Origin of the sequence: Paenibacillus sp. B1-35 (genome assembly GCF_050474385.1) — a bacterium.
Taxonomy (GTDB): Bacteria; Bacillota; Bacilli; order Paenibacillales; family Paenibacillaceae; genus Paenibacillus_B; species Paenibacillus_B alvei.
Map to the genome: position 1 here is coordinate 230,687 of NZ_JBCHVJ010000007.1, position 57,671 is coordinate 288,357.

At 46.6% G+C, this 57,671-nt stretch carries 56 protein-coding genes, 1 pseudogene and 1 other annotated feature (1 of these 58 cut by a window edge); of the genes and pseudogenes, 17 read left to right on the forward strand and 40 right to left on the reverse strand.

Annotated elements, in window-relative coordinates:
* The 4 genes from ACQ5BJ_RS22170 to ACQ5BJ_RS22185 all read right to left on the reverse strand — a co-directional run.
* Positions 1–980: the 5' portion of a metal ABC transporter solute-binding protein, Zn/Mn family gene (locus ACQ5BJ_RS22170; protein ID WP_430112401.1), read on the reverse strand. Its footprint begins 19 nt before the window's first position; only the first 980 of its 999 coding nucleotides appear in the window; its start codon is at positions 978–980; its stop codon lies off the left edge, out of view.
* A 282-nt stretch (positions 981–1,262) separates the two neighbouring features.
* Positions 1,263–3,359 (reverse strand): peptidoglycan D,D-transpeptidase FtsI family protein, encoded by a 2,097-nt coding sequence (locus tag ACQ5BJ_RS22175; protein ID WP_163979446.1) that lies wholly within the window; start codon positions 3,357–3,359, stop codon positions 1,263–1,265.
* Between the two features lie 108 nt (positions 3,360–3,467).
* Complete coding sequence (locus tag ACQ5BJ_RS22180) at positions 3,468–4,646, reverse strand: transglutaminase domain-containing protein (RefSeq protein WP_430112448.1); 1,179 nt, start codon at positions 4,644–4,646, stop codon at positions 3,468–3,470.
* Positions 4,643–5,083: a hypothetical protein gene (locus ACQ5BJ_RS22185; protein WP_040736937.1), complete on the reverse strand. Its 441-nt coding sequence runs from the start codon at positions 5,081–5,083 to the stop codon at positions 4,643–4,645. The genes ACQ5BJ_RS22180 and ACQ5BJ_RS22185 overlap by 4 nt, the downstream gene beginning before the upstream one ends.
* A 147-nt stretch (positions 5,084–5,230) precedes the next feature.
* Between ACQ5BJ_RS22185 and ACQ5BJ_RS22190 the strand changes: the two genes are divergently transcribed.
* Together ACQ5BJ_RS22190 and ACQ5BJ_RS22195 are read left to right on the forward strand one after the other, a co-directional pair.
* Positions 5,231–6,409 carry an MFS transporter gene (locus tag ACQ5BJ_RS22190; protein ID WP_005551135.1) on the forward strand — a complete coding sequence of 393 codons (1,179 nt, stop codon included), beginning with the start codon at positions 5,231–5,233 and terminating at the stop codon, positions 6,407–6,409.
* A gap of 464 nt (positions 6,410–6,873) precedes the next feature.
* Positions 6,874–7,224: a toprim domain-containing protein gene (locus ACQ5BJ_RS22195; protein ID WP_430112450.1), complete on the forward strand. Its 351-nt coding sequence runs from the start codon at positions 6,874–6,876 to the stop codon at positions 7,222–7,224.
* Positions 7,225–7,229: 5 nt separating this feature from the next.
* Here the strand turns inward: ACQ5BJ_RS22195 and ACQ5BJ_RS22200 are convergent, their stop codons facing one another.
* The 3 genes from ACQ5BJ_RS22200 to ACQ5BJ_RS22210 all read right to left on the reverse strand — a co-directional run bounded on the left by ACQ5BJ_RS22200 (position 7,230) and on the right by ACQ5BJ_RS22210 (position 9,273).
* Positions 7,230–7,829, reverse strand: coding sequence for an SCO family protein (locus ACQ5BJ_RS22200; RefSeq protein WP_005551138.1), 600 nt, complete (start codon positions 7,827–7,829; stop codon positions 7,230–7,232).
* 64 nt (positions 7,830–7,893) lie between these two features.
* Positions 7,894–8,826: a heme o synthase gene (cyoE, locus tag ACQ5BJ_RS22205; protein ID WP_005551139.1), complete on the reverse strand. Its 933-nt coding sequence runs from the start codon at positions 8,824–8,826 to the stop codon at positions 7,894–7,896.
* 156 nt (positions 8,827–8,982) lie between these two features.
* Entirely contained in the window at positions 8,983–9,273 is a 291-nt protein-coding gene (locus tag ACQ5BJ_RS22210) for a hypothetical protein (RefSeq protein ID WP_005551141.1), read from the reverse strand.
* Positions 9,274–9,387: 114 nt separating this feature from the next.
* Between ACQ5BJ_RS22210 and ACQ5BJ_RS22215 the strand changes: the two genes are divergently transcribed.
* Complete coding sequence (locus ACQ5BJ_RS22215; RefSeq protein ID WP_005551142.1) at positions 9,388–10,371, forward strand: metal-dependent hydrolase; 984 nt, start codon at positions 9,388–9,390, stop codon at positions 10,369–10,371.
* Between the two features lie 172 nt (positions 10,372–10,543).
* Here the strand turns inward: ACQ5BJ_RS22215 and ACQ5BJ_RS22220 are convergent, their stop codons facing one another.
* A complete protein-coding gene (locus ACQ5BJ_RS22220) occupies positions 10,544–10,762 on the reverse strand; it encodes an alpha/beta-type small acid-soluble spore protein (protein ID WP_005551143.1) in 219 nt (72 codons plus the stop codon).
* A gap of 120 nt (positions 10,763–10,882) precedes the next feature.
* Here ACQ5BJ_RS22220 and ACQ5BJ_RS22225 point away from each other — a divergent pair, with 120 nt between their 5' ends.
* Positions 10,883–11,083: a DUF5325 family protein gene (locus ACQ5BJ_RS22225; RefSeq protein WP_005551144.1), complete on the forward strand. Its 201-nt coding sequence runs from the start codon at positions 10,883–10,885 to the stop codon at positions 11,081–11,083.
* A gap of 28 nt (positions 11,084–11,111) precedes the next feature.
* Here ACQ5BJ_RS22225 and trpS read toward each other — a convergent pair whose 3' ends face one another.
* Positions 11,112–12,098, reverse strand: coding sequence for a tryptophan--tRNA ligase (gene trpS, locus ACQ5BJ_RS22230; protein ID WP_430112406.1), 987 nt, complete (start codon positions 12,096–12,098; stop codon positions 11,112–11,114).
* 64 nt (positions 12,099–12,162) lie between these two features.
* Positions 12,163–12,450: a binding site (T-box leader), on the reverse strand.
* A 219-nt stretch (positions 12,451–12,669) separates the two neighbouring features.
* Here trpS and ACQ5BJ_RS22235 point away from each other — a divergent pair.
* Together ACQ5BJ_RS22235 and ACQ5BJ_RS22240 are read left to right on the forward strand one after the other, a co-directional pair.
* Positions 12,670–13,635, forward strand: a complete 966-nt coding sequence (locus tag ACQ5BJ_RS22235; protein ID WP_005551148.1) for an aldose 1-epimerase — start codon at positions 12,670–12,672, stop codon at positions 13,633–13,635.
* A gap of 147 nt (positions 13,636–13,782) precedes the next feature.
* Complete coding sequence (locus tag ACQ5BJ_RS22240; RefSeq protein WP_005551150.1) at positions 13,783–14,016, forward strand: alpha/beta-type small acid-soluble spore protein; 234 nt, start codon at positions 13,783–13,785, stop codon at positions 14,014–14,016.
* A gap of 133 nt (positions 14,017–14,149) precedes the next feature.
* Here the strand turns inward: ACQ5BJ_RS22240 and ACQ5BJ_RS22245 are convergent, their stop codons facing one another.
* Entirely contained in the window at positions 14,150–14,548 is a 399-nt protein-coding gene (locus ACQ5BJ_RS22245; RefSeq protein ID WP_005551152.1) for a hypothetical protein, read from the reverse strand.
* Between the two features lie 238 nt (positions 14,549–14,786).
* Here ACQ5BJ_RS22245 and ACQ5BJ_RS22250 point away from each other — a divergent pair, with 238 nt between their 5' ends.
* A complete protein-coding gene (locus tag ACQ5BJ_RS22250) occupies positions 14,787–16,043 on the forward strand; it encodes a methyl-accepting chemotaxis protein (protein WP_005551154.1) in 1,257 nt (418 codons plus the stop codon).
* A 148-nt stretch (positions 16,044–16,191) separates the two neighbouring features.
* On the opposite strand, the gene ACQ5BJ_RS22255 is transcribed toward ACQ5BJ_RS22250, so the two are convergent.
* Entirely contained in the window at positions 16,192–17,376 is a 1,185-nt protein-coding gene (locus ACQ5BJ_RS22255; protein ID WP_430112409.1) for an MFS transporter, read from the reverse strand.
* Positions 17,377–17,441: 65 nt separating this feature from the next.
* Positions 17,442–19,232, reverse strand: a complete 1,791-nt coding sequence (locus ACQ5BJ_RS22260) for a M3 family oligoendopeptidase (protein ID WP_268599810.1) — start codon at positions 19,230–19,232, stop codon at positions 17,442–17,444.
* A 131-nt stretch (positions 19,233–19,363) separates the two neighbouring features.
* Here ACQ5BJ_RS22260 and ACQ5BJ_RS22265 point away from each other — a divergent pair, with 131 nt between their 5' ends.
* Entirely contained in the window at positions 19,364–19,543 is a 180-nt protein-coding gene (locus ACQ5BJ_RS22265) for a YycC family protein (RefSeq protein ID WP_005551157.1), read from the forward strand.
* A complete protein-coding gene (locus ACQ5BJ_RS22270; RefSeq protein WP_430112411.1) occupies positions 19,540–19,692 on the forward strand; it encodes a hypothetical protein in 153 nt (50 codons plus the stop codon). Before ACQ5BJ_RS22265 ends, ACQ5BJ_RS22270 begins: the two co-directional genes overlap by 4 nt.
* A 91-nt stretch (positions 19,693–19,783) precedes the next feature.
* On the opposite strand, the gene ACQ5BJ_RS22275 is transcribed toward ACQ5BJ_RS22270, so the two are convergent.
* Both ACQ5BJ_RS22275 and ACQ5BJ_RS22280 read right to left on the reverse strand, forming a co-directional pair.
* Positions 19,784–20,479: a DUF2225 domain-containing protein gene (locus ACQ5BJ_RS22275; RefSeq protein ID WP_005551161.1), complete on the reverse strand. Its 696-nt coding sequence runs from the start codon at positions 20,477–20,479 to the stop codon at positions 19,784–19,786.
* 105 nt (positions 20,480–20,584) lie between these two features.
* Positions 20,585–20,974, reverse strand: a complete 390-nt coding sequence (locus ACQ5BJ_RS22280) for a globin (protein ID WP_005551163.1) — start codon at positions 20,972–20,974, stop codon at positions 20,585–20,587.
* A 538-nt stretch (positions 20,975–21,512) separates the two neighbouring features.
* Between ACQ5BJ_RS22280 and ylbJ the strand changes: the two genes are divergently transcribed.
* Positions 21,513–22,796, forward strand: coding sequence for a sporulation integral membrane protein YlbJ (ylbJ, locus tag ACQ5BJ_RS22285; protein WP_430112414.1), 1,284 nt, complete (start codon positions 21,513–21,515; stop codon positions 22,794–22,796).
* A 120-nt stretch (positions 22,797–22,916) separates the two neighbouring features.
* A complete protein-coding gene (locus ACQ5BJ_RS22290; RefSeq protein ID WP_367667403.1) occupies positions 22,917–23,753 on the forward strand; it encodes an NAD kinase in 837 nt (278 codons plus the stop codon).
* Between the two features lie 136 nt (positions 23,754–23,889).
* On the opposite strand, the gene ACQ5BJ_RS22295 is transcribed toward ACQ5BJ_RS22290, so the two are convergent.
* Positions 23,890–24,486 (reverse strand): YutD family protein, encoded by a 597-nt coding sequence (locus tag ACQ5BJ_RS22295; RefSeq protein ID WP_430112416.1) that lies wholly within the window; start codon positions 24,484–24,486, stop codon positions 23,890–23,892.
* A gap of 259 nt (positions 24,487–24,745) precedes the next feature.
* Positions 24,746–25,648, reverse strand: a pseudogene (gene lipA, locus ACQ5BJ_RS22300) (lipoyl synthase); the annotation flags it as partial.
* A gap of 158 nt (positions 25,649–25,806) precedes the next feature.
* Here lipA and ACQ5BJ_RS22305 point away from each other — a divergent pair.
* Positions 25,807–26,904 (forward strand): M23 family metallopeptidase, encoded by a 1,098-nt coding sequence (locus tag ACQ5BJ_RS22305; protein ID WP_430112417.1) that lies wholly within the window; start codon positions 25,807–25,809, stop codon positions 26,902–26,904.
* 166 nt (positions 26,905–27,070) lie between these two features.
* On the opposite strand, the gene yunB is transcribed toward ACQ5BJ_RS22305, so the two are convergent.
* The 8 genes from yunB to ACQ5BJ_RS22345 form a co-directional block, all read right to left on the reverse strand.
* On the reverse strand, positions 27,071–28,054 hold the full coding sequence (gene yunB, locus ACQ5BJ_RS22310) for a sporulation protein YunB (RefSeq protein ID WP_005551173.1): 984 nt from the start codon (positions 28,052–28,054) through the stop codon (positions 27,071–27,073).
* Positions 28,055–28,153: 99 nt separating this feature from the next.
* Positions 28,154–28,552 (reverse strand): DUF3021 family protein, encoded by a 399-nt coding sequence (locus ACQ5BJ_RS22315; RefSeq protein WP_430112419.1) that lies wholly within the window; start codon positions 28,550–28,552, stop codon positions 28,154–28,156.
* Between the two features lie 3 nt (positions 28,553–28,555).
* Positions 28,556–29,011, reverse strand: coding sequence for a LytTR family DNA-binding domain-containing protein (locus ACQ5BJ_RS22320; RefSeq protein ID WP_430112421.1), 456 nt, complete (start codon positions 29,009–29,011; stop codon positions 28,556–28,558).
* Positions 29,012–29,330: 319 nt separating this feature from the next.
* Entirely contained in the window at positions 29,331–30,932 is a 1,602-nt protein-coding gene (locus tag ACQ5BJ_RS22325) for an S-layer homology domain-containing protein (protein ID WP_430112423.1), read from the reverse strand.
* 269 nt (positions 30,933–31,201) lie between these two features.
* Positions 31,202–33,595, reverse strand: coding sequence for a hypothetical protein (locus ACQ5BJ_RS22330; RefSeq protein WP_262866869.1), 2,394 nt, complete (start codon positions 33,593–33,595; stop codon positions 31,202–31,204).
* Between the two features lie 405 nt (positions 33,596–34,000).
* Entirely contained in the window at positions 34,001–34,171 is a 171-nt protein-coding gene (locus ACQ5BJ_RS22335; RefSeq protein ID WP_238555926.1) for an alpha/beta fold hydrolase, read from the reverse strand.
* Between the two features lie 288 nt (positions 34,172–34,459).
* A complete protein-coding gene (locus ACQ5BJ_RS22340; protein ID WP_430112425.1) occupies positions 34,460–35,293 on the reverse strand; it encodes a TrmH family RNA methyltransferase in 834 nt (277 codons plus the stop codon).
* Positions 35,290–35,958 (reverse strand): potassium channel family protein, encoded by a 669-nt coding sequence (locus ACQ5BJ_RS22345; protein ID WP_040736995.1) that lies wholly within the window; start codon positions 35,956–35,958, stop codon positions 35,290–35,292. Before ACQ5BJ_RS22345 ends, ACQ5BJ_RS22340 begins: the two co-directional genes overlap by 4 nt.
* 251 nt (positions 35,959–36,209) lie before the next feature.
* On the opposite strand from ACQ5BJ_RS22345, the gene sspI reads away from it, so the two are divergent.
* The 3 genes from sspI to ACQ5BJ_RS22360 all read left to right on the forward strand — a co-directional run bounded on the left by sspI (position 36,210) and on the right by ACQ5BJ_RS22360 (position 38,568).
* Positions 36,210–36,437 carry a small acid-soluble spore protein SspI gene (gene sspI, locus ACQ5BJ_RS22350; protein ID WP_163979489.1) on the forward strand — a complete coding sequence of 76 codons (228 nt, stop codon included), beginning with the start codon at positions 36,210–36,212 and terminating at the stop codon, positions 36,435–36,437.
* Positions 36,438–36,623: 186 nt separating this feature from the next.
* Positions 36,624–37,691 (forward strand): MerR family transcriptional regulator, encoded by a 1,068-nt coding sequence (locus tag ACQ5BJ_RS22355; RefSeq protein WP_430112427.1) that lies wholly within the window; start codon positions 36,624–36,626, stop codon positions 37,689–37,691.
* A 1-nt stretch (position 37,692) separates the two neighbouring features.
* On the forward strand, positions 37,693–38,568 hold the full coding sequence (locus ACQ5BJ_RS22360) for a class I SAM-dependent methyltransferase (RefSeq protein ID WP_005551186.1): 876 nt from the start codon (positions 37,693–37,695) through the stop codon (positions 38,566–38,568).
* Between the two features lie 26 nt (positions 38,569–38,594).
* On the opposite strand, the gene ACQ5BJ_RS22365 is transcribed toward ACQ5BJ_RS22360, so the two are convergent.
* The 16 genes from ACQ5BJ_RS22365 to ACQ5BJ_RS22440 form a co-directional block, all read right to left on the reverse strand.
* Entirely contained in the window at positions 38,595–40,181 is a 1,587-nt protein-coding gene (locus ACQ5BJ_RS22365) for a peptide chain release factor 3 (RefSeq protein WP_005551188.1), read from the reverse strand.
* 244 nt (positions 40,182–40,425) lie between these two features.
* Positions 40,426–40,884, reverse strand: coding sequence for a hypothetical protein (locus ACQ5BJ_RS22370; RefSeq protein WP_268619979.1), 459 nt, complete (start codon positions 40,882–40,884; stop codon positions 40,426–40,428).
* 123 nt (positions 40,885–41,007) lie between these two features.
* The gene (locus ACQ5BJ_RS22375) at positions 41,008–41,997 is read right to left on the reverse strand and encodes an ABC transporter ATP-binding protein (protein ID WP_289354778.1); all 990 of its coding nucleotides are present in this window, start codon (positions 41,995–41,997) and stop codon (positions 41,008–41,010) included.
* Positions 41,994–43,007 carry an ABC transporter ATP-binding protein gene (locus tag ACQ5BJ_RS22380; RefSeq protein ID WP_268619977.1) on the reverse strand — a complete coding sequence of 338 codons (1,014 nt, stop codon included), beginning with the start codon at positions 43,005–43,007 and terminating at the stop codon, positions 41,994–41,996. The genes ACQ5BJ_RS22375 and ACQ5BJ_RS22380 overlap by 4 nt, the downstream gene beginning before the upstream one ends.
* 142 nt (positions 43,008–43,149) lie before the next feature.
* On the reverse strand, positions 43,150–43,995 hold the full coding sequence (locus ACQ5BJ_RS22385; protein ID WP_040736943.1) for an ABC transporter permease: 846 nt from the start codon (positions 43,993–43,995) through the stop codon (positions 43,150–43,152).
* A 5-nt stretch (positions 43,996–44,000) separates the two neighbouring features.
* Complete coding sequence (locus ACQ5BJ_RS22390) at positions 44,001–44,951, reverse strand: ABC transporter permease (protein ID WP_005551198.1); 951 nt, start codon at positions 44,949–44,951, stop codon at positions 44,001–44,003.
* Between the two features lie 81 nt (positions 44,952–45,032).
* Positions 45,033–46,631: an ABC transporter substrate-binding protein gene (locus ACQ5BJ_RS22395; RefSeq protein WP_430112430.1), complete on the reverse strand. Its 1,599-nt coding sequence runs from the start codon at positions 46,629–46,631 to the stop codon at positions 45,033–45,035.
* A gap of 241 nt (positions 46,632–46,872) precedes the next feature.
* Positions 46,873–48,417, reverse strand: a complete 1,545-nt coding sequence (gene zwf, locus ACQ5BJ_RS22400; RefSeq protein WP_262866870.1) for a glucose-6-phosphate dehydrogenase — start codon at positions 48,415–48,417, stop codon at positions 46,873–46,875.
* A 159-nt stretch (positions 48,418–48,576) separates the two neighbouring features.
* The gene (locus ACQ5BJ_RS22405) at positions 48,577–49,353 is read right to left on the reverse strand and encodes a YwmB family TATA-box binding protein (RefSeq protein WP_430112432.1); all 777 of its coding nucleotides are present in this window, start codon (positions 49,351–49,353) and stop codon (positions 48,577–48,579) included.
* A gap of 570 nt (positions 49,354–49,923) precedes the next feature.
* Positions 49,924–50,589, reverse strand: coding sequence for a response regulator (locus tag ACQ5BJ_RS22410; protein WP_005551207.1), 666 nt, complete (start codon positions 50,587–50,589; stop codon positions 49,924–49,926).
* Positions 50,552–51,655: a sensor histidine kinase gene (locus ACQ5BJ_RS22415; protein WP_005551208.1), complete on the reverse strand. Its 1,104-nt coding sequence runs from the start codon at positions 51,653–51,655 to the stop codon at positions 50,552–50,554. Before ACQ5BJ_RS22415 ends, ACQ5BJ_RS22410 begins: the two co-directional genes overlap by 38 nt.
* A gap of 40 nt (positions 51,656–51,695) precedes the next feature.
* On the reverse strand, positions 51,696–52,346 hold the full coding sequence (liaF, locus tag ACQ5BJ_RS22420; protein ID WP_268619974.1) for a cell wall-active antibiotics response protein LiaF: 651 nt from the start codon (positions 52,344–52,346) through the stop codon (positions 51,696–51,698).
* A gap of 109 nt (positions 52,347–52,455) precedes the next feature.
* A complete protein-coding gene (locus ACQ5BJ_RS22425; RefSeq protein WP_005551210.1) occupies positions 52,456–53,145 on the reverse strand; it encodes a PspA/IM30 family protein in 690 nt (229 codons plus the stop codon).
* A gap of 1 nt (position 53,146) precedes the next feature.
* Positions 53,147–53,647, reverse strand: coding sequence for a PspC domain-containing protein (locus ACQ5BJ_RS22430; RefSeq protein ID WP_005551211.1), 501 nt, complete (start codon positions 53,645–53,647; stop codon positions 53,147–53,149).
* Positions 53,648–53,655: 8 nt separating this feature from the next.
* A complete protein-coding gene (locus tag ACQ5BJ_RS22435; RefSeq protein WP_268619972.1) occupies positions 53,656–54,330 on the reverse strand; it encodes a PspA/IM30 family protein in 675 nt (224 codons plus the stop codon).
* 53 nt (positions 54,331–54,383) lie between these two features.
* Positions 54,384–54,692 (reverse strand): LiaF transmembrane domain-containing protein, encoded by a 309-nt coding sequence (locus tag ACQ5BJ_RS22440; protein ID WP_005551219.1) that lies wholly within the window; start codon positions 54,690–54,692, stop codon positions 54,384–54,386.
* A 257-nt stretch (positions 54,693–54,949) separates the two neighbouring features.
* On the opposite strand from ACQ5BJ_RS22440, the gene ACQ5BJ_RS22445 reads away from it, so the two are divergent.
* Positions 54,950–55,489 (forward strand): protease, encoded by a 540-nt coding sequence (locus ACQ5BJ_RS22445; RefSeq protein ID WP_430112437.1) that lies wholly within the window; start codon positions 54,950–54,952, stop codon positions 55,487–55,489.
* Positions 55,490–55,599: 110 nt separating this feature from the next.
* Positions 55,600–57,138 carry a flotillin family protein gene (locus ACQ5BJ_RS22450; protein WP_268599805.1) on the forward strand — a complete coding sequence of 513 codons (1,539 nt, stop codon included), beginning with the start codon at positions 55,600–55,602 and terminating at the stop codon, positions 57,136–57,138.
* Positions 57,139–57,671: the final 533 nt, after the last annotated feature.

The following is a 57,671-nucleotide window of genomic DNA, read 5'->3' on the forward strand; positions in this document are numbered from 1 at the left end:
ATCGTGTTGACGTTAAAGCGAACCATGCCAATATAAGTACCCTCTTCTGTTCCAGGCTCGCCCATTGCATCCGAGAACAATTCGCCGCCAATGGCGACATCATGTCCCTTTTTCTTCGCTCCTTCAATGACCGCTTCAATCGCCTTCTTCGGCACGCTGGATTCAATAAATACGGCCTTAATCTTATTGTCTATCAGATAATCGCGAAGATCGGATACATCCTTACTTCCATACTCAGATGCTGTACTAATTCCTTGAAGCCCCATAACCTTCATACCGTATGCCTTGCCAAAATATCCAAACGCGTCATGTGCAGTAACGAGCACACGGCTGCCTTCCGGAATTTCTGCTATCCGCTTGTGCACATACGCATCAAGCTCCTGCAGCTTGTTTACGTACGCCTCTGCCCGCTGCTTATATGCTTCAGCATGTGCTGCATCGTATTCAACTAGCGTGTCACGGATGACCTCGGTCGCCTTGATCCAATTTTGTACGTTGAACCAAATATGCGGGTCATGCGATTGAGCTAATGTCGGATCCGCCAGCAGCTCAGTTTCTGGAATCGTTTTGGAGACAGGAACCGTCGTCTTGCTGCCGCTCATTTTCTCCAAAATATCGACCATCTTGCCTTCCAAATGCAAGCCATTGTAGAATACGATATCCGCATCATCTAGCTTCTTAATGTCCCCTTGCGATGCCTTGTATAAATGAGGATCAACCCCTGGTCCCATCAGACCAATCACATCAACGCGCTCACCGCCCACTTCCTTCACTGCATCGGCGATCATTCCAATTGTAGTCGTTACCTGAATCGACTGATTTGTATCCTGCTTATTTACATCTTCCTTCTTGCCTTCGCTTGTACTGCTGCACGCAGCCAGACCTAAAGCGACGCTCAAAAACAATATGGTCATCACCAATCGCTTTAACGCCGAGTTCATTTTGAATTTTCCATTCGGTCTTACCACTGTCTTCGCCATCTTTTGTCCCTCCCATATGATAACCTGCCACTTTTTGTAATGATTACGTTTATCAATGATCATGTTTAATATACACAAATATGTTTCCTCAATGCAACTATTTTTGTATAAAAAAAATTCTTTCCCCAAATAATCATTTTTGCAAAAAGAAAAGACTTTTCCTTATCGTATGCAGTGTATGCCTCCATCGGTGACACCATGTACGATATGAAAAAGTCTTAAAAAAAGGTTCAATACGTTCGGACTTCTAGCTTTTGTCCAAACGCATGAACCCCATTTCGTTTATTGATTATTTCCGCTCTCATCCGTAGACTCATTAGCTGCATTATGATTCTTCGGCTTCGGCGTTCCAGTCAAACCGTATACTTCATCGTACGCATCGAACATAGCACGCGCGATCGGCGCTGCTCCGTAGGAGCCGTATCCACCTTCCGGCACGACAACAGCAACCGCAAGCTTCGGCTTATCTGCCGGCGCATACGCGATGAACACCGCATTTTCCAATGTTTTGCCCGCTATACTTTGCTGCGACGTACCTGTCTTTCTGTAAAACGGGTAAGGGAAACCATCGAAGCCATGAACGTTAACCTTGGACATCCCTTCTTCGACAACGCGCCAGTTCGTATCGTCGAACTTTGTTTCGTTCAACACTTCACGTCCGAAGGTTTTTACTACCTTGCCATCGCCATCCGTAATTTTGCTTACGAATTGCGGCTTAATGCGCTGGCCATGGTTCGCTAAGGTAGCAGCATATTGAGCAAGCTGCAAGGTTGTATACTTCCCTTGCTGTCCAAAGGAGGCATATACGAGTGCGGACTGTGCGTTATTGCGCTCCGCCTCCACCAGATAGTCCTTCAATCCGGCGGATTCACCAGGCATACCGCTTTCCGTCTTCACGCCGAGTCCGAAGGCATCCATATATTTATCCCATAACTCTAATCCATTCCGGTCAGAAAGGGAAAATAGCTTTTTACCGATCATATCGACCATAAAGGCGTTGGAGGATACCTTAAGGGCCTTAGCAGCATCCATATAACCGTAAGAAGTTCGACTCGAGTTCCATACCTTCGTCTCATAACCTCGGCGACCGAACTCCCCGTAGCCCTTATCATAGTATTCTGTCCATGGGCCAAACAGGTTTTCCTTCAGACCAATGAGAACGGACAATGGCTTCATTGTAGAACCCAGGTATACAAGTGACGTAGGATGGCGTCCGCGCTCCTTGTCATCATTGTATGGTCCATAAACCTCGCGAATAGCTCCGTTACCCATGAAATACTGAATCTTTTCATAGTCCTCACTGCTAATTTGACCGTTCCGCCATACGTTCGGATCATAATCCGGCATACTAGCGATCGATACAATATTACCTGTGTCCACTTCCATCGCCACCGCATAGCCAGTGCGTGCATTTGGTGCATACTCGGTACGGTTTGAGGAATTGCGAATCTTCTCCAGCGTTTTAACGATGGACTCTTCTGTTGCCTTTTGAATGTCGCGATGAACCGTTAGATGTATATTATTGCCGCGTTCCGGCTTCGTCAGCTGCATCGGCCCGATAATACGGCCCGCCACGTTGACCGGGAACTTCTTCACCCCGTTTAAACCGCGCAGCTCGTTCTGATACATCAATTCGATGCCATCGACACCAACATCCTCGTACTCCAGATATTCCTTTTCTGTAGGAAGTTTTTCCTGATTCTCGTACTGTTCCTTATAGAACGGCATCCGCTCGCGAACGCCCTTGAACTTCTTCAAGTAACCGACCGTCTGCACGGCTATTGTATCCTTATCATAGTTGCGGACACTATCCTCGACGATGTCGATTCCTTTGAATTGCGCCTTATGCTCTAAGAAGTAGGCGACTTCTTCCTTCGTCAAACCCGTCTTGATCAGTCGAGGAACGAAGACAAAGTTCATTCGTCCACCCAAGTCCATTCGTTTTAAGATTTCCTCTGCCGTTAATGGCTTATCCTGCGGACTGCCCAGCTTTTTGAAAATCTCCTCAAGATCCTTTGCAAGCTGTTCTACTTCAGTACGGTTCTTCTTCTGCTCATCCGTCATGTTCTTGCTCGGATCCCCATAATTCTTAACCACATTGAAGTAGAGCGATTGTGATGCAGTGGAATAGGCAAGTCGCGTATTCGAAGCATCATATATGGTTCCCCGAAGCGGCGGTATCGCGGTTTCCCGAAATCCCAACTGAGACTCCTTCTCCTTCAGGGCGGGGCCTTCAACGAACTGCAAAATAGCCAACCTTACAATAAGCACGGTAAATATTAAAAACGTAATAAAAAAGAATAAGTTCAACCGAAACGAAAAGGTACGTCGGTTCTGTACTTCCCGCTTCTGCGGATCATCCGCATGTGGATGACTCAATGCCAATCATCCTTTCTTGCTAACTTTTGCTGTACAATCTCATTTATTTTACCATACTAATTTGCCTATATTCAAAGGCTCTGCAGCTTCAATTTATATCGCAATGAATTATCTTATCGTCAAAGGCTTATCGGGAATGTGAGTGGCATCGAATTTAGGAGGATTGAACCAATCTCCTGATGATGCCCATGTCGCATCGAGCGGTATCCATTTTTTCTTTTCACTCAACCACACCTCATTCCAGGCATGTGGACCGTAGCCGCCATTTCCGTTATATCCGAGACCGGTAACTACCTTGACTTGGAGACCTGACGAGCGAGCCATAACCGCATATAGACGCGCATAATCGATGCATACGCCCTGCTTGGTTGCAAAGGTATCCTCTGGCGTCTGCTCCTTCCATATTCGCTTCGTCTCATACTGCTTGGCCTTGTCCCAGTCGTACTGAACCCGGGAACCAACCCAATCATACAAGCGCCGGGCCTTCTCTTCATCCGAGTCAGCTCCCGCTGTCACTTGACGCGCAGCCTGCTTCACATCAGAAGAAATCTGATTATCAATCACTTCATATCGGCGCTGCAGCAGTTCGCCCAGCTCCTGCCCCATTTGAGAAGTGAACACAGGCAGGCTCTCTGTAATCAACGAACCAGCAAGCGGCTCGATCACTTGGTTCGCCACTGTCCGATAAGCGGAAGAGGATTGAATGATGTCACTGGCCTTCGTAGCCGGCTGCAGCGCAACATAGACGAACAAAACCATAATGATAATAAAGGCACGTACGCCGCCAATTAAAGCGCCAATGGCACCTCCCGTTAACCAATTGGCCACGCGGCTTATTGCCAACATGACACCAGAGCGAGAAGATGAGCTGCCTTCCTCTTGCACAGAACCAGAAGTCCCATCCCATAACACTGCCATGAGCCAACCTATAAGTCCTCGGACAACCATGTAGACAATACCAAACAAGATCGCAAATCGCAGAAGTGCGAAGTCCCTTATCCCTGTTACTAACGTATAATAAATTCGCTCCCACCAAGCCAATTCATGGGAGGGGATTTCAATACTCCATTCTATGAATTGACGCTGTACAATAGGCGACAGCCACATTGCTGCTGCGAAAGATACCATGAGCGAAACAATTGTGCAGACCGACTGAGCAACAAATAGAAAGAGGTGACGCATGGACCCCGAAGCGCCTCTCGCCACCCCTTGAACTGCGGATAGAAGCACGACCGCAAGCAGCACCAGCGTTATCGCGTTCCATTCCCATTGCAATCCGGTACTCATTTGTTCTGCTTCGCTTCCTTCACGAACTGGCGAATCGTTTCGTTCATGCTCCACTCTCCTAGAGAGACTCCATTGAACGACAGCTTCACCTTATCACTATTGGGTGTTCCTGTAAGCTCCAAATTCGGCGACTTTACCGTATAAGTACCATCCTCATTGCTCTTGAACGTCGCCTTCTTCGCTTCTTCCATCATGGAGGTGAGCGCTTGATCCTTCAGCTTTTGCACCGTTTCATCCTTCACAGTTGTTACTGCGTTATTCACATCATCCCACGTAATTCCGCTGTATACAGCAACAGCAGCGACAATCACGACAACAAGCGCCCATTTGATCATCGTTTTCACGAAGCTAACAATTACGAGCAGTACGATGAGTGCAATAAGGAAAACAAGCCAATTTTGCTTAATAAATTCAAACCACATTTCGAGTTGACTCACTTCTTCGATCACCCTTTCCAAAGCGTATTATACATCATTCCCATATGATGTAACAGTCAGACCCGCCAGCATCATCAGCCAAATTCGGGTACTAAGTTCGTCCGATATGACGTACAAGTATACCATAGCGATCTGGAGGTGACTGGCTTGCGTTCTGTCTTTTGGCTCTACTTGTTTTTATTCGTTGCGTTTTTTGATTTGCATGCGCAATACCCGATTCTGACCCCATTTGCAATTTCGCTTGGTGCCGCTCCATCCTTCATCGGGTTAATGATGGGCATGTATTCATTCACCCATCTTCCTGGCAACGTCATGGCCGGTTATGGCGTCGACCGCTTTGGCAGCCGTATCTTCATCGTGTTCAGTCTCATTGGAGCCGGAATCATCCTCATGTTGCAGGCTCATGTCGTCAATCCGTGGCAACTGCTGATTCTGCGCTCGATTAGCGGATTTGTACTCGCGTTCCTCTCCCCTGCCTGCTTATCCTTGCTTGCACGCATGGCACGCGATCATGTTCATCAAAGCAAGCTAATGGCTGGCAACGGGCTTGTTCATACACTTGCCTCTGTGGTATCTCCTGCCGCTGGTGCTTATCTCGTGTCCAAGATTGGCTTCGTCATGGCATTCCAAGCACTGGGGATTGGCCTTATTCTTGTAGGAGCAATGGCATGGCTGTTTATTCGGGATGTACAGGAGAACTCCTTCTCTAAGACGACAACACCAAGCGTCCCTACGTCAACAATAGCCCCATCACCTGCTATTCCATGGCGCTTTTACTTTATGCCGCTTGCCATCGCCTGTTCGCAGGGCATTTTATTTTTCGAACTGCCATTTATGACTGACGCACTTACCTCCATTATGAAGACAGGCGTACTATTCTCGGCTGTCAGCCTCGGTGCGCTGCTTACGTTAAGCATGCTGTTCTTGAATCAATACTCGGCTTATATGCGCACATGGATCGGCTCCTTTTCATTAGCGCTTCTGTTCTTCGTCCTTGCGGTGCACTGGCCTGTTCCTCTTCTTGTCACCTTATTTCTGATCGGCATGACGAAAGGAATTATTTTACCCGCTTTGTCTGCACACCTCCTGCTGTTGAGTGGCGGTGCTAGATATGGAAGGATCTTTTCCATCTTATCGATTGCTTCTTCCATCGGATCCTTCATTGGACCTATGGTTGCCGGTCAGCTTCGCGGTCATGTATCCCCTTATTTCATAGCCTTTCTCGTGCTCATGCTGGCTGTAACGCTGCTACCTCCAGGCAAGCAAACAACTATTGGCAAGCCTATCCATAGCAGCCGACCGCCAACAACACGTCCAACTATATAACGAATCGAGTAAATGGAGCGCTTCACCCTCATACAGCATTCGCCCATATTCTCATATATGGGTGAATGCACAGAACAGGATTGTTCCGCTAACATACAATGATTATGAGAAATGACTACCGACGAAAGCGGGTGAATCAAGATGGGTAATTATGTTGAGCCTTACGGTGGCCCAGGGCTGAGATTCAGTTCATGCTTCTGGACAGCAACCACCGTAATTCTCGCCCTATTCATCCTGCTCGTCATCATTTTGCGTGCTCCTCTGCTGTAACCCCCTATCTCGCTCTCTCCTTATACGGCTTGCCTACGGGCAAGCCAATTTTGTTATGCGGCATTCCTCATGGCACTGCAACGGATTTCATCTTTCGTGGTACACTACTGTTAGCCCGAAATCATCCGGCTGATCTTTTCCTTTATCAGACTCGGATATTTTCCGTACCGCTTTATGGAAAGAAGGTGAACACGATGGAAATCGCCCTCATCGTTGAAGGCAAAAACGACCGCAGCCGCCTACGCAGGCTGTTGGCTAACGAGGTGGACATCATGTGTACATTTGGAACACTGAATACCGAACGAACGGAGAAGCTGCGAATGCAGGTTGGGGATAAGTCCGTATACTTATTTATGGATAATGACTCCTCCGGGAAACGCATTCGTGCTGTGCTTCGAGAAACATTTCCTGATGCAGAGCATCTATATACGCGCCGAGGTTATGCAGGGGTAGAAGGGACACCTGATGATTATTTGATTCAGCAATTAGAAAAAGCGGGATTAGACGAATACATCGTGTATCCGGATCTCCCCCCGCTTAGCTAACCAAATTACTTAATTAAATTCATAACATCTTCTGCAATCACTTCAGGCGTTGTTCGCTCACGATCATTTGCATTGTACGCTTTGCGAATGTTGCCCTTCTGATCGACAAGTGTGATGACATTCAAATGCGTGAAGTTACCGTCCTGATCCTTCATAACCGCAGAGTCCAACGCTGGCATCATGTTCGCTACGTCCGCTTCTTGACCACGAAGGAAGTACCAGCCTGAGTAGTCAGCGTTGAATTTCTGCGACCATTTCTTAATTGCATCCATCGTATCTCGCTCCGGATCAAATGAAATGGATACAATGCTTGCGTCTTTACCAAACACGCCTTTGTCCTTCAGCAAAGTCTGGACTTCGGACAGCATGAACGTTGTCGGTGGACAGACGTCCGGACAATTCGTGAAATAGAAATAGAAGAGCCTAACCTTTCCGTTCGTACTATCAAGACTTACTGTGCTTCCATCCACATTTTGCATTGAAAAATCCGGTGCCTTTTTGAAATCTTCACGCGGCCAATATAACCATGCGGCAATGACCGCAAATACCACAACCAATGACATTAAGAAGATTTGCAAAGAATATTTCTTCGCCCATTGAGACATCGTCTGTTCCTCCCGGTATGCTCCCATATTGGTCAGGCTGAATTCAAATTTATGAAGTTCGTGATCAAGCTTTCCCCATTGTATCCAAGACAAGAATGAACAAGTGCAGCAACAGCCAATTAATGGAGAATAAGAAATTTCGTTTCGCCCAAGCTTCATCGTCCTTCGCCTTGAAGCCTGAGATGCAGATGTACAACCAAACTAGATTGAGAATTGTTCCTAACGCACTGTAAATCCAGCTAACATATCCATACGCATAGAACAACCAAGTAACGGGTAGCAGAAGTGCCACATATGGGATCATCTGCTTCTTTGTTCGCTCAATTCCTTTGACTACCGGCAGCAAAGGATAGCCTGCAGCTCGATACTCTTCTACCCGGCGTATACCAAGCGCCCAGAAGTGAGGCGGCTGCCACAAAAATAGGATGAGGAACAGCAGTATTGCCCCGATATCCACTTGACCGGTCACTGACGTGTAGCCCATAACAGGAGGCATTGCTCCTGAAATCGCACCCACGGAAGTGCTCCACGTAGATGTCCGCTTCAGCCACAATGTATAAATAACTACATACACAAACATGCCGAGAACGCCAAACCAGCCTGTCAACGGATTCGTCAGCAGGAACAAGACGGATAGACCCGCAATGCCGAGAATAATGGCATACCAGAGTACAACATTTGGCTTCAAGCGTCCTGTCGGAAGCGAGCGGTTGCGCGTTCGCTCCATTTTCATATCGAAGTCTCGATCAAAATAGTTGTTGAACACGCATGAGGATGACATGGTGAGTGCCGTACCAACCATCATCCACAGCAAGGTCACCCATGGAATATCCCACTTGGCGGCCACCCAAAAACCTGCGAACGCAGCCATAAGATTAGAGCGAATAATGCCCGGCTTTGTTAACTGAACAAACTCTTTCCATAAATCCACCCGCATCGGTTCTGGCGACAACGGAACGGAATCGGAAGAAGCCTGATAAGTATATTGTTTATCCAAAATGACCTTATCCTCCTTGTGTAGTACAAACCAAAGCAGAAACGAAGTGTTTCCGCTGTAATTTTCATCATATCAAAAACGTCCAATTGCTGACAATGTATTGCAGCATCGTTCATCATTTTGACAATCTATTGGATCTTCCTCACATTCGAGTAATTATCCTTGCGACGAAATAGATGCAAACTCCCATATATGCAGCTTAGACTTGCCGCCAGGAATACATGCTGTAATCGCATCCCATTCGCTGGAATCCTCCAGTCGAATCCGTTTCAGACGCTTATAATCTTCGGGCGTTGTATTCATCCACTGCTCCACAAAAACGTTCGGTTGATCAGTCCCTTCATATAATACAACTTGTGGAAACTGTTTCAGACGCTCCGTAATTTGCTCTAGATATTGTGCTCGTTGATCCGGATCAACTCGATACTCGACGAATATAATGTTCATTGTTGAATTCCCCCTTGTTTATTAGGTTGCCCCCACTGCATTTACTTGTAAATTGAATTCATGAGTCATATTCTGGTACATAATTGCTCACAATACAAGAGGGTGATTACGAATATGGATACAAGCACACACGCTGTCATTGGATTAGGGCTTGCCGGACTTTCTCATATTGATCCAGCCGTCATGACCCATCCGGCTACGGCTACAGCCGTTTTTTTCGGCGTTCTCCTTGGGTCGCAGGCTCCAGATGCAGATGTAGCGCTCAAGTTAAAGAACAATACTGCCTATATCCGTCAGCATCGAGGCATTTCGCATTCAATTCCAATGATGCCGATATGGGCGCTGCTAATCTCAGGACTTACTACTTGGTTGAGCAAAGGTGCCCTGTTCTGGCATGTGCTGCTGTGGACAGCGCTGGCCGTAGTCATACACGTCGCTACTGACCTGTGCAATGCTTATGGCACTCAGGCTGCTTGGCCCATTACAGACAAGTGGCTGTCCTTTGACTTCATCTCCCTGTTTGATCCAATCATTTTTTCCTCCCACCTCGTTGCTGTTGCCTTGTGGGGGCTAGGTATCGCATCGCCAAGAATTGTGTTTCCCGTTCTGTATGCGCTGCTCGTTGTATATTTCATATGGAGGGCCTCAGTGCACAAGAAGTTGAAGGATCAAATGCTTCTCTTCGATGAAGAATACGTCCCTTCTCAAACGTACACACTCATTCCAACTGTATCCCTTTCCAGATGGAATGTGGTCAAGCCGCTGCCAGAGGGCACATTTCGAATCGGGAATTGGAATCACAACCGACTCCATTGGACGGAGACAGCCTACTGTGATCAGCACCCTGCGGTAGAGGCATCAAAAGAGCATCCTGCTGTCCAGGCACTGCTCTATATTTCAAAATATGCTTGTGCGACAGTAGAGCCAACGGGCTATGGGTATGCCGTCCGCTGGGCTGACGTCAGGTATAGGCATCGCAAGCAGTTTCCTCTTGTAGCAGTTGTCATGATGAACGCCAAGTATGAGACGCTTGATTATTTTGTCGGGTGGTTGAACAAATCCCATACCGGCAAGCGGTTTGGATTGGAGTACGAGTAAAATAAAGTTTTTGGTAAATCAATGTGAGGTGCAGAGTGCTCTGTGTAGACAGAAGGCTATGCACTTTCTTTTTGTACTTGTGTTTTACGATTCCGATGTTTTCAATTGTTCGCAAATAATAAAAGGCTACCCCGCACGCGCGCAGGGTAGCCAAATCATTAGTGCATTTCGATTAGCGGGAACCACCGGAAAGCGATTGTTGTGCCATTTGCACCAAACGCTTCGTCATGTATCCCCCGATAGAGCCAGTGTCACGGGAAGTGTAGTTCCCGTAGTAGCCGTCTTGTGGAATTGGAACACCCAATTCCTGAGCAATTTCGAATTTCATTTGCTGCAATGCAGCAGTAGCTTGAGGAACAACCAAGTTGTTGGAGCCAGAACGATTAGACATAGGTGAATCTCCTTTCGCAATTAGGCGCTTCTAGTTGTGCAAGCTTGCAAACTTATTTTATCCGGCCTTCAAAATGTTATACTTATCTGTAACATTATTTTGCGAAAAGGAGTCATCCCTATGAACAAATGGTTATCTCTATGGTTCGCCTGCTCGTCAATCGCACTGCTAATCGCAACAGCCATATCCATCAGCCACAGTGTCTGGCTTGCTCTCCTCTTTACTGCGCTAGCCATCATCAATATGGGATTAGGCTTCATTGTAAAGGCTAAGCTTCGTCGTCGAGGAGCCGCTCAACAAGAGCGTACAGCAAACCAGTAAGGCTTCAAGGCCGTTAGTCCGTTCACATTTACTGCGGGAGAACAAAGCCCATCCGGCGCTTCACTTCCGTCAAAGTCTGCTCTGCCGCTTCACGTGCTCGCTCAGCACCACGACGCAGCGCCTCGTGATGTTCACCTGTGCGTCTTACCTCATGATAGCGGGCTTGAAGCGGCTCGATGAGCGCAGCTACATGCTCTGCCAAGTCTTTCTTGAAAGGACCGTACATTTGCCCTTCGTACTTCGCTTCAATTTCTGCAATAGACATACCAGCAGCGTGAGCATAAATGCTCATCAAGTTGCTGATTTCCGGCTTATTCGCAGGATCGTACTTCACAAGCGCTTCAGAGTCCGTCTTCGCACGGCTGATCTTCTTGCGAATGACAGCTGGATCATCTAGCAAGGCAATAAAGCTTCCAGGGTTAGGATTGCTTTTGCTCATTTTCTTGGAGGCATCATCCAATGACATAATACGCGCCCCTACTTCTGGAATATAGGGTTCAGGCACCGTCAGGAACTCGCCGAAACGCCCATTGAACCGGGCAGCCAAATCTCGTGTAAGTTCCAAATGCTGCTTTTGATCATCGCCAACAGGAACAAGGTCAGCTTGATATAACAAAATATCTGCAGCCATCAATGCCGGATATACGAATAATCCCGTACCTACTGACAGCTTGCCTTCCGACTTATCCTTAAATTGCGTCATTCGCTCCAGCTCACCCATATAGGAGAGTGTCGTCATCAACCATCCAAGCTCTGCATGCTGATGAACATGAGATTGCAGGAAGATGTTCGATTTGTTTGGATCCAGGCCAGCTGCAATATACAAGGCAGCGACAGCCTCTGTCTGCTCCCGCAGTTTTTCCGGCTCCTGTGGAACAGTTATCGCATGCAGGTCTACAACCATAAAGAAACATTCATGCTCATGCTGCAGCTTCACAAAATTTTGGATTGCTCCAATGTAGTTACCGAGTGTCAGTTGACCGCTTGGCTGAATACCCGAGAGTACGCGTTTCATCACGCAACACTTCCTTTTCTACAAAATATCATTCTTCCTAGAACGCAAAAAAGGCCCTTCATCCGCAAGGGACGAAGAACCGTGGTGCCACCCTAATTCGCCTGCATATTCAATGATACTGCACCCTATCTTACGAGCACAACAAGGAAGCATTCATCAGCAATTGCCGACTTCCTCTCTGCAAGCCTTATACTCAGTAACGCTGAGCTGCGGCCATGTCTACTTCATGTATTTCACAGGTTCAACATAGCTTTCCGAGGCCCATTCCACCTATGCATTCGCGTCGGTTCACAGCAACCACCGACTCTCTGGAGCTACCGCATAGCGTACTTGCCCTCATCATCAATTTCTTTGTTTTCGATTTCGATCCTCACTTATGCGAGCTCTACATAACTAAGAATTAGCCATAAGAATAGCGAAGATTTATCGATTTGTCAATCAATCTCCAGTCTATGCCATGTCTTTGGCAATTCTCCACCCTAATTTAGCTTCAATGACTTTCAAGCATGAATTTGCTATCATGAAAAGTAACTAATCATTACATAACTCCACGAGTAAAGGGGCAAAACGCATGTACCAAATAACGAAAGGCACATGGAACGAGTATGAAACCGTCATTTTGCATAGCGACACACTTGAGGCAACCTTGCTGCCATCGCTAGGCGCTAATCTCATTCGGTTATGGGACAAAGTGCTTGAACGCGACATACTGCGTACACCAGCCGAAAGCGATCTAGATTATTATATGACGAAGCCTTATCACTTCGGCATTCCGATGCTTATGCCTCCAGGACGAATCCGCCGCGGACAATTCCAGTATGCTGGCGTCTCCTATCAATTCGATCAAAATACAGCCAACAACAACCATATCCATGGACTCCATCGCTTGCAGTCTTGGCAAGTTGTCCGAGCTGAAGCCTTGGAGGATCGCGCTATGGTCACCGTTCAATTCCACTCCTCTGATGACAAGCACTGGATGGAGCAATACCCTACTCCGCTCCAGTTCGAGCTTACTTATGAACTAAAGGGGAGCCAGTTGACTCAGCAGCTGCAAGTCACCAATGTCGGCGGTCAGGCTGCACCATTTGGCTTCGGGACACATACCTGGTTCCAGCTTGACGGTGAACCGGAACGTTGGAAACTGCAGGTTCCTGTTACAGGTGTGTACGAACTTGACGAGGAGCTCATTATGACAGGGAATACATTGCCGCTTGGCGATAATGAACAACTGATTGAAGGAATGAACTTAGAGGGGACCGACTTCGATACCGTGTTCAGCATTGGGGAGCATAAGCCTGAAGCTTGGCTGTCCCGCGAAGATGGATACCGCATTCGTTATACAGGCAACGAACCATGGTTTAAACATTGGGTGCTCTATACGCGAGGCAATGCCAATGAGATTATTTGTGTGGAACCTTATACATGGCTTCCTGATGCACCTAATCTTCCGTTCGGCAATGATGTTACGGGCCTAATAGAACTCGAACCGAACAAGCCGATTGTTCTTCAATTGGAACTTGAAATTCAGCACCCATAAATGGGAGCGTGTCCGAATATCAACTCACTTTCCGCCATAATGCCAAGTCATCCAGACTTGGCATTATTTACATTCCAAAACGATCACTTCCTCTCGCATATTTCACCTCTATCTCTCCATAATAACTATCACAAGGAGGTGAACAACATGCCAAATCAACAACAAGGAAGCGGAAGCCGCAGCAACAATCTCGTTGTTCCTCAAGCAACAGCAGCTCTTCAACAAATGAAATTTGAGATTGCTCAAGAATTGGGTATTCCAATTTCCCAAGACGGTTACTACGGTAACTATACATCTCGTGATATGGGCTCCATCGGAGGCTACATCACAAAGCGTCTTGTGCAAATTGCTGAACAGCAATTGGCTGGTCGCGCTCGCTAATTATAGCTGTTGAGATTGTAAAGCTACACCCATACTTAACGAAAAAGCAGGAGCGTCCTACTTACAGTAAACTGTCGGAAGGTACTCCTGCTTTGTAGTTGAATAAAGCATTTGTTTTTTACTTTTTATTTCATTAGGATACATTTCTGTAAGTATGTAAACTATCTTCCTTCTTCTCCAAAATATGAACCATATTGTAGTTGGATTCAAACCATGTGCTAACTTGCAACTCACCATGCTTCACCGTAAAGTCGTACACAATCTCGCCGTGCGTCCAGTTCTTCTTATGCTTCAAACTCTCAATAGCTGTTTGTAAAAATTGGGATACTTGCTGTCTCGTTAATCCTTGTCGAACCGGCTTAAGCTCCCCACCGCAGCTTTCTAAAGCATCGTGCTTGACTCCGAATTTGCCCACAATATCATTGCGAAGGCACACTACAATTGTCCCACCTGTCAGGCCAATCAGTTCTGATTCTAATTGGTCAAAAACTAGGCTGATTTGCCTAGCCAATGGCATTGAAACAGATTTCATTGATTGATTCCTCCCTTTCTCACAGAAGACAAGCTTCAAATTTTTGGTTCTTTAGTCACAGTATACAGGATTATTTTCCCTTAATCAACACATTCTTACATATCCTTATTTGAACGTTGACGAATTTCGTCTAATCGTGTTGAAATTGCTAACATTTTCATAGACCATCCTCTCCGCCGATGCTATAATAATTCCAAATTCTATATTATGGAATGACAGTGAAAAAAGGAGCGGTCTCATGAACTGGTTCTATCGGTTAAACTTCAAACAAAAGCTGTTGTTCGGCTGTTACGGTATCGTTGGTCTATTCGCATTGGCGACAATAGTCCTACTCCTAGCTGATGTAAGTGTTGCAACCGGCATAATCATTATTGCTATCTTAATCGGCATCAGCTATCCCATCATAAACCTTCTCGAAAACTCATTGAGTGCTCCAATCAAAGACATCGCCCAGTCAGCCCTTCAAGTATCCAAGGGCGACTTCTCCCAAACCCTTACCGTTACGACCAATGATTCACTTGGAGAACTTGGGCATGCATTCAATTCCATGATCATTAAGCTTCGTGAAATTTTGCGGCAAACAACCGATATTACTCGCCACGTATCCGAATCGAGCAGAGAGATGTACCATATGAATCAAAATTTGAGGCTCGTAATGGAACAAGTGACATCTTCATCAAATGAACTTGCAATTGGTGCGACTGAAATATCTGAGGATATTGCATCAATGTCAAATTCCGTCAAGCAAATTGAGCAGAAGGTGGAGTCTTATACACATTCCACGAAGGAAATGAACGATCGCTCCGCTTTCACTGTAGGGCTTGTTACCAAGGGAAGAACCGCAGTAGAGACGCAAAGTGCCGGCATGCAACGCAATATTGAAGCAACTGATCAGGTTGCCTCAACAATCGAAGAACTAGCGAGACAGGCAGAGGGCATTTCCAAGATTACACGAACCATCTCGGATATTGCGGAACAAACCAATTTATTGTCTCTTAACGCATCCATTGAAGCAGCACGTGCAGGTGAACATGGACGCGGATTCGCGATCGTCGCCCAAGAAGTTCGCAAGCTGGCTGAGGAATCGTCTGCTTCGACTAAGGAAGTATTTCAACTCGTAAAAAGCATTGAATCCGGCATCCGCCAAGCAATAACGAATATTCATATCAACGAAGAAGTTGTACACGCTCAAACTGATCTGATTAAAGAAACGGAACGTATATTCCTGGAGATCGTAGACAGCATCCAATTCATCACCGAGCGGATCGCAACCTTTGCCTATGAGAGCGATGCGATGCTTGAAGGCGCTGTTACTATTTCGAGTGCCGTTGAGAACATCTCAGCCATTACCCAGCAATCTGCTGCTGGAACGGAACAAGTATCCGCTTCAATGAATGAACAGATTACATCCGTACAAGCGATGGCCGACGCTACTGAGCAAATGCAGCAAAAGGTCATCCAACTGCAGCGTACCATCCAAGTATTCAAATTCTAATTTACCCCAATCTATCCGGTGAATATAACAAACGGGGCAGCCTTAAGTAGCATTCTACTCAGGGCTGCCCCGTTTTTATTATGATTCCATTTCCCTGCCCTATCGCCATCAGCCTGTTAGGGTAATTTCCTGTCCATTTACATCAATGTTAAATTGCTGCTTCTTGTTCAATTGCAAGTCTACGCTGGCGATCCTTGCGGATCCATAACATGAACCCCACCGTTCCAAGAAGGGCAAGAATGAAGCCAATGCTGTACATGACGCCGCCGCCATACGACTCCTGCAATGCTCCCCCAACAACTCCTCCTGCCAATCCGGACAAGCCAAAGAACACCATACCAAGCATCGATTGTCCTGTAGCTGCTAATTTCTGCGGAAGAAGCTGCACTACGAATTCGATTGCCAAAGCCCAGAAGCAAGCATACGTAATCGAATGCATTCCTTGCAGCGCGATTAGCATCACCGGCTCAGTCGTGATCGAATACAACAGCCATCGAAGCGCATATAACATGCTGACAACGGAAAGCAATGTCAGCATTCGGTAGCGCTTCATGATTCGACCCATAATGAGGAAGCCAAAAACTTCACTGAATCCTGCAACGGCCCACGCAATCGAGATCTGCCCGGAGGTTGCGCCCAAATCGCTCATATGCAGCGACAATAGCGCATCGTTCATCCGGTGAGGCATCCCAATGACAAAAATAAGAGCAAGCAATACTAGCAAGGATGGAATGGTAAGCACCTTTTTCAAAATGGTCATATTCACCACTTCATCAGTCTCACTATCCTCATATCTCGGTTCCTTCAAAAAGAACATGCCGACAAAAAAGCTGGACCAAACCGGCAAATACATCCAGAATAGCGAATCCACTCCACCCAGCAAATCGAATACCTGCGCTAGCGTTACAGCCGTAATGGTAAAACCAACCGATCCCCAAAGGCGAACGGCTCCATACGATTGCTGCATTGAATTGGCTATTTTAACTGTTAACGTATCAAGCAAGGAAATCGATGGAAGATAGCAAATATACAAAATCAGAATACTAACCGCGACAAGGATACGATCCGTTGTCAAAAAAGCTAATGACGCTGATATTCCCAATACAATCCACAGGCCGATCAATAGGGGGCGAACCTTTCGGATGCGGTCGCTAATCAGACCTGCGGCAGGCTGTGCAAACATCGCCAGAAAAGGCCCCAACATTAATAAAGTGCCTACTTCAAACGGTTCGAAGCCCCGCTCCCGCAATAGGAGCGGCAAATAAGAAAGCAGTACGGCATTCGTTGAGTAAAACAAAGCATGGAACAGCTTAAGAAGCCTAGTTGATGTCACCAAGTTGTTTTCCTTTCTATTTAAGCCTCATTTAACTTGCACGGTCTATCCATTGTCACTCTAATTTATTCAGTCATTTGCAGGAACAATTCCACGTCTTGCAATGTTACATCTATCGCCGATTGCCAGAAATCTGGCTTCGTCAAATCCACGCCAAGGTGCTTCTGTGCAAGATCTTCTACCGTCATTACCGCTGTATCTCTCAGCAACGCATCATATTTCGCTGCGAAGGACTCGCCTTCCTGCAATGCACGCGCGTATAATCCCGTACTGAACAAATAGCCGAATGTGTATGGGAAGTTGTAGAACGGTACACCAGTCATGTAGAAATGCAGCTTGGACGCCCAGAAGTGCGGGTGGTATGAATCCAATGTACCACAGAACGCTTCCTTCTGTGCTTCTTCCATAAGTGAGCACAGTTCCTCTGAGGACAATACGCCTTGCTTGCGCTTCTCATAGAAGCGAGTCTCGAACAGGAAGCGCGCGTGAATATTCATGTAGAACGCAATCGAGCGTTGAAGCTTATCTTCCAACAGCGCCAGCTTCTCCTTCTCGTCCTTCGCCTGCTTCACCGCTGAATCTGCTACGATCATCTCTGCAAATGTTGAAGCCGTCTCTGCCACATTCATCGCATATTCCCGTGCAAATGGAGGCAAGCCTTCCATCACATGCGTATGATAACCATGTCCAAGCTCATGTGCAAGCGTGGACACGTTCGATGGTGTGCCAGCATAAGTCATGAATATACGCGTTTCCTTGCTTACAGGCATTGATGTACAGAACCCGCCTGGGCGCTTGCCAGAGCGATCTTCTGCTTCAATCCAGCGCTTTTCGAAAGCATTCACTGCGAATTCAGCCATGCGTGGACTGAATTTCTCGAATTGCTCTACAATTATACGCGCGCCATCATCATAAGAGATTTTCGATTGCGTGCCGCCAATTGGCGCTTCTACATCACACCATGTGAGTTTTTCCACACCAAGCAGCTTAGCCTTGCGCTCCAAGTACTTCACAAACGCTGGCTTGTTGCGTGTAATGGTTTCCCACATAGCATTCAGCGTCGCCTGCGACATCCGATTGTATGCAAGGGGCTCCTTCAACACATCTTTCCATCCGCGGTTCTCATACAGTTTCAAACGGAAGCCTGCAATGCGGTTCAATGCGTCTGCACAGTAGTCTGCACGCTCTCCCCATGCCTCTTCCCACTTCATAAACATGTCCTCACGGACCGAACGATCAGCATCGGACAGCTTGTTGTCAGCTTGTCCTGCTGAAAGATGCACCGTCTCCCCATTCTCTTCATGCGTGATACGGAAATGGGATACAATTGTATTGTAGTTGGCACTCCATCCGTGATATCCGTCCGTTGCCAAATCGCCTACAAGCGCTTCCTTCTCCGGCGACATTTTCTCTTTTGCCCATTCACGGCGTTCAGTCAAATTGAAGCGAATTCCTTCAATTTCAGGCAGTACAACGAATTCAGACCATACTTGCTCATCCATGCCGCGCAATAGCTCATCATACAACGTATTTAAAGTTACCATTCGGGCACCGATGGAACGTACACGATCCGATAATTGAATCGCTTTCTTATCCTTCACATTTTGTGCCGTCAAACAGCCTATGTAAGCACCAGCCTCACGCAACTCTATAATCAATTGCTGCAGTTGCTCAGTCAATTTGGCAAGCTGTTGCGCCTCTTTAACAGATTGAGGTATCGCCATTGCCTTAAGCTCATTCGTGATCGAAGCAATCTTTTGCTCACTGGATGATAATGAAGCCTTCAGTGCTTCAGATTCTGATCCACCTTCAAAAAAGACATCCAAATCCCATGTTTGACTTAACGGTTGTTTCATCGTGCACACACCTTTCATTTGGCTTAATTTGTCCACCCTATTCAACCTTGCAAAGTTTGAGTTTTGCATCTTGACCGTGTATAACTAAACTATATCAAAATCATATGAACTCGCATAGGGAGGATCGTGAGATGAGACCATTACCAATCTCCGCAGACACCGCTGTCAAACTGTCTAAGGCACTTCATGTTCCCTTAGAGCAGCTCATGCATATGCCGCAGCACATTCTATTGCAAAAGCTTGCTGAACTCAATAAAGCACAACAGAACCCTTCTGATACAGACAAATCACCGGAGAATACCACGGAATGATACCATTTGAAAACACACTGCCGTATGATCATGTCATGGATATCCATGACGGCAAGAAAAGGCTCCTTGTATTCCCATGCTGCCGCAACCGTCTCGTTATTGTTGATGCAGACAGCGATTATTTACTTGCAGATCGAGCTATTCGTTAATTTCAGACGCTGAGAACAAGACAAAGACGCGTATCCATGCCAGTTGTGCCGGATACACGTCTTTTTGTCTATTCATCCATTCGGCGATCAATTATGTATTTTGTACGTCTTCGGTTCCTTCTCTCATTTCCTCGCGGATAAGGGTCCATTGCTCTCTGGCAGCTCGGATCATTGCCGCATCCATGATTCGTTTGTCGTGGATAATTCGACTGAAACATTTGACTGCCTCATTAAATTCACCTAATCTGCGATGCAGCTCTCCAATGATATAAATAAGCCGCGCATCATTTTGATCCCGCCATTCCTGTTCAAGCACTGCAACGTAGGCTTCAAGCGCGAATTGCAAATATCGTCGTTCTTCCACCACATCATTCCGATATCGATACAACCAAGCAATATGATGAAGGATGCCCGCGACCACCCGATGGCTCTCCCCAATAGTCTGGGCAGTTAACAGCGCAAGCTGGTACGTTGCAAGCGCATCCTCCCAAGTACGTTCGCCACCGTAATCGTGAGTTGTCCACTGCTTCGCAATGCGTTCCTCGAATTTCTTGCGCTGCGGTTCATACCAGTGCTTTAACGAATTTTCTGTGGATGCACATCCACATGAAGGACATACCCGAACCACATAATAGTCCGGATTTACCTTCCCGTTATCATAGTGCGTACAAAAGTCACTGTCGATGAGTGTAGGCTTCTTGAAGCGAGGCCGTACACGCGAGGTGACAAATACTTGCTCACAGTAAGGGCATCCTACCTTTACCGTAAACAGCGGTTCAACCTCCATAAATCGTTCCTCTTTTCTGCTGATCGATTATGTCGAGTCATACGAAGTCCATTGAAAACGACACCATTATGGAATACATGAGCCGTTCTGTTAAGAAGCAACAAATCAGGCCTCGTCATTCGTATTAATAAAATGATAGGCTGGTCCTGACAAGCGATCTATGACCATTGTCGCAAGCCCTGGCTCCATATTTATTTCATGAAGCGCTTCCCGCATGCAGCCTAACCATGCATCTGCGCGCTCACGCGTAACCGGAAACGGCAAATGCCGCGCCCGCATCATCGGGTGCCCGAACTGATCTGAATAGATCGGAGGTCCTCCAAAAAACTGCGTCAAGAACATAAACTGCCGTTCCATTACAGGTTCAATATCCTCTGGGAATAAAGGCGCAAGCAAAGGATGAGCCTGAACTCGTGGATAGAAAGCTTCAACCATCTTCCGCACCGTTGCCTCTCCACCGATTGCCTCATATATCGATTGACTATACCGTTCCATAATCGCTCCTATCTATTCCATGATGCGGCTGCAACCAGCAGCCGGTACATAGGCAATGAAGTAGTCCATGTTCAACACTTTATTACAAACGAGCAGAAGTTTCAATCAATTGAGCGATGAACACATAAATAAGAACACAAAAAAAACGCTGAGCATCTGTTCAGCGTCCGGACGTAGCGGTATTATATTTTCTTACTTAACATTTACCAATCTTCTTCTGGAGATCCCATTAACGACTCTCGAATGACATATACAAAAGCACATACGAGGATGCCTGCGATAATGCTCATTCCAATCACCCCTAACGATCGGATACGCATAATTCATCTTTCTTTATTTTAGTGTACCATAATGTTTCCCAAAAAAACACGGAGAAATGCAAGCGTTTCCTTTACGTTTTGATTACAGAATGAAGACAAAATTGTATCACGGCCGCAGTGTTCGAAAGGAGAACTGCATGATTGTTGCCCCTTCATCATATGTTGGTATAGCAGTGGTCGTCCCATTGACTGAACATAACAGAGGGAGTGAATTAGCAATGAGCCGCCCGCGGACAAGCTCCTCCATGCTTATCACGTTCATCGCAGCAGCAATTAGCATGTTTATTTTATTGATGATGTTATATCCAAATACCGTTTTAACCGCTTCTACACGGGGATTGGCCATATGGTGGGACGTTTTGTTCCCTTCCCTGCTCCCATTCTTTATTATATCCGAGGCATTGCTTGGTTTCGGCATTGTACACTTCATCGGCACGCTGCTCGATCCAATTATGCGCCCAATGTTCCGTATTCCTGGAATTGGCGGCTTCGTGGTTGCGATGGGGTTCGCTTCCGGGTATCCTGTTGGGGCTAAGCTAACGACGCAATTGCGGCTGCAAAAGCTAATCTCCCGTGAAGAAGGAGAACGTCTCGTTGCCTTTACTACTTCATCCGATCCTATTTTTCTGATTGGTGCCGTCTCCATTGGCTTCTTCGGCGACGCTCGGCTCGCCCTCACCATCGCCCTTGCACATTATGGATCCGCATTCGTCGTTGGGCTGCTGATGCGATTTCACGCTCCGCAAGTTCCAATGACTCCATTAACATCATCAACCGAACTTACTGCACCTGACGGCCAGTGTACAAAGAGATCTTCCATACTGATTAGAGCGTTCTGGGCCATGCATGTGGCGAGGCAGAAGGATGGCCGCTCCCTAGGAACGTTATTGCAGGAGGCTGTTACCTCTTCCTTGAAGCTTATGATCGTAGTGGGCGGTCTCGTCGTATTCTTCTCCGTCGCATTGGACTTATTAACTGTGATTGGTGTTATGCATACATGGGAGGCAGTGCTCCAATGGTTCCTTCGAGCCGTTCACCTGCCCCCTTCTTTATCCTCTGCCTTCTCCGGCGGAATATTCGAGGTTACACTTGGGGCTAAGGGGGCTGGAGCAGCAGGCTCTGCTGGTATGCATGCACAGGTGGTTGCTGCTGCATGGATACTATCATGGGGCGGACTGTCTGTGCATGCACAAATCGTCAGTATTATGAACCAGTGTGATTTAAGATATATGCCGTTCTTGTTGTCTCGGCTTGTCCACAGCTTACTTGCAGCACTTGCCGCCTTTATTTTATATCCGTTGCTGCATTTAAGCACCGTGCAGTCTCTGCTGCCTGCTTGGCTTTCGAGCTCCCGCCACTCCATGCAAACATTGAAGATATGGGATATAGCATGGTCAGCTACGCAGACCGGACTTATGACTGCAACAATTTTGATCGGCTTATTAAGCGCTGCCTCTGCAGCTATCGTACTGCTTCGATATATGCGCCGAACCAGCAAATAAGATGACCTTGGCACTGATTAGATGAAATGGCGATTGTATTCCCGCTGTAGAACGTATAATATGGAATTGGATATACTCGTTATAAATCTTAATGAATAGCAGTGCAAAGGAGCCAACGCCTTGAAGTACGCAGTAATGAACCGGGGAGACGACGTATCAGCCGCATTGGCCGATACGTTCCACCAACTGGCCAACGCTCGGGGCCTAGTCCGTGATGATGACGAACCGAATATTGTATTGTCTATAGGCGGAGACGGCACGATGCTTCAAGCGTTCCACCGATACATCAATCAGCTTGATCAGCTGGCATTCGTGGGCATACATACCGGCCACCTCGGATTTTACGCCGATTGGAAGCCAGATGAAATTGAGATGCTCGTACAGTTGATCGCAGAAAATCGATCTCAAGACCAAATCTCACCGCGCATCGTCAAGTATCCGTTAATTGAATTGCAGTTAGACGCAGATGACGCCGAATACTGCAAGACATACATCGCCTTAAATGAATTTACGCTTAAAGGGGTAGAAAACACGCTCGTCGCACAAATTGATATTAATGACGAGCTGTTCGAAATGTTCCGCGGAGATGGGATATGCGTGTCTACCCCATCAGGAAGCACAGCATACAATAAGAGTCTTGGCGGCGCTATGGTGCATCCTTCTATCGCATCGTTACAGCTTGCTGAAATTGCGTCCATTAACAACCGTGTGTACCGTACACTCGGTTCATCGCTCATTTTGCCAAAGCACCATCATTGTGACATCTATTCCCGAAAGAAGCAAAAGCTGCTCCTTACGGTCGATCATATCAACATACCGCTGGAGCAATTGCGCTCCATCCGCTGCCGGGTCGCTGATCAGAAGGTGACATTTATCCGATATCGTCCGTTCCCATTCTGGAATCGGGTAAGAGAAGCCTTCCTCGGTTATGATGAGCACGGCTGCTATAACGTATAGATCTCGACTTCGATTCCCGCTGTTCTGTTGGAACGGTGGGGCATATTTGTATTCTAACTTCGTTGAAATATAAACGGCACCCCTATTCATTTCTAATGAATAGGGGTGCCGTTTATAGCTATGATCTTCTTCGTTTTTAGGAACGCACTTCTTTAGGCGTGCGTTCTGCCCGCTCCTTCGGTTCCGCAGCCGCCCTAGGCTGCTGACCAGAAGGATTCGCTGCGCCGCCCTTGCCATTATTCTGCTTGTTGCGGTTGCGAGAATGACGAGGCTTGCGCTCAGATGAGGATGGCTTTTGTACAGGATCTGTCACCGCATCTTGATTAGATTGCTTCGGCTGCAGCGCGATTCCTTGCTTCGGTTGCTGCGGCAGATCCTCAGTAGGCGCTTCCAATGCTGCTGCACCTTCCTGTTCTGCTTCATCTCCTTGCTCGCCAGCCGTTCGCACACGGGCATCCTTATTGCCTACCTTCTCCAATATGAAATAGGCACAGCCAAAATTGCAGTATTCATTAATGTAATCCATCATTCCGGACAGGGCCGTATCCTTTGTGGATTTCGCATGAGTGTCACGGAAGAAACCTTTGAGGCGAAGCTGATTGTAGCCCCAATCCCCTAGAATGTAATCATACCGTTCCAGTACTTCACTATAACGCCCCTTGAATGCTTCTGGATTCCATGCGTTTTTGTACTCATGAATGACTTCGTACGATCTGCCTCCAATTTGAATCACGTCCGTGATTCCCCCTTCCCCTGCCATAGCAGGCTCAAGCACGAACGGAGGAGCGCGCTTTATCGAGGTTGTTTCGAAGAGGCCTGCATGCTCCTCTCATCCCGATTGCCACTGCCTTCTCCTTATAAGTATCGCAAGCAGCACTCATAAGGAGTCAGGGTGTTTCGAGTAGATCCAATCTTCTTGCTGCTGGACATCGGCTTCTCGAACGGGCACTCATTAGGCGAACTCCGTCTCATACCCATCGACTCGCCGCTGCTTATGCTTGTGCGGTCATTGACTTATGAGCGGACTGGACTTGTTCATGCGCATGGTAGGAACTGCGTACGAGCGGTCCCGATTCCACATGGCTGAACCCACGCTTCAATCCTTCGTTCTTCAGCTCTGCAAATTGTTCTGGAGTGTAATATTTCTCGACGTACAAGTGCTTCTTCGTCGGCTGTAAATATTGCCCAATCGTCATAATGTTGCAATCAACGGCACGAAGATCGTCCATTGTCTGCAAAATTTCATCCCATTCTTCTCCTACACCAAGCATGATGCTGGATTTTGTAGGAATGTTCGGCTGCATTTCCTTTGCACGCTTCAACAATTCGAGTGTACGCTCATACTTCGCCTTCGCACGTACACGGTCGGACAACCGTTCAACCGTCTCGACGTTATGATTGAGTATGTCTGGCTTCGCATCCATTACCAGCTTAAGCGCATCCCAATTGCCCATGAAGTCGGGGATCAGCACTTCCACACTGCAGAGTGGCAACCGGCGACGAATCGCACGTATCGTCTCTGCAAAGATCGATGCTCCCCCATCTTTCAAATCGTCTCTGGCTACGGATGTAACGACACAATGGCGCAAGCCCATGCGCTCTGCAGCTTCTGCTACGCGTTCTGGCTCCTGCAAGTCCAATTCCGTCGGCATGCCGGTATTAACCGCACAGAAGCGGCAAGCACGAGTGCAGATGTCGCCCAAAATCATAAACGTCGCCGTGCGGTTCGCCCAACATTCATAGATGTTCGGACAACGTGCTTCCTCGCATACAGTGTGCAACGTTTTGGAGCGCATCATGTCTTTGATCTCGGAATAGTTCTCTCCCGTAGTCAGCTTGATGCGTATCCAATCTGGTTTCTGCTTCTGCTCTCTCGTTTTCATGGAGTCTACCTTCCTTCTTGTTCGCTTAACCTTGACCTAATTCTGTATTATACCATGAACCCTTCAAAATCTATACCTGCGTGTCCATTGCTTGGATAAAAAGGCCATTTACGCACATTCTAACATTAAATCGACCTTTTCAGGTATGGAATAAGGAGGAAATTTGCGTCATGAGACAAGCTCCACCCTATATATGTGCAGGACTTGCCTTGTGGATAGGGCTAATAGCACCATTCTCAGCAATTGTAACTCACGCAGCTCCGTCTAATTCAGAGCAGCTGAAAAAGCAATCCGGACAGCATTCAGGGATTGAAAAAAATTCTAGTCAATCATCGGATCCAGAAGGGGCTGTATGGAAAGAAAGACGCGATTTGTACGAGCAAATATCGATACTGACCGGAATCCCTTGGTACCGCTTAGCTGCCATCGATCAGTATGAGCGTGCATTGACGAAGGCAAACCCAAAGCAGCGCAAGCATCCGGACAGACTCACAGGCATATATGTTGATCCGCTTAAATGGGTTGGCATGATGAATCCAGACATAAACGATAACAATCCTAAATCCATCTCTTTATTTCGTGGAATCGGGCGTGATGGTTCCGGTGACAAGCGTGCGGATTCCACGAATGATGTGGACTTGCTGTATAGCGTCGCTTCGCGAATTGGCGCTTATGGACCGAATGACGAAGATTTTGGCAATGGACTGTGGAATTATTATACAAATCCACGCGCGGTTCAGCGTGTCCAGCAGTATGCGCGAATTTTCGAGCATTTCGATAAATTGGATTTGTTCGAGTACACCTTCCCATTGCCTCTTGGAAGCTCCTACTCTTATCGAAGCACCTTTGGAATGGGACGGCATTACGGGGGGTACCGTATTCACGAAGGCACCGATATCTTTGCCGGGTATGGTGTGCCTGTGCGCAGCACCTGCTACGGCATTGTCGAGGTGAAGGGCTGGAACCGTTACGGCGGCTGGCGGATCGGCATACGCGATCTGAATAACATTTACCATTACTACGCCCACTTGTCTGGCTATGAAAAAAACATTAAGGTCGGCGATATCGTTACCCCTGGACAAACGGTAGGGTGGGTCGGCAGCTCAGGCTACGGCAAGCCAGGGACATCTGGCAAATTTCCTCCCCATCTCCACTATGGGCTGTATCGGGATCGAGGGCTTGTGGAATATGCATTCGATCCGTTCCCGCTTCTGTATCAATGGGAACAGTCAGACAAACGCAAGCGGATGAAATCTAATCGGCGTTAATGAAACACCTTATATGGAAGCAAAAGGGCACACCTGTCGACTGATGCCGATGGAACGTGCCCTTTCTGTTAGTGATTTCACTTCACCATATGTCGCGATGTTCGCAGCCGCCATTTTCTCCGATATCTTATACGTTTCTTCATTTGGATGCACCAATGTTTCAAGACTAGCCTTCGTGACCGCCTTGCTGTACCTCACCGGTATCAGCAGGAGCTGGCGGGGCATGTGGTTCTATTTGTGCAGGAACAGTTATTCCTCCCTGTTTGCTTCCTAAGCTGCTACCGCTCCCTACACTGTTTGGAATCGACTGCATAGGCAATGACAAGGCAGGAGCCTTCTCTCGATTCGCTCCCACCGGCTGCCCCTTTCCGTCATAATAGTACATCGGAACATCACCTACGACGAGCAGATAAGAAATAGGGATTTGCGTCTCAACCACTTCTGGTTCCAAATCAAAAGGAATAACGATCGCAACTTCTTCCGTTACTTTAATATACACCTCAACCAATACCATATTGATGCCAACATCCATTGGGCGGGTATTCAGTTCCACCTTAACCGCACCTTGCGGCTCCATCTTAACCGGAATCCGCGGGCCAAAGGATGCGATCAACGGGCTGCCCAACGCTTGACCCAGCGGAATCTTGTCACTAATTTCATGGATGTTTTTTAGAGATGATTCTACGATATCCACTGTTTCTGAGGTAATTCGCATATGCTCGTTGTAATTGAGAACAAAGCTCGTCACCTTGCCGCGAGAATCTGTCTTCCACTCAATAAGCTTATCCAGCTCTCTTCCCCGCATCACTTGATCAGTAATCGCTCGATTAATGGCCTGCGTCGCAATTTGCTTCACACGAATTTTGGCCAAATGCATAAGCGGCCCCTTTACATTTCGATCTACATAGACGAATAATTGCACCGTCAACAGTGTAAAAATCACGAGCGCAATAAAAAAGGCTCTACGCTTCCGCTTCGGCTTCGATTGTCTGCTGCTCCATCCTGAAGCGCTCTTTGCATCTACTTGAACCGCTGTAGACCTGCGTGGGCGCCACCCCGATGCTTTCCATCCTGTGCGACGTCTGCTCCAGGAAATTTTCGGCCATCTCCATCGCCGTGCGCGGAACCCGCTCGAACGCCACCTGTTCACATCCGATTCCCCCTTCCGGTCGGTGCAACGAGCAGCCTGTACGTTTTCAGTGTATGCTTGCCCCAAGGAAAAAAGAAGAAGCCGTCCGAGCGAACACGCCTATTTCAACTGTCTATTGATCTCATCGCATATCTTTTTATAACGATAGTGATCAATCGACCAGAATACTGCAAAAATGAGCAGCCCCACTCCTAAGTTGCGGACAATAGCCTGCCACTCCGAAGTTAGAATCAACGAAGCTCCAATAAGGATACCTATAATAAGGAATATTTGAAGCGCACTCTTCCACATATACGGTATTTTCTGAATCGAATACACATAGGAAGTGAGGCCGGAGCATATACCAATGCCTATACAAGCTGTCCAATATTTCATAAACTCAGCAAACGCATAGGCTACAAGCTCATTCTCCATGGTTGTAAACTGCCATGCCTGTACATACATCACCAGACTGCCCATCAGCATTCCTAACATCATAATCTTCCATATTTTAGGCATCACTTATCCCCCCATAATTTTGTGCCGAAGTTCCTTAATGTATTGTCTTGAAATGTATACGGACTCCGCACCATCCCTCAGCTTAGCTAGAAAAGGGGTGCCCAATGTCGGCTCAATATGCGCAATATTGCCGATGTTGAGAATGACCGATTTGGAAATGCGCATAAATCGATCCTGCGGGAGCTGCTGCTCCAACTCATACAGGCGAAAGCTAAGTCGGTACTGCTTCCTGCCTTGAACCGCATACACATAGTCACCCTGTGTCTCGAAATAGGAGATATCTTTTACATCCAGCACATATTGCCGATCCTCATCTGTTCCGATCATGTGCCGAAGCGTGGACTGCTGCAGCAACTGAATTTGTTCGAGCAGTCGCTGTATTTCTGCATCCAGCACACGGCTTCGAATGATGATTTCATCTTCTTCAATGCTCTCATCGATTTGAACCCTAATTTTCATCTCGTCCCCCCTTCGACATCATTATATAACGGGGATCTGGGAAATTGAGGATAACAAGGGTTACTGATTACATTCCTCCGATAAGTGGTTAAAGTAAAGGGGTGATCCTATGCCTGCATTTATAAAAAAAAAACCTGTAAATGGATCATTTTCGTAATCCATCATGCAGGTCGCAATTTCACTTTATATTATTTCATCTTGATAAATGCATATTTGTACTCTATCTGGCCTTATGTATCATAATCCGATGAATAACACCAAAAAGAGAGCGTATATTAGTACGCTCTCTCCTTACTAAAAATAAATATTTTCTCATTTTCTAAAATTGCAAATTAGAGTATCTCCACTGATTATCTAGGGCCTTCCATACATCATTCGTTTCAGCTCCCACATACCAGTAAGCGAACCCAGCCACATTGCGGCTGCTTGCCATTGCATACTTTGCAGCAAGCGAACGGCTGTCCTCCGCCCAAACTTGATGTCTTGCCCCGCGCTCTATGAAATCTGCTACGTATTGCGATGTCCGGTCATCCCACTTTGTCTTGCGCGTGCGCAGTAACTCTCCTTGCTCAATTAAGGTTAGTTCACGGGAGGTTACGCTTTTTCCGCTTACCGTCCAGTCCCGTGAATAGAAGGGGAAGGCGGTTATCACTTTATGAGACGGCACTGATTTCAACAGCTTGTCGAGTGCTCGCTGCAGCCATGGCAAAGAAGACACAGAACCCGCCGTTGGCGCTCCGTCCCAATGCTCATCGTACCCCATTAGCACCATGTAATCCGCTGATTTGCCCAGAGCAGCATAATCGAACGCCTCCGTCCAATCTGTACCCAAATCAGGAGACACATCGATAGACAAAACCGCATTATTTTGATGCAGCTTAGCAGCCAAGTCGGACACAAATGCAGTTAAGGCCTGTCTGTCCTCCGGACGAACATTTTCAAAATCAAGATTCAAACCATTCAGTTTATACGTCTTCACAAAACCGATAAGCTTCGTAATAACTGAGGTCTTCTTCGTCGGATTGGTAAGCACTTCATGTGTCAGATCCGCATTGAAACGGTTCCCCACAAGCGCCCACACCTGCTTGCCATTGTTCTTGGCCCATGTCAGAAGCGTCTTATCTGTCTGATCAGTCACCGACTCCTTGGCATCGAGGAAATACCATCTTGGTGAAAGGGTATTAACGGTTGATCCGGACACTTTCGAGATATATTGCTGAGTCGTCAGCTCATGCTTCCACCCCATCTCAATTCGCTTCGGCGGAGCTTTTGTCAAAGCTTTCGACCAATCCGGTCGCTGAAGAGCTCGATTCAATACAACAGCCGTTTCTTGACGGGTCAATGAATCGTTCGGTCGAAATCCTTCCTCGTCACCATTCATCAGTTTCAGCTTTTGCATGACGCTAACATACGGTTTCGCCCATTTCGCAATTTGAGAGGCATCTGGATAGGACAACACCCCAGAATCAGTCTTTGCAGATTGCTTAAATGCACGTACGATAATCGCTGCGGCTTCTTGCCGGGTTACGGCCTGCTGAGGCTGGAAGCTCCTCTCTCCTGTTCCCTCCACCAAATGCAGCAATGAACCAGCTTGCACAGCCCCATAATACCAAGCGCCGCGCTGAACGTCATCATAGGCTGGAATATCGCTTGCCACGGGCTGCAGGTTGAACATTCGATTGACCATCGTGATGAATTCTGCCCGGCTCACAGATCTCTCCGGCTCATATAATCGGTTACCGGAACCCGTCACAATGCCTTTCTTATACAGATTGATGATATCTTGCTGTCCGTAAAGCCCAGTAATATCATCGAAGGGCAGTCCTGTGCTTTTCGACTCTCCCCATGCCAGACCTCCGGTTATAAACATAGCGGCAATAGCTGTTAATATGACAATTTTACGTCGTAGAGTCACTTCCATAGCCTCACTTTGCTAGAGATAAAAGATGATATAATGCGCTATCTTCCATCCTAGCAAAAAAAGACTTTTTCATAGATACTAAAATATTGGAAATTCAATTACATATTTGTATGTTTATAGGACTATACTGCGTGTGAATACGTATTTCCTACATAGAAAACAAGGAGTAGATCTCATATTAAACAAAAAGAGCCACTCGGGAGATAGTCTCCTTACATGGCTCTGTCACTATACAACATTCACTATTGAATTATATAAACTAAGTATTATTAATATTCTTCTTCTGGATAATGCGGCTGCGGCTTATTTTCATTCTGATTTCCAGTTTCTTTGTCTGGGGTCGATCCGTCAGTGTCATATCCATTGACTTCAAATGTAATAATCTTGTCGAAGAAGACATAATCTTTCCGGTTCTTGAATGGCCCTTTATTATTGTTATGCTTGTCAAATGCGAACATAACCTTTCCGTTTCCAGAAGCACGTCCTTCGTACCAATTGATGAATGCTTCTACTTCCGCCATCGACAGGTCGTATTCCTTTTGAATACCGTTGTTTAGCGTAATGAAAAGCAATGCACGGCTGCCAGGTTCATTGTTACCTGGATCAGGATTTGTAGGATTTGTAGGATTTGTAGGCGTTGTACCGCCAGACTTCGGAGTTGCAGATGCTTCATTGGATACTGAACCTTCAAATGTTCCGTATAGCGAAGCAACGATATAATAATATGTTGTTCCGTTGGTAACAGATGTATCTGTATACGTGTACGTACTGCTCGTAACAGTAGCAATTGATGCATACGAGCCACCTGCAGTTGTACTCCGTTTTACATTATAGCCCGTAGCGCCTTTAGCGACGTTCCAATTCAGAACAACTTTTTTGTCGCCACCAGATGCAGTTAATTGAATTGGATCAAGAGTAGGCTCCTCTTCGCCTGTACCGAAAACGTTCCATTCGTAAGGATAAACAGTAGCCCCTGTTTTTGACTTTAGAACGACTGTTGACACATTTTTAATTGGTTCAGGAAGAGTTTCTACTTCCTTATTTTTAGTGGCATCGTAGGCAAGTAGAATATTATTTTGCTCATCATACAATTCCAGGGTCACTTCACCTTGAGCATTCACAATAAATGAAGATATTTCCTTAGGCATTTTAAATGTATACCAAACATGTTTACTCTTACCCAGTGATGTATAGGTGGCTTCCTTGTTATCTGTTATTTCTCTTATTTTTTCTTTTGTATCTCCAATAACTGGACCTGCGTTAATTACTAGACTATCCAACAAACCACCGGTGTATTTTGTTGCTGACGGCATGATGCTGCTTTCCGGAGAGTTTTTACTTTCGCCAGCTTCATTAACTGCTGACACAACATAATAGTAGGTCGTTCCGTTTATTACAGACTTATCCGTATAAGTTGTACCACTAATATTGGCTACAAGTAATGCATACGGGCCACCTGATGATGTTGCTCTTTTCACATTGTAGAATTTTGCAGCTGTTGTATCCCAATCTAGCTTAACAATTTGATCTCCACCGTATATCCAGTTAATCTTCGTTGGTACTGGTGGGGTCGAAGGCTTTCCAAATAAATTCCATTCATAAACATAAGCAGTCCCCGGTTTCCCTTTCACTACTACCGTTGACACGTTTTTAACTGGTGTAGGCAGTGTCTGAACACCGTTAATATGTAATGGAGTATATGAATATAACAAATTGTAGTTGTTATCATAAAATTCAATATCGACACTATTATCATACTTTATTACGACTGAATTTATTTCTGTTGGCTTGTTAAAAGTATGCCAAACGAAAGTCTTATTGTTAATGCCAACATATGTTGATTCATTGTTATCCGTGATTTCTTTTACTGTGCTTGTTGGATTGTTAATGCTTGTCCCCATATCGATTGCAAGTCCGTCAAGATAGCCACCGGTATATTGCGTCGCATTTGGTTTAATATTCTTCTGCGGTGAATTAACACTTTCTCCCGCTTCATTGGCTGCAGTCACTACATAAAAATATTCAGTTCCGTTAGTCACTGTGTTATCGGTGTACGTTGTATCAGCTATATTACTTGCCAACAAGGAATACGGGCCACCTGATGATGTGGATCGCTTTATATTGTAAGACTTCGCTGCAGTAGATACCCAGTCCAATCGAACAAACTTATCCCCACCCTGAATCCAGGAAATCGTTGTAGGTGAAGGAGGTGCTGATGGTATTTCGAATAGATTCCACTCATAGACATAAGCAGTAGCAGCAGATTTCAATACAACCGTAGAAACATTTTTAACTGTTGCAGGTAGTGTTTGAATACCATCAATTTTTAACAGGCTATAATTTGAGATCAGATTACTTTGATCATCATAAAATTCAACAGTAATTGCACCGTCATATCGCAAAACTAGTGCATTTATATCCTTCGGAGAAGGGAATGTATACCAAGCTAAGTTTTTCCCCCCCATCGAAATATATGACGAGAGATTATTATCTGTCGCTTCCGTTACTGGTTTCCCTTGCCCAATTGCAGGCCCGACCTGAACTGGCAGACTATCCAATAGTCCACCCGTAAATTGATTCGCTGCTGAAGCTTTAACAGGACTTAATACAACGAGTCCGATGATAAAAGCTAGCATGAGAATTGGCAATCTCATTTTTCTCATTTCTGTTCCCCCTAGTTATAAATAAGTTAGCTCCATCCTCCATCCACCCATAGCCATGTTATTTGTATTTTTATGTATTTGTTTTGCTATGAATTTAACGAATGGGATTAGCAGGAAGAATATATCACAATTTTTCCTCCCTACACCAAACAGTAATTAACAATCAAGGGGGATAATTCATATTTATTATTCTTGTTCTCAAATTCTTCAAATCTTTCACTCTCATTTCACTTACTATGTGTAAAAGAAGAACAAAAACCACAGAAGGTATAATTCTGTGGTTTTTGTGATTTGTTAGCAGCAAGATTATATAAGACTTGTGTATCAATCACGGAACAAAATAATTAGTAATGAGGCAAAAGCAGCTATGCCGTCACACTGACTATGCTCGTTGGATCGCCGATTTTAGACCAACGAGGTGCTAGTCGACACTTCAACAAGAAAGGAAATGACAGCCTCATTAAATGCTGCAGCGGAATCCGCACTGAAAATATGTGCGGCGCCCTGAATCTCAACATAACGTGCATTCGGAACACGATTCGCCATGAGCCGGTAAACAGCAGCTGGAGGCGACATAAGATCCCCGCTATGAATAAGACGGGCATGGAAAGGGAGCTCATGTGCATGAATGCATCAAAGCCGACAATCCCCTCTGCCACATCTGTGAGCGATTGTCCATCGGCCGTTGCTGCTAATCCGTGCCATATCTAATAAGTCTTCAGTCTTTTCCGCCTTTTGTCAATAAAAAAGGTTCACTCAATCCGTTTTTACGGCTTGAGTGAACCCTTATCTATTGTCGCTGTTATAAAAGGTCTTATACTATCTTAAAAAAGTGTCCCGTAACTAACAAATTTAATGACTGGGTCACCCCGAATAATGACGCTGTCGCATTGCCTCATACAACAGAACAGTGGTAGCCATCGCGACATTCAGCGATTCCGCTTGTCCGCGCATCGGAATAATAATCGTGTCATCCACTAGTGTTTGCACCTGCTGTGACACTCCCTGTCCTTCATTGCCGACGATTAGCCATGACGCATGGCGATAGTCGTAGCTATAGCAAGAATGGGTCGCCTGTAAGCTGGTGCTGGCTAGACGAACTCCATGTGCTTGCGCCGCAGGAAGCAGCTCCGTCAAGTCACCTTCCACCACTGGCAAATGAAACAGCGAGCCCATGGTCGAACGAATCGTCTTCGGGTTATAGAGATCGACGGTTCCTTTGCCAATAACAACACCGTCTGCACCAACTGCATCTGCAGTTCGAATAATCGTTCCGAGATTGCCTGGATCCTGTACGCCATCAATAACCACCACCAACGAATTGGGCGACGCCAGCAAGCTGTCTACAGAAGCGGAGGGTTTGTGCGCGATTGCAATGACAGGCTGCGGAGTTTCCGTATCACTGCATTTGCGGATAATGGCATCCGTCACCGCAATCCATTCGGTATTGTTGCCTAGACCTAAGGGAGACGCATTTTCAGCATGATTATGGAACGACTCCAGCTCCTGCGGTATGCCTTTCTCCAAATCATAAGCAACAACATCCACCTGCAGCCCAGAGCGCAGCGCTTCTTGAACAAGGTGGATCCCTTCTACGATGAACAAGCCTTCACGGTTGCGGTGCTTCCGTTCTTTTAGTTGTACCCAGCTTTTCACCTTATTATTTTGTATCGAAGTAATGCTCAATGATTCTCTCATGATTCCGAAAATGCCAGCTCCATCGTATTCAAATGATCGTTCTGTCCGATAATGACAAGCACATCTCCTTCTTTTATGCGATCCTCTGCATATGGAGAAATGTTCGTCTTGCCATTATTTTTAATCGCCATGACGTTGCATCCATACTTTGCGCGGATATCAAGCTCCTTCAAGTTCTTGCCGATCATGAGCGGCGTCGCGCGAATCTCGACGATGCTGTGATCATCCGACAGCTCGATATAATCCAAGATGTTAGGCGATATCAGATTGTGCGCAACGCGCATCCCCATATCTCGTTCAGGGAATACAACCTTATCGGCGCCAATTTTGCTTAATACTTTGCCGTGCAGCTCATTTTGAGCTTTGGCTACAATCGTCGGCACACCCAAATCTTTCAAGATAAGGGTAGTCAATATGCTCGCCTGAATATCTTGCCCAATTGCAACGACGACAACATCGAAATTGCGGACGCCAAGCGCCTTTAACGCATCCTCATCTGTAGACTCTGCAGATACCGCATGTGTAACCATATTGGCAACATCCTGTATTTTTTGTTCACTTGAATCAATCGCCAGCACTTCAAATCCCATCTTGCTTAAGCTTTTCGCAACACTAGTGCCGAAACGCCCCATACCGATAATGGCAAATTGTTTTTTGGCAGCCATAGGTTCACCTTCCCCATTTTCCGACAACATTCTTATAACCTCCATTATAGCATGCCCATCTCTGCAGGTGAAACGCCAATCCTTCCACGTATGAGTGTCCTGTACTCAGGGAACGTTAAAAAATGAAGCTGGCATGTTCCGCAATGTATGCTTAGTGGCGATCTGGATGAGCTAAGACATAACTGCCTATACGCCATTCTATACAACGGCGGAATAATGAACAGCAGCACGCGAAGGAAGGAGAACTGCCAATGGCTGTCACATTGAATTTGCGTCAAGCAATTGTACAAAAAGTAAAAAATAAGCCAGATGAAGATATCGTCGATATGATTGAAGGCTCCATCGATTATGACGAGCGCGCATTGCCCGGACTTGGCGTATTGTTCGAAATGATCTGGAAAGCAAGCAGCAGCGAAGCTCGTCAACAGTTAGTCGACACACTTCAGAGCAAGCTGAAAAGCGACCAAGCTGCAAAATAATTCATCAGCATCATATTTTCTATTTTTCGACAATTCCATTATGCATGCCCCACATGAAAAAGACGCAGAATTCGTAAAGCTCATCCCCCGAGTTTTATGGTTCTGCGTCTTTTTTACATATCGCTTTACATTGACGCTGCGTCAAACGCTACAATGAATGCATATCGAAGCAAGGAGCTGATGCCCATGAAAATTCAAGAAGCCGCGGAGCAACTCGGTATGACCACGAGGGCAATACGCTTTTATGAACAAAAAGGACTGCTGCCTCCGCTCACGAAAGAACAAAATGGCTATCGCATATTCAATGAAACTGATATGAACCGGCTACGAACAATAGGGGCTCTTCGGGAGATGAATTTGTCAATTGAGCAAATTCGTTGCTGCATTGATGATGCGATTCTAGGAAATATGGAATCAGTCCGTCCCTTCTTATTAGAAAAACGACAAGAGCTGGCTCTGCAATATACCGAGCTAAAGCGACTCATTAATCAGATTGACAAGCTTCTCAATTATGAAAATGAAAATTCGAATCAAGGAGAGATGATGATGGGCAGACTGCATGCAATTGGCGAGCAATCACGACAATACCAGAAACTGCGCAGTGATTGGAGCGATCGTTGGAATTTTGATAAGCAAGCAACACATTATGATAAGCTAGTGGCGAATGGTACTGGGCCGTTGGATGTACATGCAAATTATGAAGATATCCTTGATCGGGTCTGCCTAGAAGCCAAGCCGAAGCCAGGCGCACAAGGGCTGGAGATTGGCGTCGGCACCGGCAACCTTGCAGGCCGCTGCGTCAATCAAGGGGCGGAGATGACGGGAATTGACCAATCAAGCGCCATGCTGGAGCGATGTCGGGAAAAATGGCCGAACATTCGGCTGCTGCAAGGCAATATGTTAGCATTGCCGCTGGCGGATGAGGCATTCGACTTTATTGTGTCAACCTATGCGCTGCATCATGTAACGGATGAACAGAAGGAAATTGTTCTGGCGGAAATGTGCCGTGTGCTGCAGCCAAGCGGGCGCATCGTTATCGCAGATTTAATGTTCCGGGACGACGCGCATCGCGCCTCCTTCATTGAAGACTTGAAGGAAGCAGAAGACTTTGAAGGCATTGAGGCAGTTCATGATGAGAATTTTGCCGATCGTTCCAGACTGATTGCTTGGTTGGAAAACCATTCCTTTGAAGTAAAGGCAGAGCAACTGAATCATTTAATTCATTTGCTTGTTATTTCGAAAGGAGAAGCATAAAGTGCCTACCAATCCGTCAAAGGATCATATTCCTAACCCAAGCCAACAGGATGCAGCCTTACAACAAACGAACAATAAGCAGATTCAATCCGCCATGTCTAATAACCCCGATCATAATAACATTTATGCACAGCAAGCGGCTGATTATGACCGCATGATCCATTACGAGGACGATGAACTCGAGTGGAAGTATTCTGTTCAACAGGTGCTTGCAACGAAGCCTTATGATCGGATTGTAGAGCTTGGTGCAGGAACAGGAAGATTTACGCGTGTTGTATTAACAGAAATGTCCAACAAGGAATGGCCAAACGGTTCCTATATCGCGCTGGACGCCTCTACGGCAATGCTAGATCAGTTGAAGAGCAATATAGAGTGCGATGCATTTTTAGGTAAAATTACCGCTCCTACAGCCGCTAAGTTGCACATACAAGAGGCTGTGCACCACAAGCTGCCTCTAGCTAACCATTCTGTTGATCTGATTGTAGCTGGCTGGACGGTTTGCTACGGGGTTTGTGAACTCAATGATCGTGAGCAGCAGGTTGAGGCTATTGCCCGCATCATGAACGAACTGACTCGCGTGCTGTGTCCCGGTGGCCGTATCGCAATATGGGAGACACTTGGGACGGGTGTAGCCGCTCCTGCTGTTCCAGCTTCTCTGCAAGTCTATATACAAGCATTAGAAGAACAGTACGGGTTCCATCGTACAGAATTGTCCACTTCCTTTCGCTTCCCCTCGATGGAGGAGGCCAAGTACATCACGAATTGGTTCTTCGGCTCCACTGCCTGCGATCTGCTTACACCAGATATAGATGGCAGTGTCGTACTTCCATCCTACACAGGCCTTTGGGTCTGGGATAATAATATAGCCCGCCATTGATTTGGCGGGCTTTCACTTTATTCTCTTTAAGGAGCTGTCTCCATAAACTTCAAATCTGGCATTTTATCCATAGCCGTACGCATCGCATACTCATTTTCGAACAACGCGACAAAGTTGCCGTTCTTGTCCTTGACGAGCTGTGAATTGATACGGAACTTCGCAGGATCAATATCCTTTGGATTTCCCGTTACCCATCTTGCAAACTGATAAGTGAGGCGCTGCAGCAACACATCAACACCGTACTCCGCCTTCATCCGATATTCGAATACCTCGAATTGGAGCTGACCGACTACGCCCAGTATCGTCTCGTCGAATACACCCGTGGAATGGAATACTTGAATTGTACCTTCCTCAGTCAACTGATCGACGCCTTTTTGATACTGCTTATGTTTCAATGCATTTTTAACCGTCACTCGGGCAAAAATCTCAGGAGAGAAGGTTGGCAGCTCATCGAACACCACTTCTCCGCCTTGACTCAGGCTATCTCCAATCCGGAAAATGCCCGGGTCGAACAGACCAATAATATCGCCTGGGAATGCCTCCTGCACGATATCCCGATCCTGGGCAAGGAATTGCTGCGGCTGCGCAAGCTTAATATCCTTGCCTGCCCGTACATGCTTAACGGACATCCCGCGCTCGAATTTGCCGGAGCAAATGCGCAGGAAGGCAATGCGATCCCGATGTGCCGGGTTCATGTTTGCTTGAATTTTGAAAATATAGCCCGTAAACTTCTCGTTCGTTGGATCAATTGAACCTGTTGTCGACTGACGAGGCGCTGGCTTCGGAGCCAACTGCAAGAAGTTCTCCAGGAAAGTCTGCACGCCGAAGTTATTTACGGCACTTCCGAAGAAGACTGGCGTCAACTCACCGCGTTTTACTTTCTCGTAATCGAACTCATCGCCCGCTACATCTAATAGCTCCAGTTCTTCGCACAATTGATCATGCAAATAGTCGCCTGCAATTTGGCGAATTGCCGGATCGTTATAATCCTCTACCTTCTTCACACTGATCTTCGTGTTATCGTCCTGGAACAGCTCGACTTGGTTCTTCATGCGATCATATACACCGCACAAGCCGCGTCCCATGCCAATCGGCCAGTTCATCGGCACAGAGCGGATACCAAGCACTTGCTCGATTTCTTCCATCAATTCGAACGGGCTGCGACCTTCGCGGTCGAGCTTGTTAATGAATGTGAAAATCGGGATACCACGCTTCGCACATACTTGGAACAGCTTAATCGTCTGTGCCTCAACACCCTTCGCTACGTCAATCAACATGACAGCAGCATCGGCTGCAGTCAATGTACGATACGTATCTTCACTAAAGTCTTGGTGACCCGGTGTATCCAAAATATTAACGCGATGTCCGTTATAATCAAATTGCATAACCGAAGACGTAACCGAGATACCGCGCTGCTTCTCGATTTCCATCCAGTCACTCGTTGCATGCTTGCTCGCTTTGCGAGCCTTGACCGTACCTGCGAGACGGATGGCGCCCCCGAACAGGAGAAGCTTCTCTGTCAATGTCGTCTTACCAGCGTCTGGGTGAGAAATAATCGCAAAGGTACGACGCTTCTCTACCTCTTGCGCTAATTGTTCGGATAATTTACTCATATCGTTAGCCCTCTCATCACAAAATCACGTAAGTCCTATTGTAACACAAAATACGCCATCCTATAAATGGGTTGAAGCGAACAACGTGTAAAAGAATATGAGATTTTCCCATAGTGATCGTCCTCGTCGTCTTACATAGACCATTGCGACCCCTCATTTTTTCCTGCCCTTCCCATATAAAAAACCGCCTTCCTCTCCCATGGAGAAAACAGGCGGCTCTGATTTAATAAATCATTTTTTTACATTATGATTGCGCAAGCAAAGCACGGACGGCAAGCGTTACGATGTTCAAGCCATCTGCTGCTTCTCCCTCATCCACGACCGTCCAATTCAAGGCCAATGAGGAGCGAAGCGACTTTATATCTTCCATACTCAGCTTCAAACCCGAAATTCGTCCCATTTCTTTCGTGTAATGCTCTCCCTCTTGCAAGCCAAATCGCTCCTGCAGCCATACCGATAAACCATTGTTCGTATTAAATGTCATCCGATACCCCACTGCAATTGCTTGAGCGAGAGGCTCATCATGCTCGTTCGCATAGGATACAAAATCGTCAAACGTATACCACTCTTCATTAATCGCTATAAGTTCGCTGACATCCCCTGTACGTGCTGCATGCAGCAGTTGATCATCGGTAATGCCTTTACGACGAGCGCGTTCTATCATAATGGCCGTATTTTGGGATACCCGATTCTCCATAGACATCTATTCCACTCTCCCTCATCGCAAATTGGCGCCAATTAACAAATATTTTACATTATACCATACTAGCTATGGGATACCTATTGCCTATCGTAATTGCTATACGAAAACTAACTTCAACAGCATTTACGCTTGACCATCATTTAAATGGCAAGCCGCGTAGTGCCCAGGCGAAATTTCGCGCCATTTTGGCTCCTCCTGACGGCAGCGTTCAGTAGCAAATGGACAGCGTGAGGCAAATTTGCAGCCCTGTATCTCTGCCAACGGACTTGGCAAATCACCTTGCAACATCGAGATCGATGATCCCGCCTGTTTCGGATCCGGAATAGGAATTGCTGACAAAAGCGCCTGGGTATACGGATGCGCAGGATGGTTGTACAGCTCATCGCTAGGTGCGACCTCTACCAGCTTGCCCAAGTACATCACGCCAATCCGATCAGAAATGTGTCTTACCATGGATAGGTCATGTGCTATAAACAGATATGTCAGTCCGTACTCCTCTTGCAAATCCTCCAGCATATTTACCACTTGAGCTTGTACCGACACATCAAGCGCCGAGATCGGCTCATCGCATAGAATGAACTCAGGTCGCACCGACAGTGCGCGCGCAATACTAATCCGTTGACGCTGGCCGCCGCTGAACTCATGCGGATAACGTTCTGCATGCTCCGGCTTAAGACCAACCTTCTCCAACAGCGACAGTACCGTATCACGCTGATCCTTCCGGTTTACTACGCCATGAATCGCCATTGGCTCACTAATGAGCTGCGTAACGTTCATGCCCGGATTTAGTGAGGAGTACGGATCCTGAAATATCGTCTGCATCCGCTTGCGAAACGGCTTCAACTGCTTCTCGTTCATCGTCGCGATGTTATGACCGTCGAACAACACTTCGCCTTCTGTCACATCATATAGTCTTACGATCGAGCGGCCAGTTGTCGATTTCCCGCAGCCAGACTCCCCGACCAGCCCGAACGTCTCCCCTTTATGAATGTGGAAGCTGACGTCATCCACTGCCCGCAGCACTTTTTGAGTGCGTCCAAGCAGTGATTTGGAGGCAGGAAAATATTTCTTCAACCCGCGCACATCCAGCAGTACTTCGTTCTTCTTGCTCATTTCGCAGCCCCCTTCTCCAACCGTTCCAGACGCTCCTCTTCTTCCTTCTGTACGAGCCAGCAGAGCGAGCGATGCCCTGGATCTGTCGTCACGATCGGCGGCATATGTCGGCATTGCTCCATGGAAGAAGGACAGCGTTCCATGAATGGGCATCCTTCCGGCGGATGTAGCAGATTCGGGGGCGTTCCTTCAATTGTGGCCAGACGCTCACGCGTTCCGGTCGATACTTTCGGAATCGAACGAAGCAGTCCCTTCGTGTATGGATGGCGCGGCCGTTCAAAAATATCCTCAACCGTACCCTCTTCCATAATCAATCCGCCATACATGACGATAACTCTTGTACATACTTGGGCCACAACGCCCAAATCATGCGTGATCAGAAGAATCGAAGTACGCGTTGTATCCCGAAGCTCCTTCATCAAGCCAAGAATTTGCGCCTGAATCGTAACGTCAAGCGCGGTCGTCGGTTCATCTGCAATTAAAAGCTCAGGCTGGCAGGAAAGCGCCATGGCAATCATTGCGCGCTGACGCATACCGCCGCTGAATTCATGTGGATATTGATCGATCCGCTGTTCGGGAGACGGGATACCGACCTGACGCAGCAGCTCGATTGCCCGCTTTCGCGCCTCGCCCTTCGACAGCTTCTGATGGCGCTGCAGCACCTCAACGATTTGCGCGCCTACCTTTACAACCGGATTCAACGACGTCATCGGATCTTGAAAGATCATTGCGATACGATTCCCCCGAATGCGTCGCAGCTCCTTTTCCGACATATCTAATAAATCATCTCCGTGGAACAGCACTCGACTACCACTCTTAATCTGTCCCGGAGACTGTATTAATCCAATGAGAGACTTCGCTGTCACGCTCTTGCCGCTGCCCGATTCACCGACGATGCCAATGACTTCACCTTCGTGAACATCGAAGCTGACGCCCCGGACAGACTGCACTTCTCCGTCGCGTGTATGGAACGAAGTTCTCAGTTGTTGAACGGATAGCAGTTCATTCATAAGTCTCACTCCGTTGTGTAGTATCGTTAGTCCTGCATCTGCACCGTTGGCGGCTGATTTCAGACCTAATTAGTGCATACTAGTTTACAGCCCTGCAAATTAGTTTATATCTTGTAAAATAGAAGTTTTCGGTTTCTATGGACTAACGTTGATTCGCTTTTGGCTCAAAAGCAACACGCAGCACGTCTCCGAGGAAGTTGAACGACAGCACCGTAACCAGAATAAGTAATCCCGGGAACAAGGCCATATAAGGCGCCTCCCCGATATACCCTTGCGCGCTGTTCAACATGCTTCCCCAAGAAGCATTCGGCGGCTGTACTCCAAGGCCCAGGAAGCTTAATGATGACTCCATCATAATTGCCCCTGCAATATTGATCGTTGCCGTAACGATAATCGTAGGCATAATATTCGGAATAATATGCTTCCAGATGATGCCGAACGTGCTTTGGCCTGATACACGTGCATACAAAACATATTCCCGTTCCTTGACGGACAATGTTTCTGCACGCACGATTCTCGATATGTTCATCCAGCTAAGCAGCCCAATAATGAGTACGATCGTTGTTATCCCTGGCTTCAAGTAAGCATTTAAAATAAGCATTAAGAAGAAGGACGGTATCGACATTAAAATATCAACAATCCGCATTAACGTATTATCAATCCAGCCGCCAAAATAACCGCTGACTGTTCCTACGGCTGTACCTACCAGCACCGCTATAAACATCGATAAGAAACCGACGCTAAGGGAAATGCGTCCCCCATACAAGGCCCTTGCGAACACATCGCGTCCTTGGTCATCTGTACCGAACCAATGAGATATGCTTGGCGACTGGAGTGTTTCCGTCACAATCATTTTATCTGGATCATGAGGACTTAAGAATGCCAATAGGGAAGCGGCAATGAGAACCGCGAGTAGAATCAATGCTACCAGGGCCAGTTTCTGTTCTTTCAATTGTGTGACGATATTTCGCCATATCATTCGATTCATCTGACTCACCCCGTTGTCTTAATTCGTGGATCCACTACCCCGTACAGCAGGTCAGCAATCAAGTTCCCGACAACCAGCATAACGGAAGAGATCATCGTAATGCCCATAATCACAGGGTAATCCAGTTGAAATACCGAAGTAATCCCTAATGCTCCCATCCCTGGCCATGAAAATACTGATTCAGTAATAAATGCTCCCGCAATCAGTTCAGGGAAGGACATGCCGAGAATCGTAACGACAGGAAGCAGCACATTTTTCAGCACATGGCGCCGCAATACCGTGCCCTGCGTAGATCCGTAGGCATACTGGATTTGGACATAGTCCTCTTCCAGCTGACTTATGGTATGTGAGCGGATGTATCGCATATAGACAGACACATTCATGAAGGTCAGCACCGTACAAGGCAGAATCCCGTGTTTCAGAATGTCAAGCGTCGAATCCACTCCGATTGTACGCATTCCCATACTTGGGAGCAGGTTTAATTTCAAGGCAAAAATATAAATCAGCATAATACCGAACCAGAAGCTTGGGATCGAAATCCCGATATATGACAGTAAACTCAGGCCGCGGTCGCTAAGACGATTTTTACGTGACGCAGCGTACATGCTAAGTGGTACCGAGATGAAAAGTGACAGCAGCATAGCCGAGCCCATAAGACCGATCGTTGCGGGAAGCCGCTCTAAAATTAATTCCGTTACCGGCCTGTGGCTCATCAGTGAGTAGCCTAAATCCCCTGAAAATACATTTTTGAGCCAATTCCAATACTGCACGATGATTGGTTCCGTCAATCCAAGGTCATGACGTATTCGCTCTATATCCTCCGCGTTCATGTTCGGTGTGACGAACGAAAGCACCGGATCTCCCGGTGCTAGTTTGATGAGCGCGAATGATACGATTGAAATAAACCAGAGCAGTGGAATGGCTTGCAGAATGCGTCGTAAGATGTATTTCTGCAATTCAATCCCCTCCGTGCAGGTGCCAGCTCTTGCTGGCGCCTGTATTCTGGATGTATACGTTCGTTATCGAGTGATCCGTGCTTATTTCATATAAATTTTGGACAAATCTTCGAACATGAAGACCGGCTTCGCAACCGCTTCTTCAAGACCGCCATAACGCTTGTCTACCGCAATAATTGCTTTGTCGTTCGCAATTGGATATATAACCGCTTCATTCGCAATCGTTTGTTGGATTTGTTTGTACAGTTCTCCACGCTTTGTGCCGTCCATTTCTACTGCTGCTTGTTCCCACAGCTTATCAAGCTCTGGATTATTGTAGTGGCCGTAGTTGTACAATTGATTGCTCAAGTAGAGCGATTTGTACGAATCCGGTTCAGTTCCCATAACATAACCATTGAAGGACAGATCGAATTTCGTGTTGTCTGGATCAAGCGCCATATTGGAGAATGTACCAGACTCAAGTGGCATCAATTCAACTTCGATACCTACTTCTTTCAGCTTTTGTTGAATATACAACGCTTGGCTTGTTTGAATCTTGACGGCATTTGAGTATGCAAGCTTCAGCTTCAGGTTGCTTACGCCCGCTTTTTGCAGCAATTCCTTCGCCTTTTCCGCACTATAGTCATACTTCTCAACATCTGCTGTGTAGTACGTCGTATCCGGTGTAAAAATCGATGAAGCCGGATCTGCGAACTCTGCCGAACCATAAGCCAATTGAATCAGCTCTTCCTTGTTAATTGCATATGAGATCGCTTGGCGAACTTCCTTCTTCTTCATTGCATCCACGTTCATGTTGAATACGAGGTAATTCAAACGGCCCTCAGGATATACGACCATGTTAAGCTTGCCGCTTGCATTCAACTTATTGTAATCGGCAGGATCAACCTTGCGCATATTCAACTCGCCATTTTGCAACGCCAAGTTCGCTGCGTTCGGATCTTTCGCAATGCGGTAAATGATTTGATCCAAATGTCCCTTGCCAGCGAAATAGTTATCGTAGCGGTCCAATGTTACATATTCGCCTGGGCGATATTCTTTGAACTTATAGGCGCCAGAACCGATTGGATTCGCATTTTTACTGCTCTTCTCAATGTCAGCTTCGCCTTCGAAAATATGCTTCGGAATGGGCTTAAATGATGCGAATATACCCTCAAAGGAAGCAGAAGGCTGCGGAAGAACGAAATCAACTGTCAGGTCATCTACCTTCTTCGCTTGCAGCGGCTTGCCATTAAAGATGTAAGATTCACGATCCGTACTGTGCTGCTTCTCATCCAAGATGCTGTTCATTGTGAAGACGACATCGTCTGCTGTGAGCGGCTTGCCGTCATGCCATGTCAAGCCTTTGCGCAGCTTCAGCGTGTAAGTCAAGAAATCCTTCGATGGAGTCATGCTCTCCGCAAGTACGAACTTCTTCTTGCCTCCGTCTTCAACCGTATACAACGGCGCATACAAGGTTTGATTTATCGTCAATGTAACGCGGTCATTCGAATACATTGGGTTCAATACACGAGGATCCTCGTGTACTGCAATAATAATATTGCCTCCATCCTTCGGTTGGCCTGACCCTTCCGTCGTAGTGGCTGTTGAATCCTTCGCAGGAGTCGTATTATTACCGCATGCACTCACCACGAGGACGATGAGAGTGAGCAGCCCGATGATCCATAGTTTGTTGCGTTTCATGTTGATTCCTCCCGATTGATGGTTAACAAGCTATAGAATCTAGTATAACTATATTTTTTTCAGAAAACAATAGCTTTTCCGAGTTTTTTGATAGGAATTAAACCATCCCCCGTCATAGCCACGAGACCGGCACTTTAAAAATGAAGCATATTCTCCAATAAGCAGACTTCACAAAAACTCCACAAAAAAGCTGTGCCTGTACAGGGCACAGCTCGTTATCATTCTATTCTATACGAACGAACTACTTCGTCCAGACAACTTCACTTTCTTCCTGTCCATTGACAGGCCACCAGTGGAAGCCATCTTCCTGCAGAAGCTTGTCTGCTTGTTCAGGGCCCCAAGAGCCTGCTGGATAAGTAAACAGATCCTCATCGGATTTCTTCCATGCTTTTGCGATATTATCAACGAATGACCAGGCAGTAGCCACTTCGTCCCAACGTGTAAAGTACGTAGAGTCGCCGCGAGCAGCATCAAAGATCAGACGCTCATAAGCTTCAGGCGTATTGATGCCAACCATGCAGCTTTGACAGAAGTCCATTGCAAGCGGTTGAACGCCGCCTTCCGCACCTGGCTTCTTACCATTAAGCTTCACATAAATGCCTTCCATCGGATTTACGCGGATTACGAGCAAGTTTGGCTCCAGCTTATGCTTCTGACCGAGATATACGTTCGTTGGCATGTTCTTGAATTCAACCACGACTTCAGTCGTCTTCACCGGCAGACGCTTGCCTGTCCGAATATAGAACGGTACACCCGCCCAGCGGAAATTATCTACGTATACGCGTGCTGCAAAATAAGTTTCCGTTACGGAAGCCGGGTTCACCTTATCTTCCTCGCGATAGCCCGGAAGCTCTTTGCCGTTCAAGGAACCAGAAGAATATTGGCCACGCACAACGTTGCGCTGTACATCCTCTTGCTCAAGGTATTGGCGCAGCGAGCGAAGAACCTTCACCTTCTCATCACGGATATCTTCCGGATGCAAACGGCTAGGCGGCTCCATTGCAATCATCGTCAGCATTTGCAGCATATGGTTCTGCGCCATATCACGCAATGCTCCTGCATGATCGTAATAGCCTCCGCGTTCTTCAACGCCAACTGTCTCAGACAGGGAAATTTGAATATTCGCAATATGCTTATTGTTCCAGAGCGGCTCGAAGAAAGCATTCGCGAACCGTAGCACTTCAATGTTCTGTACCATTTCTTTGCCAAGGTAGTGGTCGATACGGTACACTTCTTCTTCCTTAAACACCTGACGGATTTCTTCGTTCAGCTTCTCTGCTGACGGAAGATCGTAACCGAATGGCTTCTCGATTACGAGACGGTGCCAGCCCTTGCTTTCCAGCAATCCGCCTTCACGAAGATTGTGCGATACACTTCCGAACAATTCCGGAGCCAGTGCCAAGTAGAACAGACGGTTGCCTGGGATATCATACTCGTGTTCGATATTCTCAGATTGCTCACGCAGCTCGCGGAAGCCGTCAACATTATTAATATCCAACGGCTTGTACTCAAAATGCTTAGCAAACCGGTTCCATTCCTCATCATTTTGAACCGGATAACGGCAAAATTCGTCGATTGACGCACGCACATCCTGACGGAATTCCTCATGCGTACGAGCACGGCGGGCTAGTCCGATAACTGCGAAGCGTTCTCCTAGCTTGCCTTCGCGATACAGACTATATATAGCCGGGAACAATTTGCGGCGAGCTAAGTCGCCGGTAGCACCGAATATGTAGAAGACGGCACCTTCTGCCAATTGGGATTCATGATTTTGCATCACAGTCATCTCTCTCCATCATCCTTACACTCGTTTATAGATCTGATATAGTTCCTATTTCGGATGTGATGCCATTTTAGCATACTTACCGAGCAGATTCCATTCTTTCCTTGACGTCAAGTATTATTCTCATAGCTTGGCACCACGGCAATTCTCATTCCATTCTCACTAATATTCGCCTGCAATCAGCGGTGTTCCAAAGGATATTCGCGTTTCTCCCTTATCTCTATTTTCATGAATAGCGAGCTGCAAATTCGCTGTGCCTTGCTTCATCTGCACCCCTGCTCCCATATAATCAGTCTGGTACGATATACTAATCGTGCGCTCATCCTCATAGCGATCGAGCGGTTCAGCCTTTCCCCATTCCTGCAGCGCTCGCTCCGCACGTTCAAAACTATCCTTAAGCGAATGACTCGTTATCGTTTGAACGGTAGCTGTCCATTCCGCCCCATAGCGCGCTGGCACCCTCTTCATAATCCGTTCCCCTTCCGCCGCCGCCTGTGTCATTCCGGTTCTGGCTGAACCTTGTATGGATATCGTATAGTATGCACGCCCATCATCTTCTTGAAACCATAGTACTGCTTCTTCAATTGAATCCGAGACGAATTTCCCGCGATACACGTTTTTACCCTGCTCCTGCTTTTGAATCAGCTGTACCGTGATCCCCGTATCCTTCTGCCACTGCTCGATCTTCTTTTCTAGATTTCCGCCGGCTGCATAATTTCCTTGGATGAGCACTGTAGTGCGTGCTTTCTTTGATCCGACCAATTCAGCAAGCACCCAGAGCATGTTCACCCGCTTCACAAGATCAATATTTACATCCGTCCCGGTGCCTCCCGTCCACTGCCATTGATCACTGCTTCCAATGATCGCAATTGCGCCGCAAAACGCTAACAACACCAGCCCTACTGTTGCAATGACTGAACGACGTACTGCATGCATCATCCTTCCATCACCTTACCTTATCGGAGAATTATACCTCTCATAATTAGGCGGGCTTCTTCTAGGTGAATGACCATACGTAACATTTATTCCTGGAATAGACTATTGACATAGACAACCGACAAGAATGGAGGCTTATCCCCCGTGATTCCCGTTCCTCTGGATGAGACATTCATCCGACAATTGTGCGGTCGACCCGTGTGCGTTGTCATGCAAAATGGAGATCAATACATTGGACGACTGACCTCATGTGAGAGAGGGAAAATCATACTAAATGGCGATATTGCTACTAACTCCCATGTTCCCTCTATCTCTGCTGAGCCCCCCCAGACTAAAACACGTAAAGGGAAAAAGAACAACAGCAAGCTTCAAACTGCAGATGCATCGAATCAAGTGCACACAAGCGCATTTGAAACCTACAGAGCCGGCCCTTTCTTCCCTGGTGGACGCATTGCCCTTGATTTGGCTTTAGTTTCCTTATTTTTTCTGCTTTTTATTTAGAAATCCTGCATCTACTCCTCCATCCATTAAAAAAAACCCGAACACTTTCCTAAGAAAGCGCTCGGGTTTTTGCTATTCAGCCAATCCGTTCTTATACGCGTAAATTGCAGCCTGTGTGCGATCCTCGACACCAAGCTTTGCCAAAATATTTGTAACATGAAATTTTACCGTCTTAATTCCGATGAACAGATCATCAGCGATATCCTGATTGGACTTTCCTTGGGCTAATAAGCGCAACACGTCCATTTCACGCTCTGTCAATTGCTCATGCGCTGCAGATGGCTGCGCAGGCTGGCGGAAACGATTCATCATCTTGGAAGCGACCTGCGATTCCAATACAGATTGTCCTCTGGCCGCTGCCCGGATTGCTTCTGCAATTTCGGTAGCGCGGGACGTCTTTAATAGATAACTAAAGGCTCCGGCTTCAATAACTGGATACATCTTTTCATCGTCCAAATAACTCGTAAGCACAATTACTTTGCAGTCAGGATACAACTGCAGTAGCTTGCGGGTCGTCTCTATGCCATCCATGCCATCCATCACAAGATCCATTAAGACAACATCAGGCTTATATTCTTGGGCGAGACGTATTCCGTCCATCCCATTGCTTGCCTCTCCTACAACCTCAATGCCATCTTCTGTATTCAGCACTGCAGCAAGGCCGATGCGAACCATTTCATGGTCATCTACCAACAATACTTTAATAGGATTGTCCATCATTGATGCTTCCATCTCCATCGTTCAACTCTTCCTCCTTCAAACCAGGCTCTTCTCTCATGACAGGAACTCGAATCTCGATCCGGGTTCCTTTGTCAGGCGCAGTGATGAACTGAATGGAGCCTCCCACCTCATTCACCCGTTCCTGCATCGTGCGAAGGCCATAGCTCGCTTGCTTCTTATCGTCCCAATCAAATCCTATCCCATTATCGCGAAGGTATAAACGAACAAAGTCACCTCGATTTTGCAGCTTGATCTCCATTCGTGATGCCTTGGAGTGCCTCAATGTATTTGAAAGCGCCTCCTGGACAATTCGGAACAGATGGTTCTCTACACCTTTCACTAACCCAATATGATCATCCATTTCGCAATGAATTTCAATTGGAATTTTGGACTGAAGCTCACGGATCAGCTCCGACAAGCCTTGGGCCAAGCCCTTTCCTTCCAAATGTACAGGACGCAAATGAAGCAGCAGCGCACGCATCTCGGACTGGGCAACAGAAGCCATTTCCTCAATCAGCTCCACCTGTCGCACCGCCCGATCAAAATCAACATCCAGTGTTCTCCTTACAGCGGTAGCTGTCATGGATATTGCAAATAATTGCTGGCTTACTGCATCATGCAACTCCCGCGCCAAGCGTTGCCGCTCTTCAATAATCGCAGAAATCCGAGCCTGCTCTGCTAATTGAGCATTATTCGTGGACAAGCGCTGCATCGATGTCACTTGCTCTTCCCAACGCTTGCTTACCCGCTCCAACTGCTCAGCGAGCTGTCCTATCTCATCATCCCCGAGATCCGGCATCGGCCGCGATAAATTTCCCTTCTCCAAGAGCAGCATCGATTCGCGCAGCAGTTCCACCCGCCGCTTCATCCGATAACCTTGAAAGAACGCAAATATCGACGTAATAATTGCGACGACAAACAATACGGACAATGTGGCCTTTACGCCTGCGATCCAGCTTTCAAAAGGCTGCACATAACCATATGATTGCATTAAATAAATGATGACAAAGAATAGTATGATAGAAAGGAGAAGCGTCTCGCCCATTAATCGTACTACCATATTCACATGCTTTTTTGGTTCCATGCCGGCCTCTGCATCTCCTTTCTCCGCTAACCTGTCCTACCTACATGTGCAACCTGATATCAATATCTCCTACGATGTAAGAAATATGGAGTCTCACTCTTTGTTCCATGAACTCGTAATTCGGCGATCGCCACGTCCACTTGTTCAAAAATCCAGTTTCTTTATCGCGTCCCACATCAATTTGTCCAAAAATGACCGTAGCTTCGATATACACACCAATGTCGTCTGGAATCGTAATGTCCATGTCACCTAATACGCCTTGAAAGATGAGAGTCGTTTCCGGCTCTTCCAGTATTGCCAAGGACAAATCAATATCACTTTCCCCAATCAAATGCCACATGCTCTGGCTATGCAAAATATATGGAACTCGATCCCATTTCAAACTGGATGTAATGTTTTGGCGCTTTTCAACATGCTCATGTTTCTGATCTTTACGAGTACGCGAATAGAATATCCCTAACGATATCAAGATGATTCCGACGAACAGCATTAAATGTTCCAAGAGCAAGAGTGTTCCACCTATACCAAGCAAGGTGTACCCTACACGCAATTCTGCAGCACGAACTTTGCGCATGCCGAAATACAGCATAACAAGGGCGACAAACGTTACGAAACTAAGCCACTTGCCGATTAATATGAGCAATCCGAAAAAGATTAGAATATACGCAAGCAATCGGTTGTTTTTATTCATGTCGCACCTCCTGTCACAAACATTCGCGGATAGCACTTACGGCGATGCTAGCGCATCGCCGTAAGCTACCTATGTTAGCATATCATAACCTAGGACATCTCCCAAGGATTTATTGTTCCGTTTGGCCCAATTTTTGTTTCAATGCTGCCAATTGTTCGTTGACCTTCATTTCCTTCTCTACATCTACAGGCGGCTGGTAAGTAGATGATGTACCTGCATATCCGCCGTAAGGTACACGCATCACTTCAGCTTCTGCTTCCAATTGCATAATCTTCTCTTCCATACGGTGGAAACCGCGGGATGCAGAACCTGACTCGATGGCATGGTTGCTTGAAATGGAAGACATTTGCTTGCGTGCCTTCGCCATTTGCGCACGAGCAGCCAATTCATTGCGCTTGTTGCGCAGCTTGTAGAATTCATCCTTCATGGAACGCAACTGATGCATCAATTCTTCCGCATGTCCTTGTGCTTGGGCATGCAGGTCACCGTATTCAGCAACTTTTTGATCGTAGTACAGTTTTTCTTCCAGGAATTTGCGCGCCATCTCTTCTTGTCCAGACTTCAATGCGCGTTCTGCCTGTGCTTCGCGATCAGCCGTGAAGCGAATAGCCTCATCATAACGATGTTTAATTTGGCGTTCATTTGCCATTTGCTTCGCAACGGTTACTTCTGCATCATGGATTTCTTCTTCCATGTCGCGCAAATATTGATTCAACATTACTACTGGATCTTCAACTTTGTCCAACAACTCATGTACAGAAGCCTTAGTCATGTCTTTAATACGTTTAAATACACCCATCTTATTTGTCCCCTCTCTCGTACTTCGCTACCTTTTGGCGAAGTTCTTCGATTTCTTTTTTCAATGCTTTTTTCTCGATATCCATCATCATCGAATCAATGGAAGAATCATTAGAAGATGCGTAATCCGCATCATAACTGTTGGTTTGCTTCATTCCTCCAAATGTGGAAGAACCGTATGGATTCGTCGGGCCTGCTGCTCGAGGTCCGTTGTAATAGTTCGGATCGTTGGAGTAGCCGCCTTGGTAACCCTGATGGCCTTGATAGCCGCCTCCGTATGGGCCTGCACCGTAACCGTTAGGCCCATATGGCTGGTATGGATCCTTAGGTACTACTAGTGATACCACAAAGTATACGGCGATTAATGTAAACGCCGAGAAGAAAACTCCGATTACAAACAGGACACGCAGCAGAGTGACATCGAATCCAAGCCATTCACCTAAGCCGCCGAGGAGACCGCATACTTTACGATCCCGTGTCGAACGGTACAACTTTCTGTTCATGGCTTATTTCACTCCTTTGCCGAATCTAATTTTTGTTTCAGGCGCTCCATTTCGCGCTTCAAAGCCATATCCCGTTCCGGGTTGATATTGCCCATTGTTTGCCCGCTCATGCGGCGCACATCTTGAATGCCTTGCGTTTCCCATTCCATTCCTGATACACGATCCTCGAGTCTTCGGAACATACTATCCACTTGCCCAACACCATACTGTCCAAAACGTTCGTTCATTTGCTGCTGCAAACGAACCGTCTGCATTCTTGCGATGTAATATTGGCGCTTGTCATATACAGCTTGATATTCGCTCTTCAACATGTTCAATTGCTCTTCCAGCTCAAGAATCGCGTCCTTGCTCTTTTCGTACAATTCTGAATACTGCTGTACCTTATCCTCATGCATCAGCTTCTCTTGCAATGCAATCTTGGCTGCGAACTCCTCCCCCGCCTTCAAGGCCAGCATCGCCTGCTGTTCTCTGCGAGTGCATAATTCCTGTGCTTGATTCATTTGATTTCTCATTTGATTCGCATGCATGACATATTGTTGATAGAGACGGTCTGCCTCCGTGATATCATGTCGTGTACGCATCAGGAACTGGTCAATCAGGCGAACAGGATCTTCTGCTTTGTCCAACCGTTCATTCAGCGTAGCCATTGTAATGTCGCGAACCCTTTTCAAAATGTTGCTCATTCAGTCTTACCCTCCTTGAACCGACTATTTGCTTTTATTAATTATCGCTTCTGTTAAAATGGATGGCTCTTGTTTCGCTTGCCTCCCAACATCGATATTCCGAAACCAATCATTGCTACGGCAACGATGATACCGATGATCCAGGACAATTTCCCAAGAAGCGATATCGCTCCGACAATGATAAAGATCCACCCGAAGAATGAGTTTCCTGCCTTCACTCCATAGTAGCCGAGTGCAATCAAGATGAGAGGGAACAAGTAGCCAAACCAGCTGCCAAGATGTATCCCGAACTTGCTAAGCAAAATGAATCCTCCCAGCGCGATCAGTACAAAAGCGAATGTGTTACCTTTGTTCGTTTGCATTCGGTTCGTCACCACCTTTCGTCGTGTCTTGCTTATGTCTTTATTTTAGGTGGAAACGTGTTTTGCCAAAACAGGCCGGGGACGGTTTTTGATCCTAGACTCAAGTCGGGGGTCCTGACCGACCTTTGATCGAGCCTATACTGGACTGTCGAGATCGGGCATGAAACAAAGTTTCGCTATCTACGTATATATTCCCATAACTACCCACTCGCTGCAGGCGTCACTTCCTTCAAGCGATGAGAAAGGAGCGCATCGTCATGCAAACGTTATATTGGGGCTTGCTTATATTCGGTGTTCTGTACGCTATCGTTTCGCTTCTAATTGGAGAAGTGTTAAGTCACGTATTCGATGGTTTGGTTGGAGACAGCCATCTAACTGTGCTGCAGCCTACCATTCTTGTGAGCGGCTTATCCACACTTGGAGCAATCGGCATTCTGCTCGGCCGTTATACGGCTTGGCAGTCGACAACTATTCTCCTCACCGCGCTTGCTGGTGCTATTGTAGTATCCATTAGTGTTTACTTTCTATATGTTCGCCCGATGGAGAATAGTGAGAATTCGATTGGGTTCTCGATTGCTGAACTGGCCGGCAAAATTGGTGAAGTAAATGTTGCGATTCCGGCTGCGGGTTATGGTGAAGTTATCGTTCGAATTGGCGCCGGAGTTACAAATCAGATTGCAGCCTCCTTCGATAAAGAGGACATTCCATCTGGTACGACTATCGTCGTTGTTGAAGTAAAGGAAGACACCCTGTATGTATCCCCGCTTACCGAGGAAATGCTCCGTCCCGAACATTAAATTGAGTTATCCTGCAATTAGCTGTAGACATATGATTTTGCCTCATTATATGTAACCAACGTGTATTCAGGCTTTGCCTATACAAATATATAAAGAGGGAGCTGTATTTCATGGAGTTTAGTGAAGCATTGTTCATTCCATTAATCCTGATTGGCGTCATACTCGTACTTGGTCTTGCATTTTGGGCTCGGTACAAAACCGTCAGCCCAGACGAAACCATGATCGTTACTGGATCCTACCTAGGACGCAAGAACGTATCGACTGATGAATCAGGCCGAAAAATGAAAATTGTTCGAGGCGGCGGTGCATTCATCCTGCCGATCTTTCAGCAATCACAGTTTTTATCCTTACTCTCACACAAGCTGGACGTAACCACACCAGAGGTGTATACCGAGCAAGGCGTACCAGTCATGACAGATGCGGTTGCCATTATTAAAGTTGGCGGTACCGTAGAGGACATTGCAACGGCAGCAGAGCAATTCCTCGGCAAGCCGACAGAAGCCTTAAAGAGTGAGGCTCAAGAAGTCCTAGAGGGTCATCTACGCGCTATTCTAGGCTCTATGACCGTAGAAGAGGTATATCGCAACCGTGATCGATTTGCTCAGGAAGTGCAGGGTGTAGCTGCTAAAGATTTGAAGAAGATGGGTCTGCAAATTGTATCCTTTACGATTAAAGACGTGCGAGATAAGCACGGATACTTAGATGCACTCGGCAAACCGCGTATCGCAGCCGTTAAACGTGATGCAGACATTGCTGAAGCAGAAGCTGTTCGCGATTCACGAATTCAGAAGGCAAAAGCTGAAGAAGAAGGAATGAAGGCCGAACTGCTTAGAGATACAAACATTGCTGAAGCTGCTAAAGAGAAAGAGTTGAAGGTCGCTGCCTTCAAAAAGGATCAAGATCTTGCTCGTGCGGAAGCAGACCAAGCATACTTCATTCAAGAAGCACGTTCCAAGCAAAGCGTTGTTGAGGAACAAATGCGCGTGGAAATTGTCCGCAAGGAACGAGAAATTGATCTGGAAGCCAAAGAAATTCTTCGCCGCGAGAAGCAATATGATGCGGAAGTGAAAAAAAAGGCAGATGCAGATCGCTACGCAGTTGTCCAATCTGCCGAGGCTGAAAAATCACGCAAAGTGCTCGAAGCGGATGCGCTGCAATATCGCATCGAAGCAGAGGCAAAAGCTCTTGCTGAACAAAAGCGCCTGGAAGGCCTTGCAATTGCTGATGCAGAGCGTGCCCGTGGTACCGCTGAGGCTGAAGTCATCCGTCTGCGCGGTTTAGCGGAAGCAGAAGCAAAGGAGAAGCTGGCTGAAGCGTTCGAGAAGTTTGGCGAAGCTGCTGTACTCGATATTGTCGTTAAGATGATGCCAGAACTTGCTGGCAAAGTTGCAGAGCCGCTCAAGTCCATCGATAAGCTCACTGTCGTTGACACAGGAAATGGTGAAGGTGCAGCACGGGTAAGCAACTATGTCACACAACTTATGGCGACTGCTCCCCAAATGTTAAAAGATGTGTCTGGTCTGGATATCGAGAAAATGATTAAGCGATTCACCAATAGTCCTGAACAAATAAAGCAAATTACTAAGCAAACACTTGATTCATCGGTTGAGGAAAGGGCAACGACTGAACTACTTCCTGAAAATCAATAATGTGCATGCGAAACAAAACAGCCTTGCCATTCATACGAGTTATCTTCGTGTGACCCTGCAAGGCTTATTTTTTATTCATTTCCAGCCACCCTTTTATTAAGAAAAACGACTAGCGGCGAGATGTTTTTCAATGAAGTCCACAGTCCGATCCAGCCCGTAATGATGATTCCCCTTTGCCCTGTTAGATTTAATGCTTTCCTAATCATTCCAAACACTTGATCAGGTTGAGGGCATGCTGCTAAAGCTAATTGCAATAGGCGGCGTACCTGCAGAGATAAAGGATTCCTACGACTGTGAAGGAAGCCATTCGTCCACTTCAGGTGCAAACCAGCTCCCCTCCATACATACTCTGTCTTTCCATTTTGGATCATACGGTACCACGGTAGGACTGCATCCATACAAAACTGGAATTTCACGCCCGTCAATACACAGTTCATTTTTACTTAAGCTTCGAGGTGGCAAGTTTAATGTTTCACGCCTCCACTTATTCATCATGCTTATAAATGATAATATCATCAGTCGATTCAACTGAT

Bases quoted from the DNA above. Each gene is read 5' to 3' on its own strand.
- ACQ5BJ_RS22430 (WP_005551211.1), bottom strand. From the start codon at position 53,647: ATGAACAGAAAGTTGTACCGTTCGACACGGGATCGTAAAGTATGCGGT.
- ACQ5BJ_RS22385 (WP_040736943.1), bottom strand. From the start codon at position 43,995: ATGAATCGAATGATATGGCGAAATATCGTCACACAATTGAAAGAACAG.
- ACQ5BJ_RS22180 (WP_430112448.1), bottom strand. From the start codon at position 4,646: ATGAGTACCGGATTGCAATGGGAATGGAACGCGATAACGCTGGTGCTG.
- liaF (WP_268619974.1), bottom strand. From the start codon at position 52,346: ATGAATAAAAACAACCGATTGCTTGCGTATATTCTAATCTTTTTCGGA.
- ACQ5BJ_RS22395 (WP_430112430.1), bottom strand. From the start codon at position 46,631: ATGAAACGCAACAAACTATGGATCATCGGGCTGCTCACTCTCATCGTC.
- ACQ5BJ_RS22250 (WP_005551154.1), top strand. From the start codon at position 14,787: ATGAACTGGTTCTATCGGTTAAACTTCAAACAAAAGCTGTTGTTCGGC.
- ACQ5BJ_RS22195 (WP_430112450.1), top strand. From the start codon at position 6,874: ATGGAAATCGCCCTCATCGTTGAAGGCAAAAACGACCGCAGCCGCCTA.
- ACQ5BJ_RS22380 (WP_268619977.1), bottom strand. From the start codon at position 43,007: ATGAATGAACTGCTATCCGTTCAACAACTGAGAACTTCGTTCCATACA.
- ACQ5BJ_RS22240 (WP_005551150.1), top strand. From the start codon at position 13,783: ATGCCAAATCAACAACAAGGAAGCGGAAGCCGCAGCAACAATCTCGTT.
- ACQ5BJ_RS22445 (WP_430112437.1), top strand. From the start codon at position 54,950: ATGCAAACGTTATATTGGGGCTTGCTTATATTCGGTGTTCTGTACGCT.
- ACQ5BJ_RS22245 (WP_005551152.1), bottom strand. From the start codon at position 14,548: ATGAAATCTGTTTCAATGCCATTGGCTAGGCAAATCAGCCTAGTTTTT.
- ACQ5BJ_RS22435 (WP_268619972.1), bottom strand. From the start codon at position 54,330: ATGAGCAACATTTTGAAAAGGGTTCGCGACATTACAATGGCTACGCTG.
- ACQ5BJ_RS22235 (WP_005551148.1), top strand. From the start codon at position 12,670: ATGTACCAAATAACGAAAGGCACATGGAACGAGTATGAAACCGTCATT.
- ACQ5BJ_RS22305 (WP_430112417.1), top strand. From the start codon at position 25,807: ATGAGACAAGCTCCACCCTATATATGTGCAGGACTTGCCTTGTGGATA.
- ACQ5BJ_RS22280 (WP_005551163.1), bottom strand. From the start codon at position 20,974: ATGGAACGGTATAGTCAATCGATATATGAGGCAATCGGTGGAGAGGCA.
- ACQ5BJ_RS22330 (WP_262866869.1), bottom strand. From the start codon at position 33,595: ATGAGAAAAATGAGATTGCCAATTCTCATGCTAGCTTTTATCATCGGA.
- ACQ5BJ_RS22220 (WP_005551143.1), bottom strand. From the start codon at position 10,762: ATGTCTAATCGTTCTGGCTCCAACAACTTGGTTGTTCCTCAAGCTACT.
- zwf (WP_262866870.1), bottom strand. From the start codon at position 48,417: ATGACTGTGATGCAAAATCATGAATCCCAATTGGCAGAAGGTGCCGTC.
- ACQ5BJ_RS22215 (WP_005551142.1), top strand. From the start codon at position 9,388: ATGGATACAAGCACACACGCTGTCATTGGATTAGGGCTTGCCGGACTT.
- sspI (WP_163979489.1), top strand. From the start codon at position 36,210: ATGGCTGTCACATTGAATTTGCGTCAAGCAATTGTACAAAAAGTAAAA.
- ACQ5BJ_RS22375 (WP_289354778.1), bottom strand. From the start codon at position 41,997: ATGAGCAAGAAGAACGAAGTACTGCTGGATGTGCGCGGGTTGAAGAAA.
- ACQ5BJ_RS22405 (WP_430112432.1), bottom strand. From the start codon at position 49,353: ATGATGCATGCAGTACGTCGTTCAGTCATTGCAACAGTAGGGCTGGTG.
- ACQ5BJ_RS22340 (WP_430112425.1), bottom strand. From the start codon at position 35,293: ATGAGAGAATCATTGAGCATTACTTCGATACAAAATAATAAGGTGAAA.
- ACQ5BJ_RS22410 (WP_005551207.1), bottom strand. From the start codon at position 50,589: ATGGAGATGGAAGCATCAATGATGGACAATCCTATTAAAGTATTGTTG.
- ACQ5BJ_RS22325 (WP_430112423.1), bottom strand. From the start codon at position 30,932: ATGGAAGTGACTCTACGACGTAAAATTGTCATATTAACAGCTATTGCC.
- ACQ5BJ_RS22225 (WP_005551144.1), top strand. From the start codon at position 10,883: ATGAACAAATGGTTATCTCTATGGTTCGCCTGCTCGTCAATCGCACTG.
- ACQ5BJ_RS22210 (WP_005551141.1), bottom strand. From the start codon at position 9,273: ATGAACATTATATTCGTCGAGTATCGAGTTGATCCGGATCAACGAGCA.
- trpS (WP_430112406.1), bottom strand. From the start codon at position 12,098: ATGAAACGCGTACTCTCGGGTATTCAGCCAAGCGGTCAACTGACACTC.
- ACQ5BJ_RS22270 (WP_430112411.1), top strand. From the start codon at position 19,540: ATGATACCATTTGAAAACACACTGCCGTATGATCATGTCATGGATATC.
- ACQ5BJ_RS22365 (WP_005551188.1), bottom strand. From the start codon at position 40,181: ATGAGTAAATTATCCGAACAATTAGCGCAAGAGGTAGAGAAGCGTCGT.
- ACQ5BJ_RS22440 (WP_005551219.1), bottom strand. From the start codon at position 54,692: ATGCAAACGAACAAAGGTAACACATTCGCTTTTGTACTGATCGCGCTG.
- ACQ5BJ_RS22260 (WP_268599810.1), bottom strand. From the start codon at position 19,232: ATGAAACAACCGTTAAGTCAAACATGGGATTTGGATGTCTTTTTTGAA.
- ACQ5BJ_RS22275 (WP_005551161.1), bottom strand. From the start codon at position 20,479: ATGGAGGTTGAACCGCTGTTTACGGTAAAGGTAGGATGCCCTTACTGT.
- ACQ5BJ_RS22415 (WP_005551208.1), bottom strand. From the start codon at position 51,655: ATGGAACCAAAAAAGCATGTGAATATGGTAGTACGATTAATGGGCGAG.
- ACQ5BJ_RS22335 (WP_238555926.1), bottom strand. From the start codon at position 34,171: ATGTCGCCTCCAGCTGCTGTTTACCGGCTCATGGCGAATCGTGTTCCG.
- ACQ5BJ_RS22315 (WP_430112419.1), bottom strand. From the start codon at position 28,552: ATGCCTAAAATATGGAAGATTATGATGTTAGGAATGCTGATGGGCAGT.
- ACQ5BJ_RS22450 (WP_268599805.1), top strand. From the start codon at position 55,600: ATGGAGTTTAGTGAAGCATTGTTCATTCCATTAATCCTGATTGGCGTC.
- ACQ5BJ_RS22370 (WP_268619979.1), bottom strand. From the start codon at position 40,884: ATGTCTATGGAGAATCGGGTATCCCAAAATACGGCCATTATGATAGAA.
- ACQ5BJ_RS22265 (WP_005551157.1), top strand. From the start codon at position 19,364: ATGAGACCATTACCAATCTCCGCAGACACCGCTGTCAAACTGTCTAAG.
- ACQ5BJ_RS22425 (WP_005551210.1), bottom strand. From the start codon at position 53,145: ATGGGTGTATTTAAACGTATTAAAGACATGACTAAGGCTTCTGTACAT.
- ACQ5BJ_RS22345 (WP_040736995.1), bottom strand. From the start codon at position 35,958: ATGGCTGCCAAAAAACAATTTGCCATTATCGGTATGGGGCGTTTCGGC.
- ACQ5BJ_RS22200 (WP_005551138.1), bottom strand. From the start codon at position 7,829: ATGTCTCAATGGGCGAAGAAATATTCTTTGCAAATCTTCTTAATGTCA.
- ylbJ (WP_430112414.1), top strand. From the start codon at position 21,513: ATGAGCCGCCCGCGGACAAGCTCCTCCATGCTTATCACGTTCATCGCA.
- ACQ5BJ_RS22355 (WP_430112427.1), top strand. From the start codon at position 36,624: ATGAAAATTCAAGAAGCCGCGGAGCAACTCGGTATGACCACGAGGGCA.
- ACQ5BJ_RS22320 (WP_430112421.1), bottom strand. From the start codon at position 29,011: ATGAAAATTAGGGTTCAAATCGATGAGAGCATTGAAGAAGATGAAATC.